This is a genomic window from Streptosporangium canum, from assembly GCF_900113865.1.
GTDB lineage: Bacteria > Actinomycetota > Actinomycetes > Streptosporangiales > Streptosporangiaceae > Streptosporangium > Streptosporangium canum.
In genome coordinates this window covers 54,913-112,583 of sequence record NZ_FOQY01000027.1, presented here as the reverse complement: position 1 = coordinate 112,583, position 57,671 = coordinate 54,913, and the positions used below count along the sequence as shown (strand labels likewise).

Genomic DNA, 57,671 nt, shown 5'->3' with positions numbered 1-57,671 from the left:
CGCTCAAGGGTGGCCAGGGCCTGGTTGGCCTTGGAGAGGATCGCCGCCGACTCCTCCAGCACATAGCGGAAGCCGTCCAGGTAGAGGGCGATGATCCGCATGGACTTGCTGAGGGAGATGACGGGCACGGACGTCTGCACGGCCACTCGCTGGGCGGTGCGGTGCCGGGTGCCCGACTCGTCGGTGGGGATGGACGGGTCGGGCATCAGGTGCACGGCCGCGCGCACGATCCTGAGGTCGCCCGCGTTCAGCACGATGGCGCCGTCCATCTTGGCGAGCTCACGCAGCCGCGTCGCGGAGAACTCGACGTCCAGTTCGAACCCGCCGCTGCAGATCTCCTCGACCGTGCTGTCGTGGCCGAGGACGATCAGACCGCCTGTGTGGCCGCGGAGGATGCGCTCCAGGCCGTCGCGGAGCTCGGTGCCCGGAGCGACCGCGGCCAGGACGGCCCTGCGGCGTTCGTCGAGCCCTTTGTAGTGTGCTGGCACATGACCCCCGTGGTCTGCGTATCACGCTCAGCTTACCGGCGGCGGCCCCGCGGAGGCCGGAATCGCCGGATGGTCACCTCTAGGTGACGTGAGTGAGGGCGTCCCAGACGTTGTCCGCCTCGACGACGTCGAAACCCGGCAGGAAGCTCGTGCTCCGGCCGCCGACCGGGACCAGGGAGCGTTCGCCGTTCTTCCGCTTGCCCGCGTCGAGGGAGCCGGCCGGGACCAGGGCGCGGGTGAAGCCCAGCCGTGCCGCCTCCGACAGGCGGCGGCGCACGTCGCGCACCGGGCGCAGCTCGCCGGCCAGGCCCACCTCGCCCATCACGATCAGCCCGGGTGGCAGTGCCTTGTCTCCGGCGGCGCTGGCCACCGCGAGCATCACCGACAGGTCCACCGCCGGATCGCTGAGCTTGATGCCGCCCACGGTCGCGGTGAACACGTCGCAGCCGCCGAGCTTGGCGTTGAGCCGCCGCTCCAGCACGGCCAGCACCATCGTCACCCGGTAGGTGTCGAGCCCGGAGGAGGAGCGGCGCGGCTGCTGGGCCTCGGTCCGCGCGACCAGGGCCTGGACCTCCGCGGGCAGCGGCCGGGTGCCCTCCAGGGTGACCGTGACGCACGTGCCGGGCACCGGCTCGGCGCGGTGGGAGACGAACAGGCCGCTGGCGTCGGCGATCCCCTCGATGCCGCCCTCGTGCAGGTCGAAGCAGCCGACCTCGTCGACGGGGCCGTACCGGTTCTTGATGGCGCGGACCATGCGGAGCCGGGAGTGCCGGTCGCCCTCGAAGTGGAGCACGACGTCGACCAGGTGCTCAAGCGTCCGGGGGCCGGCGATCGAGCCCTCCTTGGTGACGTGGCCGACCAGCACCGTGGACATGCCCCGCTCCTTGGCCAGCCGGACCAGGTTGCCGGCGACCTCCCTGACCTGGGTGACCCCGCCGGGCACCCCGGTCGCCTGGGCCGAGCCGATCGTCTGCACCGAGTCGACGATGAGCAGGTCCGGCTGGACCTTCTCCACGTGGGTCACCAGCGCGCTCAGGTCGGTCTCGGCCGCGAGGTAGAGCTGGTCCTGGATCGCGCCGATCCGGTCGGCCCTGACCCGCACCTGGGCGGCCGACTCCTCGCCCGTGATGTAGAGGACGGTCTGCTGCCGGGCGATCTTGGCCGCCGCCTCCAGCAGGAGCGTGGACTTGCCGATGCCCGGCTCCCCGGCCAGCAGCACGACGGCGCCCGGCACGAGGCCGCCGCCGAGCACCCGGTCGAGCTCGGGAACGCCGGTGCCGCGCGCGTGCGCCACCTCGGCCTTGACCTGTCCGATCGGGACGGCGGGGGCCGACACCGCCCCGGCGGAGGCGACGTTCACGCCACCGCGGGCGGTCTCCTCCTCGACCGTGCCCCAGGCCTGGCACTCGCCGCAGCGGCCCACCCATTTGGCGGTCTGCCAACCGCACTCACCACAGCGATAGCCGACCTTCTTTGCCATGGCCGCACGTTACCGGTCCCGACCGACAACTTTCACCCGGTACGGCTCCCGCGGGAGCCGGGACCCGCCTAGATGTGGTCTTCGAGGGCGGCGAGGAGCAGGCGCTTGGGCTTGGCGCCGATGATCTGCTGGACCACCTCGCCGCCCTTGTAGAGGTTGAGCGTCGGCAGGCCCATGACGCCGTAGCGGGCCGCGATCTCCTGGTGCTCGTCGTAGTTGAGCTTGGCGATCGTGACGCGGTCGCCGTGCTCGGCCTCGATCTGCTCCAGAACCGGCGCGATCATCCGGCACGGCCCGCACCACTCGGCCCAGAAGTCGACCAGGACGGGCTTGTCGCTCTGGAGCACCTGCTCGGCGAAGTTCTCGGCGGTCAAAGTGATCATGACTCTCCCTGCTTTCTCAGTACGCATCCGGGACAGGCGTCGGTCAGCTGCCCGGCGACCTCGGCCCGCCGGGCGAGCAGCGTGCGGATCTCGTCGTCGATCTCGGCCAGCTTGCGCTGGTAGACCGCCACCGACTCCGGGCAGGACCCGCCCGACTCGTGGCCGGCCCGCAGGCACGCCACGAACGGCCGGGCGTCCTCCAGGGTGAAACCGACGCCGAGCAGCGACCTGATCTCGGTGACGAGCTTGAGGTCCGCCTCGCCGTACTCCCGGTAGCCGTTGGCCGTCCGCCGTGCCGTGATCAGCCCCTGCTGCTCGTAGTAGCGCAGCGCGCGGGTGCTGACCCCGGCCCGTCTCGCGAGCTCCCCGATCCGCATCCGTCCTCCTTACGGCCTCACGCTAAACGTTGACATCAACGACAAGGTCAAGCGGTTTCGGAGGGCTTTTCATCCCGGTTGTCCGGCGGGCGGCGGCTCGGAGCGGTCAGTACAGCTTCCAGCGCAGGACGTTGGGGTAGGCGAGCTCCAGCCCGGGGGTCTCGGCGATGGCCCGGTCGGCGATCGCGGGGGTGAACTCGATGCGGAGCACCGCCTCCAGGTCGGCGCGGCGCTCGAAGGACATGCGCAGGTCGAGAGGGCGGCTCTGCCAGCCCTGGCGGCTCCAGAACTCCTCGACGGACCTGGCCGAGTGGGTGGGCACGGACTGGCTGAACCAGCGGCCGAAGGCGCCGCGGCCGGCGTCGAGGTCGATCACGAAGGCCGCGCCGCCCCGCCGTACCACCCGGGAGAGCTCGGCCAGGCCCGGCTCGCAGCCGGGGCCGAAGAAGTAGGCCCAGCGGGCGACGGCCACGTCCACCGAGGCGTCGGGCAGCGGGAGGGCCTGGGCGGTGGCCGCGTGGACCTCGACGTTGGGCAGCGGCCGGCAGCGGCGCCTGGCCAGCTCGACGAGGTCGCCGTGCGGCTCGACGCCGATCACCCGGGCGGCGGCGGCCGACAGGGAGGGCAGGTGGTAGCCGCTGCCGCAGCCGATGTCGAGGACCGTCGCGCCGTCCCACGGCCGGATGGCGGCCATCGCCGCCTCCGCCTGCCCGTCGGGGTCGACCGCCCGGTTCTCCAGCTCGTAGATGTGCGGGGTGTTCCAGATGTTCGGGCTGGGGATGGCGCCCTGCATGAACCGCGGCATGTCCCCACCGTAGCGATGTGATCTCCGCTGCATCAGCGAGGCCGGACTCCACTCGTCCGCTGTCCCGCTTAGGCTGGCATCGTGAGTGAGCGAAGCGAGCGGGGCCTGCGGGCACGGCGGCGTCCGCTCACGCGAACTCCAGCCGGAGGCGAGGAAGCCGTATGAGCGTTATCCGAGTACCTAGTGCGAAGATCGCGCTGTCCACCGCGTCCGTCTACCCGGAGCGCACGCCGGACGCCTTCGAGCTGGCCGCGAGGCTGGGATACGACGGTGTCGAGATCATGGTGGGCGCCGACCCCGTGAGCCAGGACGTCGACGTCCTGGAGCGGCTGTCGGACCACTACGGGCTGCCCATCCTGGCCATCCACGCGCCGTGCCTGCTGGTGACCCAGCGGGTGTGGGGCAAGGATCCGTGGGCCAAGCTCCAGCGGGCGCAGCGGGCCGCCGAGCGGGTGGGCGCCAGGACGGTCGTGGTGCATCCGCCGTTCCGCTGGCAGCGCGACTACGCGCGCGACTTCGAGGCCGGCCTGGCCCGGATGCGGGAGGAGACCGACGTGGTCTTCGCCGTGGAGAACATGTTCCCGCTGAAGGCCCGGGGCAACGAGGTCGTGCCCTACTCGCCGGACTGGAACCCGGTCGACTACGACTTCCCGCAGGTGACGCTGGACCTGTCGCACACGGCGGTGTCCGGGGTCGACGCGATGGAGATGTTCACCAAGCTAGGCGACCGGCTCGCCCACCTGCACCTGGCCGACGGCGTCGGGACGGCCAACAAGGACGAGCACCTGGTCCCCGGCCGGGGCGGCCAGCCGTGCGCGCCGATCCTGGAGCGCCTGGCGGGCAACGGCTACGACGGCCTGGTCGTGCTGGAGATCAACACGCGCAAGGCGGCCAGCCGTACGGAGCGGATCGACGACCTCGCCGAGGCGCTGGCCTTCGCGCGCCTGCACCTCGCCACGTCCTCCAGCGTGTGAGCGGAGGATCGGCGATGAGCGTGCGACCTCCGGACGGGCGGCCCGTGGGCGACACGGCGGAACACATCGGTGAGTGAAAGACCTGTGAGCGAACGACCCGCGGACGACGCGGGAGAACGGCCGGAGGGGCGACCCGCGGACGCGCGGCCCGCGAGCGGGCCCGAGAGCGGCAGGAGGCGTCCCGGGCGCCGGCCCGGGGCGGCGGACACGCGCGGGCAGATCCTCGCGGCCGCCCGCGAGACCTTCTCGGAGAAGGGGTTCGACAAGGCGACCATCCGGGGTATCGCCCGTCAGGCGGGGGTGGACCCGGCGCTGGTCCATCACTACTTCGCGAGCAAGGAGGGGATGTTCGTCGCGGCCATGGAGCTGCCGGTCAACCCCGACGAGGTCATTCCGACGATCATGAACGGGCCGCGTGCGGAGATCGGCGAGCGGCTGACCCGGTTCGTCCTGACGATGACCTCGGAGGCCGAAGCCCGCCAGCCCGTGCTGGCGCTGGTCCGCACCGCGATGACCAACGACCAGGTGGTCTCGATGGTCCGCGAGTTCCTCACGCACGCGCTCGTGAACCGGGTCGCGGCGGAGCTGGGGATCCCGCCGATCCGGATGGAGGCGGCCTTCGCCCAGCTCTTCGGGGTGGTCCTGATGCGCTACGTCGTCAAGCTGGAGCCGCTCGCCTCGGCCGGGATCGAGGAGCTGGTGGAGCTGCTCGCCCCCACGGTCCAGCGCTATCTCGACGGTCCCTGACGGCGCCGGCGGGCTGAACGCGGGAGATGTCGGCGGGCTGAACGCGGGCGGAACCCGGTGGGCATCGGCGGGCGTCGGCGGGCGGAACCCGGCGGCGACATGTGTGCAGAGCATTGTTCTGGGCATCGAAGTGACCATATGGTGACCACGTTCACCACGGGTCGCGGCCGGAGAACATGTTACCCATCGGTAGGATTCGTGGCGACCCGTCGTCACCGTGGATGACCGGCGGTCGTACGCTGGCAGCCAACGCCGTCTGTGGGAGGACCCGTGCTCTGGGTAGCGATCATCGGGCTGGTCATGACAGCCGTCGCGGTCGCGCTTGCCGCGCGCCGTGTGCTGTTCCTCTACCAGCTCGCCACCGTCGGGCCGCCCGCGCCCGAGCGGATCGAATACGCCAAGAACAACGTGGGCGACGAGATCAAGGCCCAGCTCGTCGAGGTCTTCGGGCAGAAGAAGCTGCTCAAGTGGACGGCCTCGGGCACCGCGCACTTCTTCGTCATGTGGGCGTTCTTCATCCTGGCGACCGTCTACCTGGAGGCCTACGGCTCGCTGATCCAGGGCGCGATCACCGGTACGCCCGACTTCCACATCCCGCTCATCGGGACCTGGGCCGTCCTGGGCTTCCTGCAGGACTTCATCGCGGTCGCGGCCCTGATCGGCCTGATCGCCTTCGCGGTCATCAGGATCAAGAACTCGCCCAAGAAGCTCGGCCGCAGGTCCCGCTTCTCCGGCTCGCATCTCGGCGGCGCCTGGCTCGTCCTCTTCATGATCTTCAATGTGATCTGGACGATGTTCCTGTTCCGCGGCGCGGCGTTCAACACCGGCAACCTTCCCTACGCCTCGGGGGCGTTCGCCTCCGAGGCCACCGCCGCCCTGCTGCGGCCGATGGGCGCCTCCGCCAACGAGGCACTGGAACACGTCGGGCTGCTCCTGCACATCGGCGTCATGCTGGTGTTCCTGGTCATCGTGGTGAACTCCAAGCACCTGCACATCTTCACCGCGCCGCTGAACGTGATGTTCTCCCGCCGCCCGGACGGCAACGGCCCGGCCCAGCCGATGCGGATCGACGGCAAGGTCGTCGACTTCGAGGACGAGGACCTCGACGGCGACAGGCTGGGGCGCGGCAAGATCGAGGACACCACCTGGAAGGGCTTCCTCGACTTCTACACCTGCACCGAGTGCGGTCGCTGCCAGTCGCAGTGCCCGGCCTGGAACACCGACAAGCCGCTGTCGCCGAAGATGCTCATCCTCGACCAGCGCGACCACGCCTTCAAGGTCGCCCCGTACCTGACGGCCACCCAGGACCAGCGCGCCGACCTGCACGAGGACGTGCTGGCCCTGCTGGACAAGCCCCTGGTCGGCGAGGACGGCGTCATCCACCCGGACGTGCTGTGGTCCTGCACCAACTGCGGCGCCTGCGTCGAGCAGTGCCCGGTGGACATCGAGCACATCGACCACATCCTCGACATGCGCCGCTACCAGGTGATGGTGGAGTCGAACTTCCCGTCCGAGGCCGGCGTCATGGTCAAGAACCTGGAGAACAAGGGCAACCCGTGGGGGATGTCCGAGATGAAGCGGGCCGACTGGATCGAGGAGCTCGCCGGCCGCGAGGTCGACCCGATCGAGGTCCAGCTCATCGACGAGAAGATGCCCGAGGACACCGAATACCTGTTCTGGGTCGGCTGTGCCGGAGCCCTGGAGGACCGGGCCAAGAAGACCACCAAGGCGGTCGCGGAGCTGCTGCACGTGGCGGGGGTGAAGTTCGCGGTGCTCGGCCCGATGGAGGCCTGCACCGGCGACCCGGCCCGCCGCCTGGGCATGGAGTTCCTCTTCGACATGCTGGCCAAGCAGAACATCGAGACGCTGAACGAGGCCGGGGTCAAGAAGATCGTCGCCACCTGCCCGCACTGCTTCAACACCCTCGCCAACGAGTATCCGCAGCTCGGCGGGACCTACGAGGTCGTCCATCACACCCAGCTCCTGGCCAAGCTGGTGGATGAGGGCAAGCTGGTCCCGGTCACGCCGATCGAGGAGAAGATCACCTACCACGACCCGTGCTTCCTCGGCCGTCACAACAAGGTGTACTCCCAGCCCCGCGACATCATGGCCAAGGTCCCGGGCGTGCAGACCCAGGAGATGCACCGCCACAAGGAGCGCGGCTTCTGCTGCGGCGCCGGCGGCGCGCGGATGTGGATGGAGGAGCGGCTCGGCAAGCGCATCAACACCGAGCGCGTGGACGAGGCGCTGACCACCGACCCCGACACCATCTCCACCGCCTGCCCGTTCTGCCTGGTCATGCTGGGCGACTCGATCAACGAGAAGAAGAACGCGGGCGAGGCGAAGGAGACGCTGGAGGTCGTGGACGTCTCCCAGCTTCTGATCAAGTCCATCAAGGGACAGCCCGTCAAGGCGTCCTGAATCCCGGTCAGGCACGGCCCGCTTCGCGGACCGTGCCTGACAATCGGTAAAGATGTTGAGAAAAGGACGCTAGGTCTGAAACTCTTCCTGTCGATTACGGAAAAATCACGGTAACCTCAACGTCGCGTAGCTCATTGACGGGGAGGGAGCTGACGATGCGTGTCGTCGTCACGGATGCCGAGGTCACTCTGGCCGACGTCCTCTCGCTCCGCCTGTCCCTCCGCGGGCCGCTCGCGGGCGGCGCCGAACTGGTCCTGCGTCACCGGGTCACCGCCGTCGAGCGCACGGTGGCGCTGGGCGCCTCCGGAACGGAGGCGCGCGACGCGACGCTCGCGGTCTCGCTGGCGCCGCTGGCCCTCACCCCCGGCCGCTGGGACGTCCACCTGCGGCAGGAGGGGACGCGCACCCGGCTGCGGAGCGTCGATCCCGGCTTCTCCCTCGACCATCTCGACGCCTACGCGCTGAGCCGCCGGGCCCTGGCCTACCGGGCCTACCGGACGCGCAACGGCTTCCTGGCCCTGAAGGTCGACGAGGCCGAGCCCGCCGCGGAGGTCCGCGCGGTCTGGTTCCGGGAGGGCCGTTTCGAGGTCACCGGGCTGCTGGCCTTCACCGGCCTCGACGACGACGAGTCCCGGCACGAGGCGCGCCTCGCGCTCCGCCGTAACCACCCCGACGCCGAGCTGACCGCCGTCGCGACGGTCCAGGGGGTCCGCTTCCACGCCGCGCTCTCCCTGTGCGACGTGCTGGCCGCCGCGCCCGAGCAGTCCGGCACCTGGGAACCCTCCCTGGAGGTGGACGGCCTGGCCGCGCCGCTCCGCCTGGGTTCCCGGCTGGACGACGTCGACGGCAAGCACCGCCGCCTGCACTACCCGGCCGAGGAGATCGACGGAGTGCCGATCCGGCCCCGCTACACAGCGGACGACGAGCTCAGGATCGAGGTCGGCGGGTGAGGATCTGCCTGCTCCTCCCCTCCGTCGACGGCATGCGGGGTGATGTCCGGTCGGTCGTCAACCTCGCGGGGGAGCTGGCCGAACGCCACCAGGTCGAGATCATCAGCGTCCGGCGCCACAGGGAGAGGCCGTTCTTCCCGGTGGAGCCGGGGGTGACGCTGTCCTGGCTGGTCGACGCCCAGCCCGGTGTGCGGCACCTGCTGCCGCAGGGGCAGATGCGCGCCGAGGTCGCGCTGTGGCGGCGGCTGCGCGCGCTCAAGGCCGATGTGATCATCAGCACCAGGCCGGGGCTGAGCATCCAGGTGGCCCGGCACGCGCCCCGCGACGTCGTGCGGATCGCCCGGGAGTGGGGCCGGCCGCCGGTGCCCGGACCGATCAAGAGGTTCTACCCCCGCCTGGACGCGGTCGCCACGGCCACCGAGAAGAGCCGTCAGGAGTGGGACACCCTGCTGGCGGCCGGCATCGAGGTCCGGATGATCCCGGACGCGCTCCCCCCCGGTCCCTGGCCGCGCTCGCGGATGGACAACCGCATCGTCGCCGCGGGCGGGCGGTTGGTGCCGGCGAAGTCCTACGACCGGCTGATCCGCGCGTTCGCCACCATCGCCGGCCGGCGTCCCGACTGGCGGCTGCGCCTGTACGGCGGCGGCCCGGAGGACAGGCGCCTGCGCGACCTGGTCCAGGACCTGAACCTGCACAACCACGTCTACTTCATGGGCACGACCTCCGACCTGGCCGGCGAGTTCGCCAAGGCGTCGATCGTGGCGACGACCTCCCGGACCGAGGTGCTCGGGATGACCGTGATCGAGGCGATGGCCAGCGGGGTGCCGGTGATCGGCTTCGACGGCCCGAGGGGGCCGGGCGAGTTCGTGACCGACGGCCGCAGCGGGGTCCTGGTCCCCGAGGGCGGGGACGAGATCGAGGCGTACGCCTCGGCGCTGCTCGCGCTCATCGACGACGAGCGCCGGCGCCGGGAGCTCGCGGCCGGCGCGCTGGGGGCCGCGGCCGCCTATTCGGCGCCTTCGGTGGCCGAGCAGTGGGAGAAACTGATCGCGGCTACCTCCCGCTGAGCCCGGCCCGGGTACCGTTGGGGCATGCATGGGTACAGCGGAGACAAGCAGGCCTATCTGACCCGGCTGCGGCGGATCGAGGGACAGATCCGGGGCCTGCAGCGGATGGTCGAAGAGGACGCCTACTGCATCGACGTGCTGACACAGGTGTCAGCCGCCACGCGGGCGCTCCAGGCGGTGGCGCTCGGCCTGCTGGAGGACCACATCGGGCACTGCGTCGCCGACGCGATCAGCACCGGCGGCCCGGAGGCGGAGGAGAAGGTCAAGGAGGCCTCGGCGGCGATCGCCCGCCTCGTCCGTTCGTGACTAGTCACCGGACCATCTTTCCGAACCACGTCCCGGACCCCTGTCGAGGAGTCCGGGACTAGGTCGTCTGGACGGTTCTCTCATCGGCTTCAGCAGATCGCCGAAGCACTCAATCCGAGCGCGTTGTCGAGCTCCGCCAAGGTGAGTGGCCGTTCGCTGATGGCGACGGCGGTAAGCACCTCGGCATAGAGCGCGATCTCGTCCAACGCGACACGGTCGTGGACCCTAGAGTCCAGGTCGTCGTGCCCCACCGCGTCGTCCTTCCTTCCGCAGCCCACACCCACTTCGAGGTTACGGCGGGCGGTCTTTCGTGCCCATGGCCCATCGGGACCATTCCTTCCGGCACGCTCACGCCCTCAGAAGGATCATTTCCCGATTGCGAGATCACGATTCAGGCAATCAGCCGATGCGTGAGGGGATACAGGGATATAAGGAGAGTAAGGAGAAAATAACTCCATTTGTGGTTTAAGTATGCTGGCGCTTGTCAGAAGTGGCGGGGGAAGGTCCCTGATATGCCCGGGATCGGATCGTCCCGCTCGTGCGTCAGGCGATGCACGAGCGCCGAGGCCGTGGCGAACCCGCGCTCCGGCACCGTGGTCCCGCTCAGACGGCACCACGCGAGCCCGGTGGCGTAGGCGGCGCCCAGCAGGGCCGCCGCCGAGGCCCGGTCCGGCGGATGGAGCGCGGAGTGCAGCTCGCCCGAGCGCGGCCAGCATCCCCGCAGCGGGTGCGACGGGTCGGTGAGCACCACATGGAGGATGTGCCGCAGCTCCGGATCCAGCCACGGGTAGAGCGTGTCGGCCGCCCTGGGCGCGGACGCCGCCAGGTCGGCCGCGAGGAGCGAGGCCGCCACCGCCCGGGGGTCGGCGCCCTTCGGGACGAGGAACCCCAGGGCCTGGACCAGGTCGTAGAGCGTGTGCTGGAAATGCTCCCCAGGGGAGGAGTCCGGCAGCGTCACGTGGAGCGGGCAGCGCGACAGCCATGCCTGCCGTACGGCGTCGTCACCGTAGTGGGCGACGGAGGGATCGGGGCCGGTACGGCGGAGCACCGGCTCGATCATGGTCAGCAGGACCTCGGCCCGGGGGCGGAAGCGCCGGTCGCCGCGGACCGCGTCGGCGGTGTCGGCCATCAGCGCGACCAGCCGGAGACCGGCCTCGGGGTGACCCGCCCGGACCCGCTCGCCGTACAGCGCCACCAGATCGTCCAGCGAGGCGGGGGGCAGCCAGCGGACCCACTCGTCGCCGGGGAGCGGGCGGGCCAGGAACTCCCCGAACATCGACAGCAGCACCTCGTTGCCGTCGAACGCCGGGGCGTAGGCGCACCACATGAGCGTGCCCCAGACCGCCGCGACCGGGCTGGCGACCTCCCTGGCGAAGAGGTCGGCGAACGGCCCGGTGAGCGGGAAGTCCTCCCTGCGCCTGCCACGCTGGGCGATGACCAGCTCGCGGACCCGCTCGGTGATCTCGGGGGGCACGTCCGGGCCGACGAACCCCTGGACCGACCCCCGGTCCGAGGTGAAGTCGGGGCCGCCCGGGACCAGGTGGGGCGAGATCATCGAGGTGACCTGGATCACCTGCGCCGCCGCCCGGAAGCCCGGGTCGGCCGGTGGCGCGGCCAGGTGCCAGCGGCCGTCCGCGGGATCCTGCCGGTACCACCGGGCGTGCGCGCCGAACAGCCAGCGTCCGCCGTCCGGGGTGGCCAGGGTGCGCAGCGCGACGGCCTGGGCGCGCGCGGGCAACGGGAGCGCCGCCCACCGGTGGTCGGCGACCATGGCGCGCACATCGCTCTCGATGGCGTCGAAACAGTCCCACTGCCGCACGGCGGTCATGTTACCCATGCCCTCCCGGCGCGTCAGCGATCAGCACCCGTGTCGCCCGTGACGGGGACGGCCGCCCGATGCCGCGCCGCCTTGGCCATGTAGTTGCCGGGGGTGCGGGCGAAGGAGTCGCGGTCGTCGTCGGTGAGCTCGCGGATGATCTTTCCGGGCACGCCCGCGACGAGCACCCCGGCCGGGATCCTCTTTCCCGGCCCCACCAGGGCGCCGGCCGCGACGAGCGAGCCCGCGCCGATCCGGGCCCCGCCGAGCACGATCGCGCCGATGCCGACGAGCGCGCCGGTCTCCACGTGGGCGCCGTGCACCATGGCCTTGTGGCCCAGGCTGACCCGGGGTTCCAGCACGGCGGGTTCGCGGGGGTCGGCGTGCAGGCAGCACAGGTCCTGGATGTTGCACTCCTCGCCGACCTCGATGACCTCGTCGTCGCCGCGGAGGACCGAGCCGTACCAGACGTTCGCGGCACGGCCGAGGCGTACCCGGCCGACGACCACCGCGCCGGGGGCGATGTATGCCTCTGGGTGGATCTGCGGGGTCGCGTCACCGTCGAGGGCGGCGATGTAGGGGCTGATGTCCATGTGATTGATGTTACGGTGAGTGAGCTTGTCCGATATTTCCGCACGCAGGTCGGGCGTTCCGGTTGCGGACTTGGACAGTAAGCAGGAAAGTCGTCTCCTGACGTCTCCTTTCCCGCCACACAACCTCCACGGGCAGCGCTATGACAAATCAGCACGAGAGCTTTCCCGATCTGATGCATGAGGACTCGTTCGAGGTCGTCATGCGCGGCTACAACCGTCGCCAGGTTCACGACTACATGAACCGCAACCGCCACCAGATCCGTGATCTGGAGGAACGGCTCGCGCGGGCGATCGAGCAGGCCGAGCAGGGCCGCATCGAGTTGTCCGAGGCCCGGCGGAGACTCTCCGACGCCCCGCAAGACTACGACGAACTCGGCCAGCGGCTCAGCCAGATCCTGAAGCTGGGTGAGGAGGAGGCGGCCTCCAAGAAGCAGGTCGCCGACGCCGAGGCCAGCAAGCTGCGCGAGGACGCCTCCGAAGAGGCCCATCGGCTGGTCAACTCGGCCCTGGAACGGGCCGAGGGCATAATGAACGCCGCCCAGCAGGAGGCCGAGCGCCGGGTCGCCGAGGCCACCGCCGCCGCCGAGCACATGCTCGCCCAGGCCGGCGGCGACGCCGAGGAGACCCTCAACGCGGCGCGCACGGAGTCCGAGGAGACCCTGCGCGGCGCCCGCGCCGAAGCCGACCGGATGGTCACCTCGGCCCGGGCCGAGGCGGAGCGGACGATCGAGAGCGCCCGGGCCGAGGCGGAGTCCACCCTGGGCAGCGCCCGGGCCGAGGCGGAGTCCACCGTGTCCTCCGCCGCCGCCGAGGCCCACGCCATGCTGACGGCGGCCCAGCAGCGCTCCACGGTCCTGGACGAGACCACCGGCCGCCGGGTCTCCTACCTGACCGACACCCACCGCGAGGTCATGCGCCGTCTCAACGAGATGGGCGCCGTGCTGGGGGACCTGATCCACCGTGAGAACGCCGCCGGAGCCCTGGTCGACGAGGGCTCCGTGCTCCCCCAGTTTCCCGTCCAGACCGCCGTCGTGGCCGTCCCGGCGGACGGCGCTCCGGCCGAGGCGACCGCCGGGCCCGACCAGAGTGCCGACCAGGGGGCCGAGCCCGGACCCGGGGCCGAGGCCGACGTGGAGTCCGACGTCGAGGCCGTCCGGGTGATCGTGGACGACGAGCCCGAGGACCGCGACGACCACTTCGCCGGCGACCGCCGTACCGAGATCTTGGACGACACCGACGTGCACCTGGGCCGGGTCGCCAAGGAGAACGACGAGTACGCCGCACGGAAGTGACGGCCGTGTCCGCCGCGGGTGGAGCCGGCGACATTCCACAGCCCCGCGGCCGCTGACATCAAGCGGAAGCCCCCGCCCCCGATAGGGTCGGGGGCTTCCGCGATTGGGGGCCCGGCGCCGGGGCCGCGCGAGATCCGCTGACCCGGGCACCGGGCGGCTACCAGGAATCCCTTCCGTCGGAACGGTCCTGTTGTTCGTGTAACTGCTCTCGCAGTCCTTCCGGTTCGTCCGCGTCGATGGTCATCGCGCAGCCGATGTCACGCTGGGCGGGGGTCAGCGGGTGGTGGCGGGTAGCCCACCACCGACCCGCGTCGCTCCGCCAGATCGTCCAGTCGGGGAACTCCCGGGCGATTTCCGCCAGATGCCGGTCGAATGACATCTATGCACCTTCCCCGCGCCCAGGTCCGTCTGCGTGACGTTCCACTTCCGAAGGTGAGGCACTTCTCTAGAGAAATCAATGATCGTAGGGGACAGGTCAACCTACCGGTTGACGGATGGCCTTGATCTATGAGTCGAAATCGTATTGAAGTACATAAGAGGCGGCGTCGAGGATCATCTCGTTGACCTCGACCGGGAGGCCGGACGCGGTGTAGGCGATCCGGCCGATCGCGATGACGGGGGTACCGGCCGGCAGGTCGAGCTGGACGGTCTCGTGCGGATGGGGCATACGGGCGCGCACCTCCTCGCTGAAGCGCACGGGGGTGTGGCCGAGGTCGCCCAGGCGCGCGTAGACGCCTCCCGGGCCGGTGTCGTGCTGTGTGATGGCGGTGTCGTCCACCAGGGTGGCGGGGAAGTGGGAGACCGAGAGCTGCACCGGCCTGCCGTCCACCGAGTAGCGTCGCCGCCGGACCCACACCTCGGTGCTGTTCAGGACTCGGGCCACGGTGTCCTCGGCGACCTCCCTGTCGATGTTCACGTCGTCCACGGTGTAGGGGCGGCCTCTGGTGTCGGAGTCCCAGATCGCCTGGCCCTGCCCCCATTGATCATGTGAGAGCCGCCGGGAACCGTGCCGCCTGATCGGCCGGAACTGGCGGACGTAGACTCCTGAGCCGCGCTTGGGCACGGCCAGTCCTTCATTGATGAGCACGGACAGGGCCTGCCTGGCGGTCGCGCGGGCTATGCCGTACTGCGCCATCAGGGCGTTCTCGCCCGGAAGCCGGTCCCCGTCTCGGAGCTCGCCGGACAGGATCGCTTCGCGAAGCCCGTCGGCGATGCGCCGATAGATCGGGGGCTCGGGAGGAACCGGGGATTGCTGCACGTTTGATCACCCTCTGTCACCAACCGGGTTTGGCGTCTCCAGAGAACTTGCCCCATCTTGTCCACGATCGCACAGATGCAGAGGTTGGTACCGTGCTTCTTTTGAGCGGATCGTGCCTGTGTGGCGATCTCCGGGGGTTTTCCCGGTCCGTTACCGTGGAACGGTCCCATCCACTATTCGCCGGGCCCACCACCGGCGCGTGACGGCCGCGGCCAGTACGGCACCCGCCGTGTTGACCAGCACATCGTCGACGGAGCTCACCCGGCCCAGGCGCAGGCCGTACTGGAGGAGTTCGACGGCGAGTGACGCGGTCGCCGCCACGGCGGCGACCCCGGCGAGCGACGCGCAGCGCGCCGAGCGGACCGGGAGCATCGCGCCGAGCGCGGCGAAAACCAGCAGATTCCCTCCGACCTGCACGAACGCCGTCTCAGCCGGTCCCTGAAGCACCGTCCACAGATCCCTGAGCGGGATGAGGCTGAGGCCGCTGCCACCCGCCCCCGGAGTGAGGATCATCCAGATCCAGGGGGCGGTCCCGACCACCATGACGACGTCGGCGACGGCCGTACGGACCGGAAAGGGATGGCCCGCGCGGAGGCGGCGCAGGGTCAGCAGGCGGGCGGCGATGAGGGCCGGCGGAACCGCCAGAACCGCCGCGATGATGATATTTCCCCATGCGTCCCACACCTGCTGCATGGGGCAATGATGCCGGGGGCGGCCGCCCGCCGGACGGCTCCCGGGGGTACGGGAAGGTGACCTCCGAGCAAGGGCCCCAGCCGGGCGCCGTGGGTCCCGCCCGCCCCTGCGTCCCCGGCCGCCGAGGTCGGCGCCCTCCTCGCGCGGGAGCGCCGTGCGACCCCGTCCTCGCGGCCCCGGCCGCCGGGCTCACCCGAGGTGGCGTCTGAGGAACTCCACGGCGCGCGCCCAGGCGACCGGCGCCGCCTCGGGGTCGTAGAACTGCGGGGCCTCGTGGTTGTGGAAGGCGTGCCCGGCCTTCTCGGCGACGTACGTCTCGATGCCCGGCCGTCCCGCCGCGGCCTCCTCCACCTTGGCGACCTGCTCGCGGGGGATGTAGGGGTCCGAGCCGCCGAACACGAACAGGACCGGGGCAGTGATCTTCTCCATCAGGCCCGTGGCGTCCGGTACGGCGGAGCCGTAGAACGACAGCACCGCGTCCACCTCGGCGGTGGCCGCGAGGAGGTAGCTGATCGAGCCGCCCAGGCAGAATCCGATCACCGCGGCCCCGCCCCCGGCCTCGGGCAGCCCCTTCAGGTGTGCCAGCGCCATGGCCGAGTCGGCCACACCGTGCGGGACGTCGAACCCGGAGGCCAGCTTCAACGACGCCGCCAGCCCGGCCTCGTCGTGGTCGGCCACCCAGTTGGGCCGCAGCCGCCAGAACAGGTCAGGCGCGCCGACGACGTATCCGAGCTCCGCCAGGTCCTCGGCGACCTTCCGGATGTAGGGGCCGACCCCCCAGATCTCCGGGATCAGCAGGACGACGGGGCCGCCGCCGCTCTCCGGCAGCCACAGGTGCAGGTCGAACGAGCCGTCGGCGACGGTAACCGTCTCGGTGCGGGCTTCCATGGATCCTCCCTGAGGACTGATCGGATTGGACGATCAGAAAACCGCATACCCACTGAGCCGGAAGAGTTGCGACCTCTCCGCAGAGGTCGAGAGGTCGGCCGCGCAGGGACGGCCGCCTCCAGCCCACCCGTGAGGCGAGTGCTCCGCTGAAACGCCTGGCTCACAACCGCCTGTTCGGCCTCGCCGGGAAAACGGGAGATTCGGCACCGTGGCCGGCGGCGATCGCATCGATGTGGTGCGCGAGCTCGAAGTCCTTGACTGTGAGGCGGTTTCCGGCGTCGTGAGTGGTGATCACGAAGCGGATCCGTTGCCAGGTGATGTGAATGTCGGGGTGGTGGCCGACCTCTCGGGCTTTGGCCGCGACGTACATCGCCATGTGCGCACACTCGTGATACGTGTGCTTGAAGGTGCGGGCAATGGCGTGGTCCTCGCGCTCCCATCCCGGTAGCCCGGCCAGATGGGCGGCGATCTCCTCTTCGGACAACGGCTGCGGGAGCATCGGCATCTCCACGTCGATGGGTCAGGCGAACTGAGAGATGATCTCAGCCAATTCCCGGCCAGGAGCGGTATCTGCCCAGGCGGTCGCTCGTCATTGTTGAGCCTCCCATCACATGATCATTTTGTAACGCAGTTCGCGGCCATCGGCGATCATCGTCATCACGGTGGCTTCAATTGGCGCGCCGTCGTTGGTTCGCAGAATCCTGGTAAGGACCAAGACCCACTCCTCCGGCTGAATCTCGAGCAGCTGTCGCTCTTGATCTGTCGCGGGGCGTGCCCTGATGCCCTCCTCTGTCTCGCGCGGCTCATGGCCGAGTTTGGCGAGCATGGTGATGGCTCCGCCAGGGATCTTGCGCGCCTCGGCGAGCGGCGTGCCGCCGGCGATCGCCACAGGGTAGTAGGAGTCGGTGAGCTCTATCGGCCGTCCGTCCAGCAACACCAGCCGACGTCTGACGACCGCGACGTCTCCCTGGCTGAGGTTGAGTGCCTGGGCAACCTCGTGTGGTGGCTGAACCTCGCATACTTCGCGAAGTTGATGCGTACCGACGTGACCGCGCTGAGCGGCCTCCTCGGCCCACGCATCTGGTTCTCCTGATTTCCGTGGTCGTACATAGGGCGCAGAGACGCTGGTCCAAGTGCTGTCCGCCATGCGCTCCTCCCTCGATTGCGAAGGCTTCTGGCGCGGAGAAGCGAAAATGTCGATGATCAGTTTCTAGAGATCCGTGCCGGTCACCGGATATCTGACGCGAGTCCGGCGCAGACCGTTGTGGCTGACCGCGAAAACGAACGGCTCGGTCACTCGCCGGACTGCGTTGATGATCCGGAACTCGTTGCCGAGGAAGAGGTCGGCCATCTCCCTGCCGACGACATCGGCTTTCGCGAGAGCAAAGATGCGCGCACCGCTCATGTAGATGACTCGGGCCTCGACGAGGTTATGGGTGATGGCCAGGTCCTTGCAGAGCAAGATATCGCCCCGGATGGTCGCCTCCTCGATCCACTGCGTGTCGGCGATCCGCTGGGATTCGTCCTTGCCGTATCGCTCATCCATGGTCTCCAGGACCCATCCGGCTTCACGAAGGGTGTTGGGGACTATGCGTGAACCCAGCCCACGGTCGAGGAAGAAGGTCAGTCCGGACGTCCGTGCCTCGACTGCCACCGTCCGGACCTCACGCGGCCTGTGGGAGAAGCGCCTCGACCTCGTTCAGTTGCAGGTCGTAGTCCTCGGCGACATCACCGGCTCCCTCTCCCGCTCGCAGACGACTGAGGACGTCGGCCACCCGGATGCCTCGGCGTGTCAGGGTCGGCTGCCCGCCGTTGATCCATGGATCCACGGTCACGTCCACCCGTCCGTAACCGGAGAGGTGGATCACCTTCATCCAGCCGTCCTGGTAGGTGACGCGTCGCAGGTAGTCACGTACGACCGGACGGAAGACCTGCTGCCCGCTGCGCGCCACGACCAGCCCGTCCACCGCCTCCCGCTCGGCCGGGTCGTCGGTGTGCTCCTTGAAGTCCCACAGCACCTCGGCCCCGTCCGTCATCAGGCGCTCACTGGCGAGTGCCTGCTCCAGGCCGATGTTCTCCTCCAGCCAGCGGATCGCGGGGCGGATGCGCTGCATCGGAACCTTCGCGCTGCGGAAGGCGGCGAGCATGTAGGCCTCGGCGAGTCCGACGAACGGCACCGTCGCCCCGTGGGCTCCAGCGGTGGTCACCAGTGGTTCGGCGGCCACGACTGGCTGGTCGATGCGTTTGTAGACGTATCCGACGGCCCAGTTGCGGAAGGTCTGGCGAGGAACGTCGATCAGATCCGCTGCCTGCCCTTTGGTGTAAAGAGGGGTGACATAGCGGAAGTCGTTGATCAGCCCAGCCCCCGGGCCTGTGTCCGGTGTTGCCACGATGCCACCTCCTTTGATCTCAGCGTAGAGAAAACGCAGGCTGTGCGCACACGATCCATGCCAGATGTCGTCGTCTCTTCCGCGTTGAGCCCCACGGCTGCGTGTTCGGCCTCATCGAGGAAACATGGGAGGCAGAAGGTGGAGGCGCGGGATACGTCGATTACTACCCCAGCCGCATCGGGTTCTCCGAGCCCGGCGGCGGCTCTTACGACACCTGATCGTCATTCAGGGGGATGAATCCGCGAGTCGGGATTTACCCTGAAGGCAGGCCGACCCCTGATGAGGTGTTCTGGATCATGGCGGTGGAACCAGCCCTCGGTGACAACCTGGCGCGCATTCGAGTGAGTAAGGGACTCACACAAGAGGACCTGGAGGAGCGTTCGGGCGTCAGCGTGTCCACGATTCGCAAGCTTGAGCAGGGTGACCGCAAGAGCGCCCGTGTGTCGACGCTGCGCAAGCTGGCGCAGGCGTTGAATGTACGGACCTCCGATCTGTTCCGGCCTTCCCCGGAACCGGTGTCGCCGCTGGATGAGACCGTGCACGCGGACCTCTTCGCGTTGCGCCGGACGCTCAAGCCGGTGCGCGGGCTGGCAGGCATCCAGATGCCCGATCTTGACGGCCCGGTCACCTATGAGTCGGTGCGGGCCTCGTTCCTGGCGGCGAACGGGCTGTATCGGGAGGACGACTACCGGGCGGTCGTGCAGACGATTCCCCCGCTGTTGCTGGAGGCTCGTTCACTGGTGGCCGGCGCGCGAAGCGGGGATGAGGAACGCGCCGCGCTGACGCTGTTGTCGCAGACCTTCCAGTTCTCCGCCCAGGCGCTGATCCAGCTCCAGCAGTACGACCTCGCCTACCAGGCGATCTCTGAGGGGATCACGGCGGCCGAGCGGGCCGATGACCCGCTGCTGGGTGCGTGGAACGTCTTCAACGAGTGCTGGCTGTTCCTGCGCGAGGGCCGCTTGGAGGACTCCCGGCGCGCTGCGCTGACGACCGCTGAGGCCATCGAACCGCGATTCTCGACGGGCAACCCGGCGGAGTTCGCCACCTGGGGATGGCTGCTGCTGTGGGCGTCGGCGGCGGCCGTACGCAACAACCAGGGAGCCGACGCCGAGGAGATGCTGACGCTCGCTCGGGCGGGCGCTCATCGCATCGAGGGACGGGAGTTGGAGGCTCCCGCGCTGTGGGCGGCTCGGGGGGCGTCCACCTTCGCCGGTTTCTCTCCCGAGCTGATCCAGATCAAGGCCGTCGAGTACGCCGTGGTCCAGGGGAAGAGCGCCAGGGCTCTGGAGATCCATGAGGGAGTCCGGCCATCGGGAAAGCTGTCGAGCAGCACGCGGTACCGGTACATGCTCGACGTGGCCAGTGCCCACGCCGCCGAAAGCAACACGACCGAGTCGTGGGCGATCCTCCATGACCTACGGACGCGGGTGCCGCACTGGTTCAAGTATCAGTCGTTCGCCCGGCGCGTGGTCGACCAGCTCATCGAGGACCGATCGCGGGCGCTGCGGGCCGAGCACGCCGAGATCGCGAGCTTTCTGGGGATCGAGTCCTGATCTAACTGCCACCTTGTGTGGCAGGCGTCGTGGTCACGATCTCCAAGTGCCACATCACGCATCTGGAGTCATCGCTAACTCTCCGTGATGCTGTTCGCATGGTCGCCATCCCTTCCGAAACGGTGAGATCCGATGCTCCCCGCGCTGCTTGCGCCGCTGCGGAGAGACTGCGAACCGAACTTGCGGCTCTTGGCGTCCGTGCCGACGTTCACGCGGGGTACGGCGTCGCCCTGGTGTCGGTCTGGCGTGAGTTGCTCGTCTGGACGGATGGCACGGTCTACCGGTGGTGGACCGGTCACCTGTCACCGAAGACGAGGCGGCGGCTCTACACGGCCTACGGCGTGGACAACCCAGCTGCGGCGGCGCGCTGTGTCGCGCATCGGCGCGAAGAACTCCAGCAGGCGCATACCTCGTCGGAGCCGATCGCGGAGCAGATGTCGTGATCGGACTGGAGGAAGAGTGCGTGAGCCCGCATGTAGTGATGGCCCAGCGGAATCATGTCCGCCTGGACTGGCGCAGGCCGTACCGGACGCTGGAACGGGTGCGGCCGACGGCATGGACATGCGCGTGCCGGGCCACGGTGTACGAGCTGTGCGAGGGCGGCGGCCGGGCCTTCATCCGCCGGACGACACAGTTCGACGGCGACCGTCAGGTGGACGAGTCCCCACGGTGGCCGGTCAATGAGGCTCGGGTGATCTGGACGGCGTTGCTGTCCGGAAGAGCCCGGTAGAACGGGCGTGGCGGCGTGGGATCTGGAGGGACGGCGTCGCCACGCCTGACGAGATGCCAGGGGTCGACCGGGTGGCTCCTGGCATCTCTCATCGGCGGCCGCCGACCCCGTCCGGACGGCAGGGGGACGGTGCCCGTTCCGGCCGGTCAGATGGTCCTGGCCAGGGCGCGGGAGATGCCCAGGGCGGCGGCCTTGACGACGGGGGCCAGGCGGGTGGGCTGGAAGCGGGCCAGGGGGACGGAGACGGACAGGGCGGCGACGGCCATGCCGTCGCTGAACACCGGGGCGGCGATGCAGGCTCCGCCGAGCTGGGCCTCCTCGCGCTCGTAGGCCAGGCCCGCCGCCTGGATCTGGCCGATGGTCTCCTCAAGGCGCTGCGGGTCCACGATCGAGTGGGGGGTCAGGCGGCGCAGGGGCCGGCCGAGGACCTCGTCGATCAGGTCGGGGCCGGAGTAGGCCAGCAGGGCCTTGCCGATCCCGGTGCAGGTCAAGGGGAGTCGGCCGCCGACGCGGGAGGGCAGGGCGAAGGTCTCCTGGCCGCGGATCTTCTCGACGTAGACGACGTCCAGCCCGTCGCGCACGCCCAGGTGCACGGTTTCATGGGTGGCCTCGTAGAGGTCGTGCATGAAAGGCAGCGCCGCATGTCTCAGATCCCGTTCGAGGGGCACGATGCAACCGAGTTCGAAGAGGCGGCGGCCGAGGTAGTAGCCGTCCTCACGGCGGGCTATCGCGCCGATCTCGGTGAGCTCGGTGAGCAGCCGGAAGGCGGTGGTCTTGGGCAGGTGGCAGCGTTCGGCGACGTCGGCCAGGCGGAGAGGGCCTCCCGTGGGGCGGAACGAGTCGAGCACGAGCCAGGACTTCTCCAGGACCGAGAGGCGGTCGGGGTTCCGTTTCACGGAACGCATTGTTGCCGATAAACCGCCTTCACCTCTATACCCGTATCTAGTGACCAAGAGGGGTCCTACCCTGAGGAGAAGTCTTGTCTGACCAGGTGACCCACTTCATCGGTGGGGTGCCGGTCGCCGAGGGCGCGATGTTCGCCACGCACGACCCGGTGACCGGCCAGCCGGTCCGCCGGGTCCACGAGGCGGACCGGGCCATCGTCGACCGGGCGGTCGCCGCCGCCCGCGCGGCCCTGCCGGGATGGGCGGCGCTGCCGGTGGCGGAACGGGCCGCCTGGATGCGCCGTCTCGCCGACGCGATCGAGGAGCGGTTCGAGGAGCTGGTGGCCGCGGAGATCGCCGACACCGGCAAGTCGATCACGCAGACCCGCACGCTGGACATCCCGCGAGGCGCGGCCAACTTCCGGTCCTTCGCCGAGATCGCGGCCCAGCGCCCGGAGAGCGCGTTCCACCTGCGGGACGTGCTGAGCTACACCGTGCGCAGGCCGCTGGGCGTGGTGGCGGTGATCGTGCCGTGGAACCTGCCGTTCCTGCTGGCGACCTGGAAGATCGGCCCCTCGCTCGTGGCGGGCAACACCATCGTGGTCAAGCCCTCCGAGCACACGCCGGGCTCGGTCGCGGTGCTGGCGGAGATCGCCGCCTCGGTCGGGCTGCCGCCCGGCGTCCTCAACGTCGTGCACGGGTTCGGCGGCGGCTCCACCGGCCAGTTCCTGGTGGAGCACCCGGGCGTGGACGCGGTCACCTTCACCGGCGAGAGCCGTACCGGATCGACGATCATGAAGAGCGTGGCGGACCGGGTCAAGCCGGTCTCGTTCGAGCTGGGCGGCAAGAACGCCGGGCTGGTCTTCGCCGACGCCGACCTGGACGCGGCCGTCGAGGGGAGCGTGCGCTCGGTCTTCACCAACGGCGGCCAGGTCTGCCTGTGCACCGAGCGGCTCTACGTGGAGCGGTCCGTCTTCGAGGAGTTCACCGCGAGGCTGGCCGAGCGGGCGGGACGGCTGAAGTTCGGGCGTCCCGCCGACGAGGACACCACGATGATGCCGATGATCTCGGCCGAGCACCGGGACAAGGTGCTCTCCTACTACGAGCTGGCCAAGGACGAGGGAGCCGAGGTCCGGGCGGGAGGCGGCGTGCCGCGCTTCGGCGACGACCGCGACGGCGGCTACTACGTCGAGCCGACCGTGCTGACCGGGCTCCCGCGCGACTCCCGGGTGAACCGGGAGGAGATCTTCGGCCCGGTCTGCCATATCACGCCGTTCGACACCGAGGCCGAGGCCGTCGAGCTGGCCAACGACAGCGAGTACGGCCTGGCGGCGACGGTCTGGACCTCCAGCCTGAACCGGGCCCACCGGGTCGCCGGGTCGCTGGAGGCCGGACTGGTCTGGGTCAACACCTGGTACCTGAGGGACCTGCGCACCCCGTTCGGCGGGGTGAAGCTGTCGGGCATCGGCCGCGAGGGCGGCACGCACTCGCTGGACTTCTACTCCGAACCCACCACGATCACGATCAAGCTGGAGCCGGGACATGACTGAGTGGAGCGAGGCCACCGACGTGCTCGTCGAGGCGGCCGACCGGTTACTGGAGGCGGCGCGGAGCGGCAGGCCCTGCCCGCCGGTGCGGGAGACGCTGCCGGGCCGGACCGCCGAGACCGGCTACGCCGTACAGGAGATCAACACCAGGCGGGCGCTGCACGACGGACGGCGGCTGGTCGGGCGGAAGATCGGCCTGACCTCCCAGGCGGTCCAGCGCCAGCTCGGCGTGGACCAGCCGGACTTCGGCATGCTCTTCGCGGACATGGCCTTCCTCGACGGCCTGCCCATCCCGACCGGCCGTTTCCTGCAGCCCAGGGCCGAGGCCGAGATCGCGCTGGTCCTCAAGAGCGACCTGGTGGGCGGCCCCTTCACGGTGGCCGAGGTCATCCGGGCGGTCGACTTCGCGCTGCCCGCGATCGAGATCGTGGACAGCCGGATCGCGGGGTGGGACATCACGCTCGTGGACACCGTCGCCGACAACGCCTCCAGCGGCGCCTTCGTCCTGGGCAACACGCCCGTCCCGCTCACCGGTCTGGACCTGCGCCTGGCCGGGATGACCATGAGCCGGCGCGGTCAGGAGGTGTCCACCGGCGCGGGCGCGTCCTGCATGGGGCATCCGCTCAACGCCGCCGTCTGGCTGGCCAACGCGCTGGGCGGCAGGGACTTCCCGCTGCGCGCCGGGGACATCGTGCTCACCGGCGCGCTCGGCCCGGTGGTGGCCGTCGAGCCCGGCGACGTGTTCGAGGTCGCCATCGACGGCCTCGGCTCGGTGCGGGCGGTCTTCTCGTGACCCACGACGAGCCCGGCCGGGGCGCACGGCGGATCAAGATCGCGATCATCGGCTCCGGGAACATCGGCACCGACCTGATGTTCAAGGCACTGCTGTCCAAGCGGGTCGAGGTCGTCGCCATGGCGGGGATCGACCCCGACTCCGACGGCCTCGCCCGCGCCCGCCGGCGCGGGGTGGCGACCACCCACGAGGGGGTCGAGGGCCTGGTCGGGCTGCCCGGGTTCGCCGGCGTGGACGTCGTCCTCGACGCCACCTCGGCGAAGGCGCACCTCCACAACGACCGGGTGCTCGGCGAGCACGGCAAGCGGGTCATCGACCTGACCCCCGCCGCCGTCGGGCCCTACGTGGTGCCTCCGGTCAACCTGGACGCCCATCTCGCCGAGCGGAACCTCAACATGGTCACCTGCGGCGGGCAGGCGACGATCCCGATCGTGGCGGCGGTGGCCTCGCAGGTCCCCGTCCGGTACGCCGAGATCGTCGCCTCGATCGCCTCCAGGTCGGCCGGCCCCGGCACCCGCGCCAACATCGACGAGTTCACCGAGACGACCTCCCGGGCGATCGAGGAGGTCGGCGGGGCCGCCAGAGGGAAGGCGATCATCGTCCTCAACCCGGCCGAGCCGCCGCTGATCATGCGTGACACGGTCTACTGCCTGGTCGGCGACTGCGACGAGGCCGCCGTGGCGGGAGCCGTACGGGCCATGGTGGAGAAGGTCCGCGACTACGTACCCGGCTACCGGCTCAAGCAGGACGTGCAGTTCGAGAGGATCCCGGAGGGCGAACCGCTGCCCGACGGCGGGCGGGGCGGCGGGACCAAGGTGAGCGTCTTCCTGGAGGTGGAGGGCGCGGCCCACTACCTGCCCGCCTACGCGGGGAACCTGGACATCATGACGTCGGCCGCGCTGCGCACCGCCGAGCGGCTGGCCGAACTGCCGGGCCGTACCGGACAGACTGTGGACACGGGGGTGAGCGCGTGAGGCTCTACGTCCAGGACGTGACGTTGCGGGACGGCATGCACGCCATCCGGCACCGCTACACCACGGCCCAGGCCGCCGAGATCGCCGCCGCGCTGGACGCCGCCGGCGTGGCGGCCATCGAGATCGCCCACGGCGACGGTCTCGCGGGGGGCAGCTTCAACTACGGCGCGGGCGCGCACACCGACGACGAGTGGATCGAGGCGGTCGCGGGAGCCGTACGGCGGGCGCGGCTGACGACGCTGCTGCTGCCCGGCATCGGCACCATCCACGACCTCAGGCGAGCCCACGCGCTCGGCGTGACCTCGGTCCGGGTCGCCACCCACTGCACCGAGGCCGACATCTCCGCCCAGCACATCGCCACCGCGCGCGAGCTCGGCATGGACGTCGCCGGCTTCCTGATGATGTCCCACATGGCGCCGGCCGACGAGCTGGCGCGGCAGGCCAAGCTCATGGAGTCGTACGGCGCGCAGTGCGTCTACGTGACCGACTCCGGCGGCCGGCTGACCATGGACGGGGTCCGGGACCGGGTCCGCGCCTACCGCTCGGTGCTCGACGAGGGCACCGAGATCGGCATCCACGCCCACCACAACCTGGGACTGGGCGTGGCGAACTCGGTCGTGGCCGTGGAGAACGGCACCTGCCGGGTGGACGCCTCCCTCGCCGGGATGGGCGCGGGCGCGGGCAACTGCCCGATCGAGGTGTTCGTCGCGGTGGCCGACCTGATGGGCTGGGAGCACGGCTGTGACCTGCACGCCCTGATGGACGCGGCCGACGACCTGATCAGGCCGCTGCAGGACCGGCCGGTCCGGGTGGACCGGGAGACGCTGACGCTGGGCTACGCCGGGGTCTACTCCAGCTTCCTGCGGCACGCCGAGGCGGCGTCGGCGCGCTACGGGGTCGACACCCGGACCATCCTGACCGAGGCGGGCCGCCGCCGGATGGTCGGCGGCCAGGAGGACATGATCGTGGACATCGCACTGGACCTGGCACGCGCGGAGGGAACCTCATGAGGAAGGCATTCGGCTCCGGCCGCAGGGAAGGCTCCGCGTCCGGTGTTCCCGGCTCCGTCAGGGAGGAGGAGACCCCGTGAGGAAGGCATTCGGCTCCGGCCGCGGGGAAGGCTCCGCGTCCGGTGTTCCCGGCTCCGTCAGGGAGGAGGGGACCCCGTGACCGACATCCACAAGCTCGCCGCCGTGCTGGACGAGGCAGCCCGCACCGCCCGCGCGGTGCCGCAGCCCGAGCAGGGCTATGACGTGACCGCCGCCTACCGGGTCCAGGAGGAGCTGCTCCGGCTCCGGCTGGAGCGGGGCGACCGGCTGTCGGGGGTGAAGCTGGGCTTCACCAGCGAGGGCAAGCGCCGCCAGATGGGCGTGCATGACGTGATCTTCGGTCGTGTTCCGGAGTCGTCGGCCATCCTTGACGGCTCATACGCCGATATATCGGGCTACATCCATCCCCGTGTCGAGCCGGAGGTCGTCTACCTGATCGGCCGCCGCATCGCCACGGTCGCCGACGCCCTCGCGCCCGGCGCCGTCGCCGCGGTCGCCCCCGGCATCGAGGTCATCGACTCGCGCTACGAGAACTTCCGGTTCTCCCTGCCGGACGTGATCGCCGACAACACCTCGGCCGCCGGTTACGTGGTCGGCCCGTGGCAGCCCTACGATCCCGCCCGATGGAACCTCGGCGTCGTCTTCGAGATCGACGGCCGCCCCGTCCAGACCGGGTCCACCGGCGCCGTCCTGGGAGACCCGCGCCGGGCCGTCGCGGAGGCCGCGCGCCTCGCCGGGGCGAACGGGGTGGTCCTGGAGCCCGGGTGGATCCTGCTCGCCGGCGCCGCCACGCCCGCCGAGCCGCTGGCCCCCGGAGCCCATGTCAGAGCGGAGATCCAGCACCTGGGCTCGGTCTCCTTCACCGCGTCCGGGGGGCAGCCGTGACCGACGGGCTCGTCATCAAGGGGAAGGCCACCCCGCGCGGGAGGTTCCCGCACGTCAAGCGGGCCGGAGACTTCCTCTACGTGTCCGGCACCAGCTCCCGCAGGCCGGACAACACGATCGCCGGAGCCGCGGCCGACGAGTTCGGCACGGTCACGCTCGACATCGCCGAGCAGACCCGGGCCGTGATAGAGAACATCGGCGACATCCTCAAGGCGGCCGGGGCCGACCTGAGCGATCTCGTCCAGATCACCGCCTACCTGGTGAACATGAACGACTTCGGCGGCTACAACGCGGTCTACGCGGAGTACTTCGACGAGGCCGGTCCGACCCGCACCACCGTGGCCGTCCACCAACTGCCCCACCCCCACCTGCTCATCGAGATTCAGGCCGTGGCCCACCGACCGGAGGAGCGACAGTGATCCCCCCCATCGACTTCAACAAGTGGATCGACGAGCACGCCCACCTGCTCAAGCCGCCGGTCGGCAACAAGATCATTTTTGAGGACTCCAGCGACCTCATCGTGATGGTCGTCGGCGGCCCGAACGCGCGGACCGACTTCCACGTCGACCCGTACGAGGAGCTCTTCTACCAGGTCCGCGGCAACATGCACATCAACGTCATGACACCCGAGGGGCCGGACACCGTCCACGTCCGCGAGGGCCAGATGTGGCTGCTCCCGCCGAACATGCCGCACTCGCCGCAGCGTCCCGAGGAGGGGTCGGTCGGCTTCCTGGTGGAGCGGATCAGGCCGGAGGGCGTGCTGGAGAAGTTCCGGTGGTACTGCCAGGAGTGCAGCGCCGTGGTCCACGAGGTCGAGCTCCAGGTCCGCGACATCGTGGCCGACCTGCCGCCGATCTTCCAGGCCTTCTACGACGACGAGAAGGCCCGCACCTGCGACGACTGCGGCGCGCTGCACCCGGGCAAGGGATAACCCTTGATCATTGATGTCCACACGCACCACGTCCCCAAGGGCTGGCCGGACCTCGGCTGGCCGGGGGCGCCCCGGCTCCGGGTGGAGTCCGAGCGGGAGGCCATGATCCTGCTCGGCGACCGGGAGTTCCGGCGGATCCAGGACGACTGCTGGAACCCCTCGGCCCGCCTGGAGCAGATGGACGCCGACGGGGTGGACGTCCAGGTCGTCTCGCCGACACCGGTGTTCTTCTCCTACGAACGCCCGGCGGCGCAGGCCGCCGGGGTCGCCAGGGTCTTCAACGACCTGGCGCTGGAGATCTGCGCGTCCGAGCGGCTGGTGCCGTTCTGCCAGGTGCCGCTCCAGGACCCCGACCTGGCCTGCGCCGAGCTGGACCGCTGCCTGGCCGCCGGGCACGCGGGCGTCGAGATCGGCAACCACGTCGGCGACCGTGACCTCGACGACGAGGGGATCGTCCAGTTCCTCCAGCACTGCGCGGCGGTGGGCGCGCCCGTCTTCGTCCACCCGTGGGACATGCCGGACGGTCCCCGGCTGCGGCGCTGGATGGCCCAGTGGCTGGTCGGCATGCCCGCCGAGACGCACCTGTCGGTGCTCGCCCTGATCCTGGGCGGCGTCTTCGACCGGGTGCCGGACTCCCTGAGGATCTGCTTCGCGCACGGCGGCGGCTCGTTCGCCTTCTGGCTCGGCCGCTTCGAGAACGCCTGGCACCGCCGTAACGACCTCGTCGGGGTCTCGGAGTTCCCGCCCTCCGCCTACCTGGAGCGCTTCAGCGTGGACTCGGTCGTGTTCGACGAGCGGGCGCTGCGGCTGCTGGTGGACACGATGGGGGAGGACCGCGTCATGCTCGGCTCCGACTTCCCCTACCCGCTGGGCGAGTCACCGGCGGGATCGCTGATCCGGGGGGCCGGGTTCCTCTCCGACGGCGCCCGCGCCAAGCTGCTCGGCGGCAACGCCGCCCGGTTCCTCGGCCGGTGACCCCGTGCTGTCGCTGCACCGGGTGACGATGCGCTTCGGCACGGTCAAGGCCGTGGACGGGATGGACCTGGCGGTCCGCCGGGGCGAGCGCCGCGGGCTGGTCGGACCGCCCGGGTCCGGCAAGTCCACGGTGATGCGGCTCATCGCCGGGGTGATCCGGCCGACCGGGGGCCGCGTCGAGTACGACGGGCACGACGTCACCGACCTGCCGGAGAGCCGCCGGCCCGGCATCGCCAGGACCTTCCAGCACGGCACCGCCGTGGCCGGGTTGACCTGCGTGGAGCACGTGGCGATGGCGCTGGGCGCGCACGGCCGCGGCGGGCGGCCCGTCCCGCCCCCGCAGGACCGGCGGCACGCCCTGACGGTCGAGGTGCTCGACCTGCTCCGGGCCGCGGGTCTCGCCGAGCAGGCCGGCGAGGCGACCGACCGGTTGCCGCCGGGAGCCCGCCGCAGGCTGGAGATCGCCGTGGCGCTGGCCTCGCGGCCCCGGCTGCTGCTGCTGGACGAGCCGATGGCCGGGATGACCGCCGGGGAGCGCGTCCGTTTCGCGGATCTGCTCCGGGGGCTGCCCGCCGGGCTGACCGTGGTGCTGACCGGCTGCGACCGGGACGCCGTGGCGGCCGTGGCCTCACACGTCACGACGCTCGAACGGCCCGAGCAGATCACGGTCCCCGCCTGGCGGGTCCGGCGCCGTCCGGCCCGCCATGTCGAGCGGAAGTTCCATGTCCCGGAACCTTCCGATGCTCTGACCTTCGCCGATGCCGGATGATGGAGAGGCTGGTAAGCACCTGACCGGGAGATGATTCGTGACCATCAGCCGCGCGGACTGCGTCGCCCTCGACGCGGACGACCCCCTCAAGCACCTCAGGGACGAGTTCGTCCTGCCCGACGGGACGATCTATCTGGTCGGGAACTCGCTCGGCGCCATGCCCGGTGCGGCCGTGGCCGCCACGGCGCGTGTCGTGGAGGAGGAGTGGGGCCGGCAACTGGTCGGCGGCTGGAACTCCGCCGGCTGGTTCGACCTGCCGCTGACCACCGGCGACCGCCTGGCCCCGCTGATCGGCGCGGGCCCCGGACAGGTGGTGGTGGGCGAGAGCACCTCGATCGCCATCGTCAAGGCGGTCTCGGCCGCCCTGGGCCTCCGCCCCGGCCGCCGGGTGATCATCTCCGACCTGGCCAACTTCCCGACCGACCGCTACATGGTCGAGGGCCTCGTCAAGGCGCTGGGCGGCTACGAGGTGCGCGACATCGGGGTCCTCGACGAGGTGCTGGGCGACGACGTCGCCTGCGTGCTGATGTCGGAGGTGGACTACCGGACCGGAGAGCGCCACGACACCGCCGCGGTGACCGCGAAGGTGCAGGCGGCGGGCGCGTTGATGATCTGGGACCTGTGCCACAGCGCCGGCGCCTTCCAGGTCGACATGTCGGCGGCCGACTTCGCGGTCGGCTGCACCTACAAATATCTCAACGCCGGCCCGGGGGCTCCCGCGTTCGTCTACGTCAACCCGCGGCACCACGACCGGGCCGAGCACATGCTGACCGGCTGGCACGGCCACGCGGCGCCGTTCGCGTTCGAGCCGGGCTACCGTCCCGCGGAGGGTATCCGGCGCTTCGCGGTGAGCACCCCGCACGTGCTGTCCTACGCCCCGCTCAACGCGTCGCTGGACATCTGGGAACGGGTGGACCTGGAGCAGGTCCGGGCCAAGAGCGTGGCCCTGACGTCGCTCTTCATCGACCTGGCCGATGAGCTCCGCGCGCCGTACGGGCTTGAGCTGGTCACCCCCCGGGACCCGGAGCGCCGCGGCAGCCAGGTCAGCCTCCGCCACCCCGACGGCTACCCGGTCATGCGCGCGCTGATCGACCGCGGCGTCCATGGGGACTTCCGCGCCCCCGACATCCTGCGCTTCGGCTTCGCCCCGCTCTACATCGGTTTCGCCGACGTCTACGACGCGGTCGCCACGCTGGCCGAGGTGCTGGAGAAGGAGCGCTGGCGCGACGAGCGGTACCAGCGGCGCCTGGCCGTCACCTGAGCCGGCGTTCCGTGAGATGGAACCCTTCCGGTTCCATCTCACGGAACGGGGCGTGGTCGGAAGGGGACGGAACCGAAAGCCTGAGGGTGTTCCTCCCTTTCCTGTGAAAGGTCGCGCCATGCGCCACTTCCTCCGGCATGCCCTGATCACCTCCGGCGTCGCGGGTCTCGTCCTCGCCTCCGGTACGGCGGTGCGGGCAGCGGCCCCCGACGATCCGAACATCCCCTCCGTCTGCGGTGACCGCCGCCCGGCCGACCCCCAGGCCGGCACGTACGGCATGCAGCTCGACGGCACCTTCCGGCACCCCTCCCTGACCCCGGCTGGCGAGGAGCGCTTCTCCTTCCCCGGCGGCGCCCAGGACCTGTTCGGGAAGACCAAGGGCTACGACCCGAAGTCCTACCTGGAAGGCCCGATCAAGCTGGAGGCCGCCTACCGGGGCGCCGAGTTCACCCCGGACTACTTCCACAGCTGGCAGAACATCGTCGACTTCGACGGCCGCCGCTACCTGTTCCAGTACGACCGGAGCGAGGGCCGCGTCTACGACGTGACCGACGTCAGGAAGGTCAAGATCGTCGAGTCGCTCAGCCGCAACGACATCAAGGCCGAGTACGGCGAGAACGTCGAGCTCAAGGACGGCAAGGACTGGAAGGCCCACGATTACTGGGGCGCCTCCACCATCCAGTGGAACACCAAGCTCGGCGCCTACGTCATGGTCCAGAGCTTCGAGCAGAAGCGCCAGGTCGGCGAGCTGGGCGACTCGGTGGAGCACTCCAAGTTCCACAACGCCGAGGGCGTCGAGAAGCTCCGTGAGACCACGAGCTTCAAGGGCTTCAAGGTCTACCGGCTCGACGGCCCGCGCAAGAAGGACTGGAAGCTGCTGGCCACCGTCACCACCGACGGCTCGGCGGCCGACCCGCTGAACGCGCCGGTCGACGGGCCGCAGCAGGGCTCGGGCTCGCTGGACGTGCCGTACTGGACCGGCGGCAAGTACATGTTCGTCGCCGCCGCGCCGCTGGACACCTGGAGCAACACCGAGGTGCCCACCTACCTGTACTCGGCCGGCTACCAGGCCTACGACATGTCCGACCCGGCCAGGCCGAAGAAGATCGGTGAGTGGCACCGGAAGGGCCAGGTCGCCGGCGAGTCCGCCGACTACGCCAAGAACCCGCGCTGCGGCAACCAGACCTCCTGGATGGGCGCGCGCATGCCGCTGTTCATCCCCAAGCCGGTCGAGGAGGGCGGCAAGTACGGCTTCGCGGCCCTGGGCGGCTACGGCCTGTCGGTGCTGGACATCTCCAACCCGGCCAAGATGACCGAGGTCTCCCACCTGGACCTGCCCATGTCGGTCGGCGGCACCGAGGCGGACAACGTGGACGTCTCCCAGTTCGAGAAGACCGGCATGATCTACGTCTCCGGCTACCCGCTGGGCGAGGACTGCCACGAGCCCTACAAGGACATCTTCCAGATCGACGTCCGCGACCCGGCCAAGCCCCGCATCGTCGGCGCCCTGCCCCGGCCCGAGCCCGCCGCGGCGGCCCCGTTCGGCGACTACTGCCAGCGCGGCGGCAGCTTCGGCCCCAAGCGCTCGGGCTACTACACCTCGCCCGGCGAGCCCAGGCAGGGCCTGCTGCCGTACGCGTTCTACAACGCGGGCGTGCAGTTCTTCGACACCCGCGACCCGAAGCACCCGAAGATCGTCGCGCAGTTCGTCCCGGCGGGCTTCGCCAAGGGGGTGCCCGACTACGCCCTGGGCAACCAGACCCACGGCACCTACGTCGAATGGGACCGCAAGATCGCCTGGGTCTTCACCAACGACGGCATCTACGCGATCTCCTCGAAGAAGCTGCTCGGCACCCCCAACCTGGGCAAGCCGGCCAAGCCGTTCCGCACCAGCGCCCGGTGACGCCGCACCCGGCCGGGGCACTCCCGCTCCCGGCCGGGTGACCGAGGGGACTCCCCGGACGCGTGGGATGAGCGCGCCCGCAAGGCGCTTGGCGTCATCCGACGCTCAGGCAGTCGCCCGTTCCACGCCGGCGACCTCCGCGGTCACGGCCGGTGTGCCCTATTTCTCGGACAGCTTGCGTCCCTTGTACATCGGGTGCTTGGTCTCCCAGTAGCGCCAGCCCTCCACCCTCGCGGGGACGCTCGCGATCCCGGTGACGACCTTGTGCCGGGTGCAGTCGCTGAGCTCGCGCCACTGGGCGAAGCCGACCCGGTAGCCGAAGACGCGGTACCACATGTTGCCGTACATGCCGTCGCTGATCTCCTGCGTGTAGTCGTGCCCGGCCTCGACGATGAGCTCCTCGGCGAGCAGGGGGTTCACGTTGTTGCGCAGCCGGCGGATCAGGTTCCTCGTGTCCACGGCGTCGGTGGTGTTCGCGTCGGCGGTGGTCGTGCCGGCGGCGTTCGGGGCGGTGGTGGTGGTGGTGGTCCTGCTCCTGCTCCTGGCCTTGTCCCTGTCGATCTCGGAGTTCTTCTCCCTTTCGATCTCGACCTCGAAGTAGACGCGGTGCTGCCGCCTGACCGTCGCCGTCATCGTGCCGCCGGGACCGTCGATGAAGTGGGTGCGGGGGACGAAGAAGTTCCTGGGCTCGAAGTCGTGGAACCTGAAGAAGTTCCTGGGCGAGCACTTCCTGTCGGCCTCATCCCTGATCGAGTGTTTAAAGGGGACCGGAGGGGGATTGGGGGTGGAGGAGCGGGTCGCGGCGGCCAGGATTCCCTGGGACGGAGAGGTGACGGCGGAGGCGGAGACGGTGGCGGTGAGAGCGATGGCGAGGGACCCGGCCAGGGTCAGCGTCACCGCCCCCGCGGACGGACGGCGCCTCGTCGGCCGGATGTGCGCGGTCGTGACGTTCATTCGGGGATTGGGCGTGAACATAGAGATTCCGTTCCTTTCGGAACGCGGCGCGCGGCCGCGACTGACTCGCTGGCCGGAATGCGGCCCATACTCGCCCGTCGAGTAACTCAACGTGACAGTAAGGATGCTTACAGTCGTGGATGAGAGCCTTGTGATGCCACGCCGCCCCGCAGTCCCCTAAAAAGGGAAAGTGCCGGTGAAAAGGTTTCTATGCCGAGTCGTCCGGCATTCTGCGGTCTGATCCGGCCGGGAACCTCCGGCGCGGCGGCGGGGACGGCCTCACGCCGTTTCTCCATGGGGCCGATCGTGCGCGGGGGCGCCGGCAGCCGTGCGCCACCGGTCGAGGACCCGGTCGATGGCCGTCCGGATCCGGTCCCTGGCCTCGGCACGGGGCACCCCCGACATCAGCAGCCGGTCGTAGTCGGTGTCGAGGTGCCGCACCGAGGCGACCACCGCCAGCGTGATCGCGTTCGCGTCGAACACCCTGGCGGCGGCGGTACGGCCCACCCGGCCGCTGCCCCGCTGACCGGCGTGCCGGGCGATCTCCTCGGCACGCTCGGGCGGGCAGCCGGGGAACATCCGGGTGATCTCCATGGCCATCCCGGCCTGGAACTCCACGTCCTCGCCGGCCCGCCGCTCCCGGTCCCGCTCGCGGCGGCGTAGCCGTACCTCCTCGTCGGCCAGGCACCGCTCCTCGGCCAGCGCCAGCGCGGCCTCCTCGACGAGGATGCCCCGCCGCTCGTAGCGCTTGCGGCGCGGGTTGAACCTGACCACGACGGCGGCCAGCCCGCTCTCCTTCTTAGCCCGCCGGCTGAGAGCCGCGTCGCCCGAGGGCAGGAAGGCGAGGTGGTCCATGTCCGCGCAGGTCAGGCAGTGCGGTCCGGCGTTCTCCATGATGAGGTGGGGGCCGGTGTCGCCGCAGCCCGCGCACTCCCAGGACTGCTGCGCCTCCACCACCACCAGATCGGGAGCCTTGCTCTGCCGTTCGGCGAGCTGCCGCCGTCGGGCCTCGCTCATGTCCGGCGAGATCCAGTGGACCCGGAAGGCGCTGTCGTCCCCGCCGGCGACGAACCGCAGCTCTCCCCGGTCCCGGCCGCCGGACACGTAGGCGGTCTCGCTCGGGGTGAGCCCCTTGGCCAGTGCCCAGCGCCGGAGCGCGGCCACCGCGTCGGCCATCTTCGCGCCGTCCACGGCCGCGAGCTCCTCCAGCGCGGCGACCCGGCCCTGCCGCCAGGTGTCCACGTGCCGGGCGTGCAGCCAGCGGACCCCGGTCAGCACGTCGATCGCGGTGACGTATTTCCGCTGCGCGAGCGCGGCCTCCGCCGCCTCCACGATCCGGCGCTCAAGTTTGCTCACCCCGTCAGCTTGCCGTACCCGGCGCGCTCACGGGCGCGGTGCGCTCAGGCCCCCCGGCGCGGGGAGGCGGCACGTCCATGTCCCGGCGGTGCTTCCGGCCGTGCTCACGGTCGTGCTTCCGGCCGCGCTCACGGTCGTGCTTCCGGCCGTGCTCACGGTCGCGGGATGTTCCGCAGGTTCGCCCTGGCCATGTCGATCATGCGTCCCACCCCGCCGGTCAGCACGACCTTCCCCGCCCCCAGCGCGAACCCCTTGACCTGCTTGGCGGTGATGCGCGGCGGCATGGAGAGCACGTCGGGGTCGGTGACCACGTCCACCAGGTACGGCCCCGGCGCCGCGAAGGCGGTGGCCAGCGCCTCGCGGACCTGCGTGGGCTTCTCGACCCGGACCGACCCCAGCCCGATCGCGGCGGCGATCGCCGCGTAGTCGACGGGCGCGACGTCGGTGCCGAAGTCGAGCAGCCCGTCGACCAGCATCTCCAGCTTCACCATGCCGAGCGAGGAGTTGTTGAAAACCACGATCTTGACGGGCAGGTCGTACATCCGGGCGGTGAGGAGCTCGCCCATGAGCATGCCGAGCCCGCCGTCGCCGGAGAGCGAGACGACCTGCCGCCCGCGGTCGGCGAACTGCGCGCCGATGGCGTGCGGGAGCGCGTTGGCCATGCTCCCGTGCTTGAAGGAGCCGATCACCCTGCGACGGCCGTTGGGGGTGAGGTAGCGCGCCGCCCAGACGTTGCACATGCCGGTGTCCACGGTGAACACCGCGTCGTCGGCGGCGAGCTCGTCCACGACGCTCGCCACGTACTCCGGATGGATCGGCGTGTGGTGCTCGATGTCGCGGGTGTAGGCGTTCACGACGTTGTCCAGCGTCTTCACGTGCTTGGACAGCATCTTGTCGAGGTAGCGCCGGTCCGTCTTCCGCGCGACCTGAGGCAGCACCGCGAGCAGCGTCTCGCTGACGTCGCCGTGCACGGCCAGCTCCAGCGGGGTCCTGCGGCCCAGCTGCGCGGGGTCGTGGTCGATCTGGACCGTCCGCTTACCCGGCAGGAAGTCGTCGTAGGGGAAGTCGGTGCCGAGCAGCACCACCAGGTCGGCCTCCTGCATGGCGTCGTAGCACGCGCCGTAGCCGAGCAGCCCGCTCATCCCCACGTCGTACGGGTTGTCGTACTGGATCCACTCCTTGCCGCGCAGCGCGTGCCCGACCGGGGCCAGCGTGCGCGCGGCCAGCGACATGACCTCCTCGTGCGCGCGGCGCACCCCGGCGCCGCAGAACAGCATCACCTTCTCCGCGCTGTTCAGCGCCGTGGCCAGCTGCGCCACCTGGTCGGAAGGGGGCCGGACCGTGCCCTGCCGGGTGAGGAACCCGTGGGTGCCGGTGCCGTGCGCGGCCGGCATGTCCGCCACATCGCCGGGGAGCACCACGACGGCGACGCCGCTGTGGCCGATGGCGTGCTGGACGGCGATGCGCAGCACCCGGGGCATCTGCTCGGCGCTGCCGATCATCTCGCAGTAGCCGCTGCAGTCCACGAACTGGCGGTCCGGGTGGGTCTCCTGGAAGAACCCCGTGCCGATCTGCGCGCCGGCGATGTGCGATGCCAGGGCGAGCACCGGGGCGCCGCTCCGGTGGGCGTCGTAGAGACCCTGGAGCAGATGCGTGTTGCCGGGCCCGCAGCTCCCCGCGCAGACCGCCAGACGGCCGGTGACCTGCGCCTCGGCCGCGGCGGCGAACGCCCCCGCCTCCTCGTTGCGCACGTGCACCCACTCGATGCCGGCGGTCTTGCGGATCGCGTCCACGACCGGGTTCAGGCTGTCGCCCACCACCCCGTAGACCCGCTCCACCCCGGCCTGCCGCAACACCTCGATGAACTGCTCCGCAACGGTGCCCATGGTCCCCCCTCGCCTATCGCGTCATCGGGGTACCTCACCGGATTTCGCCGAGTCACTCCCCCGGGAGGCGGTCGATCGGCCGGCGGGAGACCTCACCGCGCCGATCCGGCCGCAGGGGCAAAGCCGCACGCCCCGGGTGGTCAACGCCTAGCATGCGAGGGCGAGATCATACGTTCCTCGGGAAGGGAAGTGCGTGACCGGGCAGAGCTCTGCGATCACGTCCGAATACGTCTTCGACAACGACGGGACCCACTCCGCCGACCAGCACCGGTATCTGGCCGAACTCCTCGACCCGCTGACCACCGAACGGCTCGGGCAGACCGGCGTCACCGACGGCTGGAACTGCCTGGAGGTCGGAGCGGGGGGCGGCAGCGTGGCGCTGTGGCTGGCCGAACGGGTGGCGCCGACCGGCCGTGTGCTGGCCACCGACATCAAGCCCGGCCTCATCCCCGCCCGTCCCGGCCTCACCGTCGTCAAGCACGACATCGTCGACGACCCGCTACCGCCGGACGAGTTCGACCTGATCCACGCCCGGCTCGTGCTGAGCCATCTGCCCCAACGGCAACGGGTGCTGGAGCGCCTGCGCGCCGCACTGCGGCCGGGAGGCCGGCTCCAGGTCGACGAGATCGACATCAGCCACTGGGCGCCGCTGCTCACCCCCGACCGGCGGGCGCGGGAGCTGTACGAGACCTACATCGCCGCCATGGCCCGGGTGCTGGGCGCCGCCGGCAGCGATCCCACCTGGGGTGCGTCCGCCGCGCAGGCGATGCGCGAGGCGGGCCTGGTCGACGTCGACCCCCAGTGCCGGATCGAGGTGTGGGGTCCGGGCTCCGCCGGGATCGGCCTGCTCACCAGCAACAGCCTCCATCTGGAGGAGCGCTTCCTGGAGGCGGGCATGACCAGGCCCCAGCTCGGGGACGTCCGGGCCGTCATGGCGGACCCGGGGTTCAGGGCGGTCTCGTTCGCCGTCCACTCGGTCCTCGCCCGCAGGAGCCCGTGACCTGGCAACGTTTGCGAATTCCGGAGACTGGCGGACGGGCCGCCGGCCACCCCGCCACCCCGCCGGCCCGCCGGGAGCCGTCGCCGGCGGCGTACGGCGTGCGGGTGAGCAGCGCGTCCGCCCGGCGTGCCGGAGGCCCGTCCGCCGCCTCGGCACGTGACACCTTAGGGTGGTCGCCGTGCGGGAATGGGAGCCGGCGAACGCGTTCGAGGAGTATCTGGGGTCGGCGTTCGCGGCCGGTGATCTCGTCCTCTGCCTGAGCATGCTGCGGCATGCGGAATTCGCGCTGCCGATCACTCCGGCCGCGGCGGAGGGGCGCGAACCGGCCGTCTGGCCGGTCGAGGCCGACGACGAGCGGACCTGGCTGCTGGTCTACACCTCGATCGAGGCGATGCGGGCCGGGACCGGCGGCGCCATCCGGCACTGCCGGGTCGTCTCGCTGCTCGATCTGGCGGCCGCCTGGCCCGACCTGCGCTGGGGGCTGGCGGTCAATCCCGGCCTTCCGGTCCACTTCTTCCTGGAGTCCGGCGCGGTGGCCAGGCTCGCGGTGCCGTCGCTGGTCCAGGACCGCGAGGCCGAGCCGGAGTCCGGAGTGGCGGTCGTGCAGAAGCTGCTCCGGCCCCGCGACGCCTACGCCTACCTCGCCGACGGCGGGTCCCGGGTCTCCGGTTACTGCCACCACGCTCTGGACGTCGCGCATATCGCGACTCCGACCGTGCTGGTGGACGCGCTGGGGCAGTCCGCCGAGGAGATGATGACCGACGAGGGGTCCGTCCTCATCCTGCGGTGGTACGCGGTCGGACCGGACCTCTACCGCACCCCGTACGGCGGCGTCGACGAGGAGACCATGGCCGCGGTGGGCGGGTGGGTGATCGAGGAGCCTCCGTTCGTCGGCATGGGGCTGGTGCCCAACGTCGACCAGCTGATCCGCGAGTACAAGGTCGACGGGGTCGAGCTGCCGTACGGCGCCGAGATCAGCGAGCTGACCATAGAAGGGGTCGAGCGCCGGCTCGCGATGTACGACGGCGATTCAGGGCAGTGGATGCTGGTCCCCGACGCGCCGGCCGACGCTCCCGACCAGGAGACCGGGCCGGAGGGCCTGTGACGAGGCGGCACTTTTACCGGGCCCGCTGGCAGGGGGTCGAGTATCCCGCCGGCCTCGACCAGCATCCGGACCGGCTGTGGATCCGGCTGCGGAGCTCCGAGCCTGCGGAGGGCTTCGAGGAGCAGGCGCCGGGCTGCCACGTCCGGCCGGTGCCGGCCGAGGACTGCCAGGCGGTCTACTCCGTCACGACGGTCGGCGAGTGGCGCGGCGTGACGTGCCAGATATGTGACGAGCGCGACGGCGAGCTGCTCGTCGAGTACGTCGGCGGGCTGGTGCCGGTCGCTCTCGAACTGGGGATGGAGCGGGTCGAGCGGGGCGTCTACCGGCGCTGGGTCCCGGTTCACGAGGTGGCCGGGATCCGCGAGAACGTCGTGCTCCTGGCCCTGTGACGGCACCCCGGTCACCGAGACGAGCCAGGGAAAAGCGTGGTGTTATGTCACAACTTGGTCAGGTAGGCCGATGTGTGATCTTTTGTCGTGATTAGTGGGGAAACTAGCTCTTGCAGAAGATCGTTCGGGAGTGTCAAAATGCCAGGAAGTTAACTACAGGTGTTGCCTGTGTTAAATCGGGGTCGCGCGGTGCTGCTGGGTGAACCCGTCGGCGTTGCGAGGGGGCGGCGTGGAGCAGTTCGAGCCGGTGGACGTGGCGGGCATGCGGGCCTACGCCGACGAGTTGCGGACCACCTTCAAGCGACTGCAGGACGAGGCTCCGGCGCTGCACGAGGAGGCGCGAGCCGTACAGGTGACGGAGAAGTCGCCCGACGGGCTGATATCGGCGACGGTCGGTGCGCGCGGTGACCTCGTCAGGCTCGACATCGACCCCCGCATCTACCGCAAACCGGACGCCCGCCAGCTGGCCGACTCCATCGCGGAGACCATCCACCGCGCCGCGGCCAAGGCCCAGGAACGGGTCATCGAGCTCTTCGAACCACTGGTCCCCGGCGACCAGATGAAGGCGCATCTGGAGGGAGACCTCCAGGGCGTGCTGGAGCAGATGGCGAGCCAGTTGCTCGGGAAGAGGTGACCGGCCGTGCCCAACGACTCCGACCACATCGCCATCGACCCGGCGGTGGCCGTCGAGCTCAGCCAGTGGGACCGGGTGGCGTCCGATGTCCGCACGATGTGGCAGACGCAGATAGCCAAGATCCAGCAGCTCAACAACTCCTCGACCTGGGGCGCCGACACCCCGGGCCTGGCGTTCCAGGCGTCGTACTACCAGGGCGGCGCCCTCTTCCAGATGATCACCAATGGCGGCCAGATCATCGCCGATGCCGCCGCGGAACCGGCACGGATCCGCAAGGCCATCGCGAACTCCCTCGCCACGGATCATGCTCAGGGCCAGATGATGGGCAACCTCCAAGTGTAGGAAACACGACCAGACGCTGAGCCGCTCTCCTCGCAGCCGGCGGGATGAGGGCACGTGAGCACGCCGGCCGGTCGGCGTGCGCCCGACGGACGACGGAAGCCAGAACGGGGGCGACGTGAGCGGCAGCACGAGTTCCAGCAACACCTCAATCGCCTCCGACGGGTATCTCGCCGAGGATCCCGGCGACGGCTTCGCCGCCGACGTCACACCCGCGTGGGGCGAGAGCCTGCCGGCCTGGGCCGACACCCTGATCGCACTGCTCTCCGCCGGCCAGATGTGGCCCGAGGGCAGTGAGAGCACGCAGTGGCGGCTGCGGATGCTCTGGCACGAGCTGGCGCAGGGCCTGGACTCCCATGTAGAGGAGGGCGTCCCGGTAATCGACAGGACCCTGCAGAAGTGGGACGCGCCCCCGACGGACAACTCCATCGCGAAGCTCGAATCTCTTTACTCGCCGGACTCGGGCGTCCCCGTCCTGAAGGAGAACGCCGCCGCCTACGCCGCCAAGCTCGGCAACTTCGCACTGGAGACGCAGTACTCCAAGATCTCGATCAACGTGGCGTTCTGGATCTCGTTGATCGCGATCTCCATCGGGCTCGTCGCCGTCTTCTTCACCGGGGGAATGGCCGCCCGGCTCATCGTGCTCATCGCCAGGAAAACGCGCTGGGACATCGACACGATCCTCCGGCGGCTCGCCGCGGCGGCCGGACGCTCGGCCGGTGCCAGGGCGGTCCTCCCGGTCGCCCAGCGGGTCGCGACCACTGCGGCGGCCAGCGGCTCCACCCGGACGATCCTCAGCAGTGCCGGCCGGAAAGCCGTCGCGTTGGAGGTCGCCGAGGAGGCCACCGAGGAGGGCGTCATCGATGGGGCGACCCAGCTGGACCAGAAAAAACGCGGAACGCGGGACAGGGTCGACCAGCGGAGATTCATAGACTCGCTGGTGGGTGGGGGCTTTGGCGGGGCCTTCGGTATGAAGGTCGCCCCGGTGGTGTCCAGACTGTTCGGCCCTGGCAGGGCCTCCAGGAGGTTCACCGGCCGGACACTGCAGGGCATCACGCAGGCCGGCGCGGTCAACATCATCGCCTCGGCCGGTGGAGGCCTGGTCGTCGGCCTGGGCCACGGCCAGCTCGTGCTCCCGACAGTGGAAGGCGGCGTCGGCGCGTTCACCGGCGCCGCCGCCCGGTACGGCTCGCTCAGCCCGTTCAACGGAGAGGTCATTCAGGCCGTCCGTACGCCTGTCGCGACGTTCCGCAGCGGCCTCGCCGCCTCCTTCGCCTCCTACGACGCGTCCGTGGCGGCGAACACCACCAACCTCGCGACCGCGACCATCCCCCCGCCCGATCCCGCTTCCTCGTCCGCTCCCACAGGCGGCACGCCCCCGGCGGGACCGCCGTCCACCGGAGGCGACCCGGCGGTGGTCGGCGGAGCTCAGAGCACGAACGGCCAGGCAGCGCCCGGAGGGCAGGCCGCGCCGTCCAGGCCCGCGCCGTCCGCGCCGTCCGCGCCGTCCACACCGGCCGCACCGGCCGCGGCCACGCAAGGGGCCCCGGCCGGATCGACGTCCGCGGGGCAGACCGCGTCCGGCCCGTCCGCGCCGACCGGGCAGACGGGGACGGACCCGTCCGGGCCGGGTACGGCCGCGCAGGGAAGCCAGAGCGGGACCACGCAGGGTGGGCAGACCGGGTCCGGGACCGCGCAGGGTGGCCAGACCACGTCCGGTCCGTCCGCGCAGACGGGGCAGACGGGGTCGAATCCGTCCGGGCCGGGTACGGCCGCGCAGACGGGGCAGACGGGGACCGCCGGGCAGACCACGTCCGGTCCGTCCGCGCAGACCGCGCAGACCACGCCGGTGGGGCCGGATCCGTCGGGGTCGACTGCGCAGGGAAGCCAGGCCGGGTCCGTGCCTGCCGGGCAGGGCACGCCCGGTCAATCCGCGCAGACCGCGCAGACGGCGGCGGATCCATCGGGGTCGGCTGCGACCGCGCAGGGAGGTCAGACGGGGACCGCCGGGCAGGGCACGTCCGCTCCGTCCGCGCAGACCACGCAGGCGGGGACGGATCCGTCCGGGCCGAGCGCGTCCGGTTCCCCCGCGCAGGCCGCGCAGGCCGCGCCGACGGGATCGGATCCGTCCGGGGCAGGCGTGACCGCGCAGAGCGGACAGGTCGCGTCCGGCCCGTCCACGCAGGGTGCGTCGCCTCAGGGGGCGTCGTCTCAGGGCGCGGGGCCTGTCTCCGCTACGACCACCCAGGGCCAGACGACCCCGCAGAGCGTCGCGGGCCCGCAGACCGCGCAGGGCGCGACAGGTCCCACGACCAGGACGGAGCTCGCCGAATCGGCGATGGCCGACGTCATGGGGAAACTGGGTCTCGACGCGTTGCTGGTAGAGGGCGGTCATGTGCGGCTGAGCAGGGCGGACGGGAGCGTCGTCCATCTCCCCGCCGCCACCCTCCGCCTGGTGAGGGAACGGCTGGAGACCCGGGCCGGCGACGGCGTCGGCCCGCACCGGCTGCGCGCGGAGGCAGCCGCCTGGCTGGGCATCGAGGTAGCTCGGGCCGACGGCCGGCCGGCGTTGGAAGGCGCGATCCAGGGTCTCCACTTCCTGGCGGAAGCGGCTCCCGAGACCGGCGCCGCGGCCCTGCGGGTGGCCACGGAGATCGTCCTGGACAATCCGAACGGCCTGGACCAGTCCGAGCTGACCGATGGCGCGCGTCAGTTGGTCACCAAGGCGAACAAGGCGAACGAGCCGGCGAGCGCACCGGCGGACGAGTACGCCGCCCTCCGTCCGGGGCGGCAGGTCGGGGCGGCGGAGGAGATCGTCCGGAAGGCCGACGAGCTCGCCGCCGAGCTGGCCGGGACGGCCTCGAACCCGGCCGCACCGGGAACGTCGTCGCGGCCTTCCGCGATCTCCGATCTGGCCGGGCGAGTGAAGGAGCTGACCGAGTCCCTGGCAGCGGCCGAGAGCGCCCTGAAGGAACGCAGGCAGTCCAGGGCGCGCAGCGCCGGGAAGGCCATGAAGGGCGCCAAGGAGGCGCTCGCGAAGGTGGAGGCCGCCGAGAAGGCGGAGCGGGACGGGAAGCCGCTCGACGGGGAGCGCGACAGCGAGGCACCGAAGCGGCGCCACGAGGCCCGCGCACAGGCCAAGGCCGATCAGGAGTCCGCGACCCGGGATCTGCGGATCGCGGCCACGTACGAACAGGCCCGCGCCCAGGCCGAGGCCGCGCGTTCGGCGCTGGCGGCGACGTCGGCCGCTCTGGGACGGCTGACCGCCCACCAGCGGACAAGCCATGCCGGCCCGCTGGCCGCCCGGGTCGCCAGGCTCGCGCATGAGGCCGAATCCCAGCTCGCCGAGTATCACAAGGCCATGCAGGAGGCGATGCCGTCGACGGCCATGCTGCCCGCCGGCCTGCCGGTCGGCCCGTTGCCGTACATGACCAAGTTGACCGAGAAGGTCAACGAGGCGCTGGCCGCCAAGGGGAGCGACTACCGATACACCGTCGCCGAGCTGGAGAGCGTGCTGGAGACGGAGTTCGGCCAGATGCTCTCCCCCGACGGAGCGGTGGTGAGGGTGAGGGGCGTCGAGCTGAGGGTCAAGCTGCTGGTGAGTGATCTCGTCGAGGTCCTCCGCTCGAAGGGCTGGACGGTCTCCGAGGCGATGACCGGCCGCTTCATCCAGGGCAGCCACGGCGTATCGGTCAGCGGCGGACGCAGCAACGGCTGGTCGGGGGATGTCGACGTGCCGGGTCTGCTCGGAACCCTGGTCAAGGCACTACCGCCCGAGAACGGCTTCCGGCATCTGATCGAGACGGTAGGGCCGCGCATCGTACTTGGCGGCGGCGGCGGCCGTAGCCGGGGGCAGTCGACCTCCATGAGCTTCGCCGGGTTCGTGCGGAACGGCCCGGTCCTGGACAACCGGGGCGAGTCATCGGTGTACGACGGGGCCGCCGAGTTCGAGTTCGAGGTCGTCGCCCCGGGGGAGGCCGGCGGGAGGTCGGTCGTGCGGGTCGTCGACGGTTATGCCGGCGACGCGACGAGGGTCGAGATGGCGGTCTCACATGCTCACATCGAGCATGGCCCCGAGGAAACCGCTCAGCTCACCTTCGAACCTGGGAAGGCGCCGCCGCTTCCGAAGAGCGCGCCCATCGATGTCGAAGGTCTGGAAGGGGTGCTCGAAAAGTTCAGGGCGGAGCTGCTCTCCCAGGCACCCGATCTGGCCCGCAACAGCCTGGCCCAGGAGCAGATACGCACCTTCATCGTCGGGAAGACGCCGGCCCAGCTGGCCGAACTGGTCAACAGCCCGCAAGGACTGCGGCAGATCATCAGCGTTCCGGGGCACCCGGAGCTGACCATCGTGCTGAAGGGCAGACTCAAATACGAGTCCACCCCCGACGGGAGGGTGAGGCTGGCCGCGCAGGTGGACGGAACGGCCAGCTCCAAGCAGCTCGGTGAGGATGTGGGCGTCGCGCAGTCCGTGGCGTCGGTGGGGCAGGGGGCCAACCGGTCGTGGAACGCGAGCGGCGCACTGGGGGCCAAGTTCTCCGGCGAGACGCTCGCCGAGCTGAACCACCGGTTCAAGAACCTGGCGGCGAAGGTGTCCGGCAACGGCTCCCGTTCGGGGTCGAAGTCGGTCGGGCTGAACGCGGGTGGCGCGGCGATCACACCGATCGTGAGACGGAAGTCCGGGAGGAACCAGGTCAACACGTTCGAGGTGGAGCTGGAGGTCGAGGGCACGCTCCACGACAAGGGCAAGGACAAGCCGCTCTCTCCGATCAGCGACGCGATCAAGGCGACGGTGCAGATAGCGCAGAATGTCGCGGCCAACGCCGGGCTCCCTTTCGACGAGCAAGCGATCGTACGGGACGATTCCGGCGTGGAGCGCCGGCACCCCGACGGTTCGCTGATGCTGCAGGACGACTCCGTGCCCGAGGCGCCGCCCGGCCGGAAGGGCGAGATGACCTGGCAGGGCGACGGGCCCGGCCAGGTGCGCGGAATCGGATTCGGGCACGCGGAGCTGAAGACCGACATCGCCGCGCTCCAGCGCACGGTGGCGGCGTATCTTCGCAAGAACGGCATGCTGCCCAAGCTGGATGGCAACGGGGAGCAGAACCCGGTGTTCTCGTCCGACCCGGTGGAGCGGGCCAGCCAAGAGGCCATGATGGACGTCATAGAGAACCAGCTGAAGGACTGGGTGGAAACCCACTACAACCAGCTCGCCCAGGGCGGTAAGTACCTGTACCTCACGCACGAGCGGACCGGCCAGCCGGCGGAGCATCTCACCCTGCATCTCCAGATCGACCGGAAGTGGCAGACCAGGAGCTACATCTCGCACACCGACGCCAAGACGGTCGTCACGCTTTACATCGGCTCCGACACCGCGGGCAGTTCGAGCGGCGAGTCGACCTCCTGGGGAGCGGGCGTCGGGACGGGTGTCGACCACAAGTCCGGCGACGGGGAGTCCACCACCTCCGCCGGCGCCGGCTACACGGGAGGCAAGGGCCGGAACACCTCCGAGAACAAGGGTGGCACCGCCAACGGGGTGGTCCTGCTGGAAGGTCTGGGGGGGCTTACGGCGGAGATCGGGGAGACGGACACGTTGACGGTCACCCATGTGAAGGGTGACGGGCAGGTGCACGAGGTCGCCTCCACGGATGTGCGGGTGGAGCAGGCGATCCCCAGCGACCTGCTGCCCCAGGATGGGATCTCGCAGTCCACGGCCACGATCCCGACCTCCGAGGAACTCGTGGCCGAGACCGCGCAGCTGGCCCTGGACCTGGGGAAGAACGCCGACCTGCTGATAAACAAGATCAGCGAAAAGACCGGCATACGGCCGGGCACCCCGGAGTTCCAGGTCCTCGCCGAGGCCCTGAGCATCGACAACCTCATGGGTCACCCCGAGTTCCTGCGCACCGGCTACGAGATCGAGATCGTCGTGGACACGGAGGGCTTCGGGAAGCGCAGTTGGTCGGTGTCGCTCCGCGGTCACCTGGGCGAGTCGCAGATCGTCACCGGGGGCAAATGGCTGACCAGTCTCATCGGGCTCGATCTGACCAGTGACACCACGTCCGTCGGCGAGCAGACCAGCCACGCGGGGAACGCCTCCGTCTCGGGAGGATCGAGCCAGGCCGAGAACCCGAAGATCGGCGCGGGGGCCAACGGGTCCCATTCGGCGAACCACGGCACTTCGGAGTCGACGACCCCGATCACGGGAGCGGAAGGCCTGCCCATCGACGTCGGCCGCAAGGTCATGATGGCGGCGGAGTTGAGCAGCACTGTCGTCATCAGCGAGGTGGGCACGGACAACACCGAGACGATCACCACGACCGGCGGCACCTACCAGTACAGCAAGCCCGAACGCGATGTCCTGAGCCTGTACGCGCAGGGGAAGATCCCACTGGCGCTGGACCGGGTGTCCGACGTGGTGGAAGCGTTCATGCACGGCAAGCTGGAGATCGAGCGCGCCACGCAGGCAGCGCTGGTCCAGCGCTACCTCCACGACCTGAAGGTCGCCCGCAGCTCCGGAGACCCGCTGCCCGAGCTGGCCGCCCGTCACACGCCGCCGGCGTTGTTCAACCGGCTCATGGAGTCGTTCGGCAACCAGGACGAGAGCCTCAGGCGGGAGACCGACCCCGGCCGGGGACTGGCCCGCCTATTCGCCAAGGAACGCGACAGGGCTGCCAAGCCGGAGCTGGCGGAGCTCCCGGAAGGCCTCCGCAAGCGCATGGGCCAGTCCTGGCCCGAGCGGATCGTCCTGCGCACGCAGAACGGCACGGAGATCGACGTGTACAACGCGATACTCGAAGCCGTCGAGGCCTACGCGCCGGGTGTCCTGGCCTCGAATCCGGCGCTGCGCCGCCGCCTGTTCGGCGACTTCGCCGGCAGGCGCTGGTGGGGAAAGATCGTCAACATGCTCGGTGCGAACGGGCACGCGCAGTCCCAGCCGGTGCGGGACGCCGGCCGGATCCCCATCCGGCTGCAGATGGACCTCGGCGACGGGCCGGTCGAGGTGACCGGTCGCCTCAGCGACCTCCTCCTGATCATGCAGGGCTACACCTACAGGAACAAGAGCGTGTCCGCGTCGGCCGGCACCTCGCAGGGCGGCGGCGTCAGCCCCGGCGGTTCGGTGGGACATCCCGATGCCAGCGTCGACCCCTCCGGCGCGGCGGAGGCCGGCCAGAGCGGCTCCCGCTCGGTGACCAACAGCGAGCAGTGGAACGAGCTGGAGCGGAGCGCCTCGTTCGAGGGCATGGCCAAGGTCCGTCACGCGGTCGGGGTCACCATCACGGTCGGAGAGGACACCGGGTCGGAACCGGCCGCGGGAGAGCAGGGCGAGCAAGGCGAGGCCCGCCGGCCGGTCGTGGTCGAACTGCAGGGAGAGATGACCCGGCTCGTGGCGCAGGAGATGGTGGGGGCGACGGAGGGGACCCGGGTCCCCGACCCCCGGCCGTTCACGCTGCCGCCCTCCTACAAGGTGGACAGTCTGCAGGCCGACGGGCTGCTGACGGCCGTTCAGAACCTGCTGGCGGACAGCAAGCTGTTCGGTGCGAAGGCGGCTCGGCAGGCCCGGGCGACGCTGGAGCAGAACCTGAACGACATGCAGGAGGCCGCCAACTTCCGGCAGATGCTGCAGAAGGACGGGGGGCTGGTGGTCCGCGTCCCCCACCCGGGCAAGCCGGGCACGGTGGTGGATGTGACCATCCGGGCCCGGCCCGAGGACGTGCACGTCACCGTCGCCGGCCGGGAGAACACCGAGATCGGCCGGGTGCGCCGGATCATGCACGTGACCGAGGTGGCCACCAACCAGGGCCTGAGGTTCTCTCTCAAGGGAGCCTTGGGGATCATCGGGCTGAAGGCCGGCCGCTTCTTCGGATGGACTGCCTCCTTCCGGACCTCGGTCAGCAACGGCATCCGCGTCGAGCGCAGCGTCTTCAAGCGGGGCGCCGCCGCCAGCACCGAGGTGCCGCTGGTATTCGACCTCGCCGCCGAGCTGAGGACCGTGAAGGCCAGTGGCGCCAAGGCGCCCAAGCTGCGGATCGAGGTGCCGGGCGCCGCGACCGGCAAGGCCGACCTGACCGTGTTCGAGCAGGAGCTGAGCGAGGCGCAGGCCCGGCGCGGCGACGAAGGCCGGCGCCGGTGGGGCTGGAACCTCGGTGATCCGGAGGTCACCCGCACCACCGGCACCACCGGCACCACCGAGCGCCCCGGCTGGCGGGCGCGGTGGCGGAGCGGGCCGCCGGCGGCGACCACGCCCTCGCTCGACCTGGACACGCTGGCCACCCAGGCGATGGACATCGCGCAGACCGAGGGCAAGGCCGGTTCCGGCGTCACCCTCGACGTCCTGCGTCAGGGGATCGTCGAGACGGCAGAGCGGAGCCTGAGCGGCCGCTGGACGCGCGGCACGCCGATCCTGCTCACCGTCAACGCGACCGCTCCCGGGCAGATGGGCCCGGTGACCCAGGCCCGGCTGCTGGCACGCGGGCTGCGCACCGACGTCCTCGTCGAGCTGCGCGAGCCTGATGGCACCGTGCGCCATTACCGTGCCACCCGCAAGGGCAAGCTGTACAGCGAGGTGCCCGACGACGGGTTCGCCTCGGCGTTCGCCCCGCTCCACCCTGACCTGGTGACCCTCGCCGACCAGGCCGGTGTGGACCTGCGCGTGCTGCACAACGGCTCGCCGGAGGAGAGCGACTTCGCCGGACGGGTCCGCGAGGCGCTGGCCGCCACCGCGCCCGCCGCGCCCGCCGCCGTGCCGCAGAGCCCCGCCGCTCCGTCTGCCGCCCCCGCCGCGCCGCAGAGCCCTGCGACTCCGTCTGCCGCGCCCGTCGCCGCCCCGCAGAGCCCCGCCGGTCCGGCGACGCCGCAGCAGCCGAGCACGGCACGGCCGAGCGGCAGCACCTTCCAGCCGGGCGGTACGGGCGCGGTGCCGGCGCGGGCGGCGTCCGCGCCGCGCCAGGGCGTGATCCGCCGCTTCCTGCTGGCACCCCTGACCGCCACGCGGAGCGAGTACGTGTCGGCACGGTACAACGAGTACCGGCATCTGGCGGAGCGGTGGCAGAAGGCGGATACGGCCGTCCGCTCGTTGGAGCAGCCGCTCGGTGCCCCGGGGCAGGGGCGCACCGCCTTGGAGGAGCAGCGCGACGCTCTGGCGAAACGGCGCGACGCTTTGGCGCAGCAGCTCAACGAGGTGGGAGCGGACCTGCGCGAGCGCGGTCAGGCCCCGCCGGTGCCGCCGTGGGAGACCGGGCCGCAGACGGCGCCGGGGCCGGGCGGCGCGCTGGCGAACCTCCTCAACCGGTCCGACAGCGAGACCCTCCCGCCCAGCCACTGGGAATCCCAGTTCTGGGACCGGATGCGCCGGCTCTCCAACACCACCGGCCTGCCGCCGGAGGAAGAGGAGGAGCCGTGCCTCTGCCCGCCCGACAAGCCGTGCACCTGCGGGCGGCGACCACAGATGTCCGGCCCGCGGTCCGGCACCACGCCGCAGGCGCCCGGTTCTGGCACCCCGTCCCCGTCGCCCTCCCCGAGCGGCGCCCCGCCGTCGGCGCAGCCGTCACAGCCGGCGGAGCCGTCCCCGCCGGCGAAACCGGAGAGCTCGCCGTCCCCGAGCGGCCGTACCGTCACCACCGGCCCGGACAGCTCGCTGTGGGAGATCGCCGAGGAGGCCTACGGCGACGGCCGCTACTGGAAGGACATCTGGGAGCGCAACCGGGAGAAGATCGGCTCCGACCCCGAGGCCCTGCCGATCGACCTGGAGCTGGTCGTCCCGGACCGCCCGAAGTCGCGGTGATCGACCTCGCGGCCCGTCCGTGCCCGGCGGGTCCGGCCGCGAGCGGGCCCGTCCAGTTCGGCGCCGGCGGGAGAGCCGGCCGGGAGGCCGGTGGGAGAGCCGGCCGGGAGAGGGGATCGCCATGCCGTTTCCGGTGACGCGCAGCGGGGACGAGGCGCACCTCTACCTCGACCTGCACCCGTGCTCGTGCGGTTCGGCCGACACGGTCTGGGAGAGCGTGCCGGGGAGCGTCGACGGAGAGCCCGTCGCCCGTTACTCCGGCACGTGCCCGGGCTGCGACGCGGAGCGGGAGTTCCTGTTCGGCCTGCCGGAGCGCGAGGTGCCGCCCGTACGTTTCCCCACCTTCGGCGGTCCGGAGCCGTCGCGGTTGCTGGACGCCGGGGAGTGGATGTGGGTGGCCGACCTGACGGCGGGCAGCGTTCCGGCCGACGAGCCGCGTGCGGCGGAGCAGGCGCTGACGATCGCGGCGGCGGCGGTCGAGGAGGTGATCAAGTTCATCCCCCCCGGGGAGGACGAGGTGCCCGAGCGTGCGTTCTGGTCCGACCGAGGTCGGCGCGTGCGCGCCGCCGAGCCGTCCCGGTTCATCCTCGACCGGTTGCTGATCGTCCGGAACACCTACCGGGACGCCGCCACCCGGTGACGCTCACGGCCGTCCCCCGCAGACCGCCACCCGGTAGCGGCCCCGGTGGCGCTCACGGAGCCGCGGCGCGGGCATGGGGGCGTCCTGCTCGCGGGCGCGCCGCCGGCTGATCCTCGCGACCCGCGGCGTTACGCCCGTGAGAGGGCCGCCGTCCGCCCACTCGCAGGTCAGCCCCCGCAGCGTGCCGGCCAGCAGCGGCTGCCCCTCCAGCACCGCCCGGTCGAGCACGAACACGGCGGGCAGCGCCCGGTACAGCGGGGCCGCGACCGCCTCCCGGAAGGGGTGGAGCCTTTCGTCGCCGGGAGCGTTCACCGGGCGGGCGCCGGCGGTTCCCAGGAGGCGGCGGCCGGGGCGGCCTGCCGGTCGAAGAACGCTCCGGCGTACCTGCGGGTGATCTCCAAAGAGCGGGTCCGGGGCGGGCCGGGGCCGTTGACCGGCTAATGTCACGATTTCAATATCACGTTGCCGTTGCCGCGATATATCGGATTTATCACCGTATTCGCCGCAAACTTGCCCGTAGCTCTGATTCCCCGGAACGTGCGTACATCGGGGCGCGATGAATGCACGGAAGCCGGGTTCCGGACGGAGACGGGCACCGCTGGTCTTCCGCCGTGTGTTCAGTGGACCGCCCCGGCTGGTCGCGGCTTTCGGCGCGATCCTGCTCGTCACCACGACCCTCGTCAGGCTGACCAGTACGCCACCTCGGTGACGGACGGGGGCGTCCGCCGGACGCGGGAGAGGGCAGCGATCAGGACCGCCGGAGCCGTGATCGAATCCCCGCCGCACGGCGACCCCGGCCGCGGGACCGTGGGCGACCGGCGCCGCTGCCCCCGCGACACCCCTTGCCGGGTGGCCTTCGTCCGCGTGGCGCACCGGGCCGGCGTCCCGCCGCGCGTGCTCGCCGAGGCGGGGACATCCCCACCGTGCCCGCCCCTGTCAAATTCCGGGCTGGCAGGAAGTGGTTTCCGACGGGCAGCTTGATGACTTCGAACCGGCTGGTTCACGGGGCGCGGAGAACGCAGAGTTATTTGTACGAGGACATATGGACAGCTCTGCAAAGGAGTCAAGAGATGACGAACGCACTCGCCTATCCGACCCGCCCGAATGTCACCGAAAAACTGTCGGACATCCTTTCTTCCCGCGCCCCCTCCTGCGATGTGGAATGGGCGGACCGCACCCGTCCGGGACAGTTCAACCATGAGGGGGCGTCCACGCCGCACATCGCTCTCAACTCCGACGACCCCGGAATCCGCGGCCTGTTCAAATTCCGGCCGGAGGCGGCTTTCCCGCTGAACGGGCTGGTGGAGGTGCTGCTGTTCCGGGAGAACTCCCTGTCGCGCGGGGAGCGGGAGCTGATCGCCACATATGTTTCGGCGCTGAACGAGTGCAGGTTCTGTTTCTTCACGCACGCGGCCATCGCGGCCGCGCATCTTCCCGAGGGGATGACGCTGGTGGAGCAGGTCCGCGCGGATCTGGACGCGGCGCCGGTCTCGGAGAAGCTGAGGGCGTTGCTGGCCATCGCGGCCGCGGTCCAGCAGGGCGGCAAGCAGGTCTCCAGGGCGGACGTCGACGCCGCCCGGGAGGCGGGTGCAACGGATCTGGAGATCCACGACACGGTGCTGATCGCGGCGGCGTTCTGCATGTACAACCGCTACGTCGACGGCCTGGGCACGATCGCCTCCGACGACCCCGCGCACTACGCCGTGCGCGCTCAGCGGAGCGACGGGTATCTGGCGGTGCTGACCGACTCGCTGAGCCAGGGCTGACGGCGGCGCCGGCGGGTGCGCGCGCCCGCATCCGGGACGGAGACCGGGAAAGAGCCGGAGAGGAACGGAGGAGAGCCGGAGGAGAACGGAGGAGAGCCGGAGAGGATATGCCGGCTGTGTGGCAGGCCCAACCACCACGGAGGTTCTCGGCGCAGATCGGATTGTGCGGAAAACAGCCGACTGGCGGTAGGGCCTGCTGTGATCGACCGATAGCCGGTATCAGCGCCGAATGGTCACCGAGATGGGGTGGGAATGGCGCATCCTGTTTACTCGAAGAACGCGTCGATGTTGTAAAGGTCCTGCGGGTAGCTCCAGCGCTCGCTGATCTTTCCGTCGGTGATGCGGAACACGTGGACACCGCGGTCGTCCAGCTGCCGGCCCGCGCGCTCTCCGTGGACGCGTACCGTCACCACGGTGCGGTCCTCGCCGGGGATGATGGAATCGGGCTCGAAGCGGACCGAACCGTCGGTCATTTCGGTGAACTTCGCGAGATAGCCCAGCACCTGGTCTTTCCCGTGATATTCACCGGCCAGCGGGCCTCGGCCCGGAACATGGAAGACAACCTCGTCGGCGAGCAGGTTGTCACGGACGTGATCCAAGTCTCCCTTGGCGAGCGCGTCGTAGCTGTCACGGGCAAGGGTGATTTTGGGGTCTTCAGACACGAATGTCCTCCTTGCGATAGCTGATGGGTATTTGCGCGCATTGGTGACGCTAGCTTGGCCAGCACGAGCGGACAAGGGAGTGAGGACACACTTACCGTGAGGCCATATGGCCGTGACTGGGACAGTCAGGGGACACGCGTACCGTGAGGCCATATGGCCGCGGCCGGGGCAGTTAATGGCTCTTTCATACCAAATAATGTGATGTCCGAAAAGGGGCCGTTGACAGCCATGCGCCGTTGTAGCGATCATGAGCATTTGTCGGATGATTTGTGCGCTAAGGCGGCGTGGAAGATGCCTTCATCTCGCCGGTAAGGGAACCTTTATGCCCCACATCACGCTTAACTCGGACGCGCCGGGGATCCGCGGCCTGTTCATGTTCCGCCCGGAGACCGCCCGTCCACTGAACGAGCTGGTGGAGGTGCTGCTCCGGCAGGAGAGCACCCTGTCGCGCGGGGAGCGGGAGCTGATCGCCGCGTACGTGTCGGCGCTGAACGAGTGCCGATACTGCTTCTCCTCGCACGCCGCCTACGCGGCCGCGCAGCTTCCCGAGGGGATGGCGCTGGTGGAGCAGGTCCGTGCCGATCTCGGGGCCGCGCCGGTCTCGGAGAAGCTGAGAGCACTGCTGGCCATCGCGGCCGCGGTCCAGCAGAGCGGGCAGAAGGTCTCCGAGCAGGAGATCGCCGCCGCACGCGAGACGGGCGCGACGGATCTGGAGATCCACGACACGGTGCTGATCGCGGCGGCGTTCTGCATGTACAACCGCTACGTCGACGGCCTGGCCACGATCGCCCCCGACGACCCGGCCTCCTACACCGCACGGGCACAGCGGATCGTCTCGGACGGTTACCTGGCGTTGCTCGCCGAATCGCAACGCCAGAGCTGAGGATCCGCATCGGGGAACGTACGCCTGTGCCCTCGAGAGGCGCCGAGAAGAACACACGCCGACCACCCGGCGGACCCGACCACCGTGAAGGACACCCATGGCGAGCCACTCAGGTGCGTTACCGGCCAGACCAGGTCTGATCAGTTCGATGAACACCGACTACCACCGGATCGGGGTGAACGCCTTCCTGGTGATCGTGCTGGCACACTGGGCCGAGCACGTGACGCAGGCCGTACAGATCTACGTCATGGGCTGGCCGGTCCCGGAGGCGCGCGGCGTGCTGGGGCTGCCGTTCCCGTGGCTGGTGACATCCGAGTGGATGCACTACGGCTACGCGCTGGTCATGCTCGCCGGGCTGATCCTGCTCCGGAAGGGCTTCACCGGTCGCGCCCGCACCTGGTGGAACATCTCCCTGGGCATCCAGGCCTGGCACCACCTGGAGCATCTGCTGCTGCTCGGCCAGGCACTCACCGGGCTCCACCTGATGGGCAAGCCGGTGCCGACCAGCATGATCCAGCTCCTGGTGCCCCGCGTCGAGCTGCACCTGTTCTACAACGCGATCGTGTTCGCGCCCATGGTGGTCGCCATGTGGCTGCACCGCAGGCCGAATAAGACCGAACGGGCAGCCATGACTTGCCGCTGTGCCACTGCCGCGGCCTGAACGATGTGATCTCCTGAGACCGTTGCCCCGCGGGGCGGGAGCCGACGGCGCCCCCGCGGGGCGCACCGGCCACCGCGCCCGGGACGTCCGACCGGACGGACGGGACCGCCCACGCCGCGCGTGCGGCGCCCCACGTCTTCAACCGCACGAGGAGTGCCCTTGCCCCGCACCGCTCTGACCACCGACGCGTCCGGCACCGCCGGCCACATGGACCTGCCGGCCGGGACGGAGCGTCAGGGCCGATGACGACGACGGGATCCGGCGAGCACATCCACCGCTACCTGATCATCGGCGCCGGGCCCGGCGGTCTGCAGATCAGCTACTTCCTGCAGCGGGCCGGCGCCGACTACCTCACCCTGGAGCGGGAGGCCGAGCCGGGGGGCTTCTTCCGCCACTACCCGCGCCACCGCAGGCTGATCTCGCTGAACAAGGTCCACACCGGCGAGAAGGACCCGGAGATCGCCCTGCGCTGGGACTGGAACTCCCTGCTCAACGACGCGCCCGGCCTGCTGTTCCCCCGCTACTCGCAGGAGTACTTCCCGTCCCCGGACGACCTGCTGCGCTACCTGGCCGACTTCCAGCGGGAGCACGCGCTCAACGTGCGCTTCTCCACCGCCGTCGACCGGGTCGAGAAGGTGGACGGGGTCTTCGTCGTGCACACCGCGGGCGAGGTGTTCCGCGCCGAATGCCTGATCATGGCGACCGGCTGGGGCGGACCCAACATCCCCGGCATCCCGGGGATCGAGCTGGCCGTCGGGTATGAGGACATGTCGACCGCCCCGGAGGATTTCACCGACAAGCGGGTGCTGATCATCGGCAAGGGCAACTCGGCGTTCGAGACCGCCCAGGCCATCCTCGGTCACGCCTCCGTCGTCCACCTGGCCAGCCCGCGTCCGGTCCGGTTCGCGTGGACGAGCAAACACCCCGGCGACGTGCGCGGCCAGTACGGCGCGCTGCTGGACAGCTACTGGTTCAAGACCCTGCACGGCGTGCTGGAATGCCAGATCGACCGGCTCTGGCGCGAGGGCGACCGGTTCAAGGCGGAGATCACCTACACTCTCGCCGAGGGCGAGCAGGCGCTGCTGGAGTACGACGTGGTGCTGCGCTGCACCGGCTTCACCATGGACACCGCCCTCTTCGACGACTCCTGCCGGCCCGAACTCGCCCCGAACGGACGGATCCCGGCGATCGGCCCCGACTTCCAGTCGACGAACGTCGATGGCCTGTACTTCGCCGGCACCCTGATGCAGGGCCGCGACTTCAAGGGCGCGTCCTCGGCGTTCATCGACGGGTTCCGCTACAACCTGCGCACCCTGGCCCGCCTGCTCGACGAACGCTACGGACAGGCCCCGCTCGACCACCGGCTGCTGCCGGTCGACGCCGACCAGCTGACCGCGACCATGCTGGAGCGGGTGAACTACAGCTCGGCGCTGTGGACCCAGTTCGAATACCTGTGCGACGTGTACGTGGTCGACCAGGCCACCGGCCGGATCCTTCACTACGCGGACCTGCCGGAGGACTACGCGGTCGACCGGTTCGCGGAGCATCCCCTGTACTTCACCCTCACCCTGCGGTGGGGGCGCGGCGACTACGGTGACGTGTTCGCCATCCAGCGGCACCCGACCCCCGACCGGGCGCACGAGAGCGCCTTCCTCCATCCCGTCGTCCGGGCCTGGAGCCATCGCGAGATGGTCGCCGAACAGCATCTGCTGGAGGACCTGCTCGCGGTGTGGCGTCACCCGGTCCGGCACGTGCAGCCGCTACGCGCCTTCCTGACCTCCCGGCTCGCGCCTCCGGCGGACGCGCCGGACTCCGCTCAGCCCCACATCCCCGAGCCGTCCTGATCCACCAGACGCTCGATCAGATGGTCGACCACGTCGGCGGGCCGCCCACGGCGATCGTGGGCCGCCCGCTGACGCGCCGCCCCGCTGCCGGCGGCGCGCAGCCGCTTCAGCCGTACGGTCACCGTCTCCAGGTCGCCGGTCCGCTCCAGGGACGGGCCGATGTGCCGCAGCAGCGCCTCGCACAGCTCGGTGGCGGGGACCAGGCGGCCGGTGAGCGGGTCGATGCCCCGCCCCTCCAAGCCGTCACGGGCCGCCTGCCAGTAGGCCGCCCGTAGCAGCTCGGCCGACAGGCGCGGGCCGGGATCACCGGCGTCCACCCGCTCCAGCGACACCACCACCAGTGCCCGCACCACGGCCGCGAGCAGCGCGGACTCCTCGGCGGTGGCCGGCACGTCGGTCACCCGGATCTCCAGCGTCGGCAGCCGCGCCGAGGGGCGGATGTCCCAGAAGATCGTCCCCGGGTCCACCAGCACTCCGGCCTCGGTCAGCGTGCCGGTCAGCTCCTCGAACTCGGCCAGGGAGGCGAAGTACGGCGGCGGCCCGGCCACCGGCCACTTCCCCCAGCTCAGCGTCCGCCAGCTCGCGTATC

54 protein-coding genes (2 of these 54 only partly in view) are annotated in these 57,671 nt (G+C 70.4%); 32 read left to right on the top strand and 22 right to left on the bottom strand.

The features are described 5' to 3' along the window. The 5 genes from disA to BM085_RS30990 all read right to left on the bottom strand — a co-directional run. Positions 1–488: the 5' end (the start) of a DNA integrity scanning diadenylate cyclase DisA gene (gene disA / locus BM085_RS31010; protein ID WP_093890394.1), read on the bottom strand. The gene continues 598 nt to the left of window position 1, outside the view; 488 of the gene's 1,086 nt are visible here — the first part of the coding sequence; it begins with the start codon at positions 486–488; its stop codon lies beyond the left edge, outside the window. A 79-nt stretch (positions 489–567) separates the two neighbouring features. Next, on the bottom strand, positions 568–1,968 hold the full coding sequence (radA, locus tag BM085_RS31005) for a DNA repair protein RadA (protein WP_037932601.1): 1,401 nt from the start codon (positions 1,966–1,968) through the stop codon (positions 568–570). Between the two features lie 68 nt (positions 1,969–2,036). Next, on the bottom strand, positions 2,037–2,351 hold the full coding sequence (trxA, locus tag BM085_RS31000) for a thioredoxin (RefSeq protein ID WP_177245361.1): 315 nt from the start codon (positions 2,349–2,351) through the stop codon (positions 2,037–2,039). Further along, positions 2,348–2,728, bottom strand: coding sequence for a MerR family transcriptional regulator (locus BM085_RS30995; RefSeq protein ID WP_093890392.1), 381 nt, complete (start codon positions 2,726–2,728; stop codon positions 2,348–2,350). Before BM085_RS30995 ends, trxA begins: the two co-directional genes overlap by 4 nt. 106 nt (positions 2,729–2,834) lie before the next feature. Then, positions 2,835–3,533, bottom strand: coding sequence for a class I SAM-dependent methyltransferase (locus tag BM085_RS30990; protein ID WP_177245360.1), 699 nt, complete (start codon positions 3,531–3,533; stop codon positions 2,835–2,837). Between the two features lie 161 nt (positions 3,534–3,694). Here BM085_RS30990 and BM085_RS30985 point away from each other — a divergent pair, with 161 nt between their 5' ends. The 6 genes from BM085_RS30985 (at position 3,695) to BM085_RS30960 (ending at position 9,998) form a co-directional block, all read left to right on the top strand. Beyond that, positions 3,695–4,507 (top strand): sugar phosphate isomerase/epimerase family protein, encoded by an 813-nt coding sequence (locus tag BM085_RS30985; protein ID WP_093890390.1) that lies wholly within the window; start codon positions 3,695–3,697, stop codon positions 4,505–4,507. A gap of 84 nt (positions 4,508–4,591) precedes the next feature. Next, positions 4,592–5,254 (top strand): TetR/AcrR family transcriptional regulator, encoded by a 663-nt coding sequence (locus BM085_RS30980; RefSeq protein ID WP_093890389.1) that lies wholly within the window; start codon positions 4,592–4,594, stop codon positions 5,252–5,254. 270 nt (positions 5,255–5,524) lie between these two features. Beyond that, the gene (locus BM085_RS30975; protein ID WP_093890388.1) at positions 5,525–7,675 is read left to right on the top strand and encodes a (Fe-S)-binding protein; all 2,151 of its coding nucleotides are present in this window, start codon (positions 5,525–5,527) and stop codon (positions 7,673–7,675) included. A gap of 155 nt (positions 7,676–7,830) precedes the next feature. Next, positions 7,831–8,625 carry a hypothetical protein gene (locus tag BM085_RS30970; RefSeq protein WP_093890387.1) on the top strand — a complete coding sequence of 265 codons (795 nt, stop codon included), beginning with the start codon at positions 7,831–7,833 and terminating at the stop codon, positions 8,623–8,625. A 32-nt stretch (positions 8,626–8,657) separates the two neighbouring features. Continuing rightward, positions 8,658–9,692, top strand: a complete 1,035-nt coding sequence (locus BM085_RS30965; protein ID WP_245789794.1) for a glycosyltransferase — start codon at positions 8,658–8,660, stop codon at positions 9,690–9,692. Between the two features lie 24 nt (positions 9,693–9,716). Beyond that, a complete protein-coding gene (locus BM085_RS30960) occupies positions 9,717–9,998 on the top strand; it encodes a metal-sensitive transcriptional regulator (RefSeq protein WP_031157959.1) in 282 nt (93 codons plus the stop codon). Positions 9,999–10,482: 484 nt separating this feature from the next. On the opposite strand, the gene BM085_RS30955 is transcribed toward BM085_RS30960, so the two are convergent. Together BM085_RS30955 and BM085_RS30950 are read right to left on the bottom strand one after the other, a co-directional pair. Next, positions 10,483–11,835, bottom strand: a complete 1,353-nt coding sequence (locus tag BM085_RS30955; protein WP_245789793.1) for a hypothetical protein — start codon at positions 11,833–11,835, stop codon at positions 10,483–10,485. 14 nt (positions 11,836–11,849) lie between these two features. Further along, positions 11,850–12,407, bottom strand: coding sequence for a gamma carbonic anhydrase family protein (locus BM085_RS30950; RefSeq protein WP_093890385.1), 558 nt, complete (start codon positions 12,405–12,407; stop codon positions 11,850–11,852). Between the two features lie 173 nt (positions 12,408–12,580). Between BM085_RS30950 and BM085_RS30945 the strand changes: the two genes are divergently transcribed. Next, positions 12,581–13,699, top strand: a complete 1,119-nt coding sequence (locus BM085_RS30945) for a hypothetical protein (protein ID WP_245789792.1) — start codon at positions 12,581–12,583, stop codon at positions 13,697–13,699. Positions 13,700–13,856: 157 nt separating this feature from the next. On the opposite strand, the gene BM085_RS30940 is transcribed toward BM085_RS30945, so the two are convergent. The 8 genes from BM085_RS30940 to BM085_RS30905 form a co-directional block, all read right to left on the bottom strand. Then, the gene (locus BM085_RS30940) at positions 13,857–14,078 is read right to left on the bottom strand and encodes a hypothetical protein (protein ID WP_093890383.1); all 222 of its coding nucleotides are present in this window, start codon (positions 14,076–14,078) and stop codon (positions 13,857–13,859) included. A 126-nt stretch (positions 14,079–14,204) separates the two neighbouring features. After that, positions 14,205–14,957 carry a GntR family transcriptional regulator gene (locus BM085_RS30935; RefSeq protein WP_093890382.1) on the bottom strand — a complete coding sequence of 251 codons (753 nt, stop codon included), beginning with the start codon at positions 14,955–14,957 and terminating at the stop codon, positions 14,205–14,207. A gap of 150 nt (positions 14,958–15,107) precedes the next feature. Continuing rightward, positions 15,108–15,650, bottom strand: coding sequence for a VanZ family protein (locus tag BM085_RS30930; RefSeq protein ID WP_093890381.1), 543 nt, complete (start codon positions 15,648–15,650; stop codon positions 15,108–15,110). Between the two features lie 189 nt (positions 15,651–15,839). Beyond that, positions 15,840–16,538: a dienelactone hydrolase family protein gene (locus BM085_RS30925; RefSeq protein ID WP_093890380.1), complete on the bottom strand. Its 699-nt coding sequence runs from the start codon at positions 16,536–16,538 to the stop codon at positions 15,840–15,842. Positions 16,539–16,698: 160 nt separating this feature from the next. After that, positions 16,699–17,037, bottom strand: coding sequence for a 4a-hydroxytetrahydrobiopterin dehydratase (locus BM085_RS30920; RefSeq protein ID WP_093890407.1), 339 nt, complete (start codon positions 17,035–17,037; stop codon positions 16,699–16,701). Positions 17,038–17,145: 108 nt separating this feature from the next. Beyond that, positions 17,146–17,685 (bottom strand): GntR family transcriptional regulator, encoded by a 540-nt coding sequence (locus tag BM085_RS30915; protein WP_093890379.1) that lies wholly within the window; start codon positions 17,683–17,685, stop codon positions 17,146–17,148. A gap of 63 nt (positions 17,686–17,748) precedes the next feature. Then, a complete protein-coding gene (locus tag BM085_RS30910) occupies positions 17,749–18,192 on the bottom strand; it encodes a PIN-like domain-containing protein (RefSeq protein WP_093890378.1) in 444 nt (147 codons plus the stop codon). Between the two features lie 10 nt (positions 18,193–18,202). Then, entirely contained in the window at positions 18,203–18,928 is a 726-nt protein-coding gene (locus BM085_RS30905) for a DUF433 domain-containing protein (protein WP_093890377.1), read from the bottom strand. 296 nt (positions 18,929–19,224) lie between these two features. Between BM085_RS30905 and BM085_RS30900 the strand changes: the two genes are divergently transcribed. The 3 genes from BM085_RS30900 (at position 19,225) to BM085_RS30890 (ending at position 21,211) form a co-directional block, all read left to right on the top strand. After that, positions 19,225–20,481: a helix-turn-helix domain-containing protein gene (locus BM085_RS30900; protein ID WP_177245359.1), complete on the top strand. Its 1,257-nt coding sequence runs from the start codon at positions 19,225–19,227 to the stop codon at positions 20,479–20,481. 98 nt (positions 20,482–20,579) lie between these two features. Continuing rightward, positions 20,580–20,924, top strand: a complete 345-nt coding sequence (locus tag BM085_RS30895) for a hypothetical protein (protein WP_093890375.1) — start codon at positions 20,580–20,582, stop codon at positions 20,922–20,924. A gap of 20 nt (positions 20,925–20,944) precedes the next feature. Beyond that, complete coding sequence (locus tag BM085_RS30890) at positions 20,945–21,211, top strand: hypothetical protein (protein WP_143121137.1); 267 nt, start codon at positions 20,945–20,947, stop codon at positions 21,209–21,211. 146 nt (positions 21,212–21,357) lie between these two features. Here BM085_RS30890 and BM085_RS30885 read toward each other — a convergent pair whose 3' ends face one another. Beyond that, positions 21,358–22,116 (bottom strand): IclR family transcriptional regulator, encoded by a 759-nt coding sequence (locus tag BM085_RS30885; RefSeq protein WP_012895467.1) that lies wholly within the window; start codon positions 22,114–22,116, stop codon positions 21,358–21,360. Positions 22,117–22,190: 74 nt separating this feature from the next. Between BM085_RS30885 and BM085_RS30880 the strand changes: the two genes are divergently transcribed. From BM085_RS30880 to BM085_RS30830, 11 genes are all read left to right on the top strand, one after another. After that, the gene (locus BM085_RS30880; protein ID WP_093890373.1) at positions 22,191–23,645 is read left to right on the top strand and encodes a 2-hydroxymuconic semialdehyde dehydrogenase; all 1,455 of its coding nucleotides are present in this window, start codon (positions 22,191–22,193) and stop codon (positions 23,643–23,645) included. Continuing rightward, positions 23,638–24,435, top strand: coding sequence for a 2-keto-4-pentenoate hydratase (locus BM085_RS30875; RefSeq protein WP_093890372.1), 798 nt, complete (start codon positions 23,638–23,640; stop codon positions 24,433–24,435). Before BM085_RS30880 ends, BM085_RS30875 begins: the two co-directional genes overlap by 8 nt. Beyond that, positions 24,432–25,409, top strand: a complete 978-nt coding sequence (locus tag BM085_RS30870; RefSeq protein ID WP_093890371.1) for an acetaldehyde dehydrogenase (acetylating) — start codon at positions 24,432–24,434, stop codon at positions 25,407–25,409. Before BM085_RS30875 ends, BM085_RS30870 begins: the two co-directional genes overlap by 4 nt. Beyond that, positions 25,406–26,419, top strand: coding sequence for a 4-hydroxy-2-oxovalerate aldolase (gene dmpG / locus BM085_RS30865; protein WP_093890370.1), 1,014 nt, complete (start codon positions 25,406–25,408; stop codon positions 26,417–26,419). The genes BM085_RS30870 and dmpG overlap by 4 nt, the downstream gene beginning before the upstream one ends. A gap of 156 nt (positions 26,420–26,575) precedes the next feature. Next, on the top strand, positions 26,576–27,343 hold the full coding sequence (locus tag BM085_RS30860; RefSeq protein ID WP_093890369.1) for a 2-keto-4-pentenoate hydratase: 768 nt from the start codon (positions 26,576–26,578) through the stop codon (positions 27,341–27,343). Continuing rightward, complete coding sequence (locus BM085_RS30855; protein ID WP_086578063.1) at positions 27,340–27,762, top strand: RidA family protein; 423 nt, start codon at positions 27,340–27,342, stop codon at positions 27,760–27,762. Before BM085_RS30860 ends, BM085_RS30855 begins: the two co-directional genes overlap by 4 nt. After that, the gene (locus BM085_RS30850) at positions 27,759–28,274 is read left to right on the top strand and encodes a 3-hydroxyanthranilate 3,4-dioxygenase (protein ID WP_031157922.1); all 516 of its coding nucleotides are present in this window, start codon (positions 27,759–27,761) and stop codon (positions 28,272–28,274) included. The genes BM085_RS30855 and BM085_RS30850 overlap by 4 nt, the downstream gene beginning before the upstream one ends. Positions 28,275–28,277: 3 nt before the next feature. Further along, complete coding sequence (locus BM085_RS30845; protein ID WP_093890368.1) at positions 28,278–29,249, top strand: amidohydrolase family protein; 972 nt, start codon at positions 28,278–28,280, stop codon at positions 29,247–29,249. A gap of 4 nt (positions 29,250–29,253) precedes the next feature. After that, positions 29,254–30,018: an ABC transporter ATP-binding protein gene (locus BM085_RS30840; protein ID WP_093890367.1), complete on the top strand. Its 765-nt coding sequence runs from the start codon at positions 29,254–29,256 to the stop codon at positions 30,016–30,018. Between the two features lie 37 nt (positions 30,019–30,055). Further along, the gene (kynU, locus tag BM085_RS30835) at positions 30,056–31,279 is read left to right on the top strand and encodes a kynureninase (RefSeq protein ID WP_093890366.1); all 1,224 of its coding nucleotides are present in this window, start codon (positions 30,056–30,058) and stop codon (positions 31,277–31,279) included. Positions 31,280–31,397: 118 nt separating this feature from the next. Next, positions 31,398–33,182 (top strand): LVIVD repeat-containing protein, encoded by a 1,785-nt coding sequence (locus BM085_RS30830; RefSeq protein WP_093890365.1) that lies wholly within the window; start codon positions 31,398–31,400, stop codon positions 33,180–33,182. Between the two features lie 159 nt (positions 33,183–33,341). Here BM085_RS30830 and BM085_RS44785 read toward each other — a convergent pair whose 3' ends face one another. From BM085_RS44785 to BM085_RS30815, 3 genes are all read right to left on the bottom strand, one after another. Continuing rightward, positions 33,342–34,136 (bottom strand): hypothetical protein, encoded by a 795-nt coding sequence (locus BM085_RS44785; protein WP_093890364.1) that lies wholly within the window; start codon positions 34,134–34,136, stop codon positions 33,342–33,344. 279 nt (positions 34,137–34,415) lie between these two features. Continuing rightward, a complete protein-coding gene (locus BM085_RS30820) occupies positions 34,416–35,492 on the bottom strand; it encodes a DUF2293 domain-containing protein (RefSeq protein ID WP_245789791.1) in 1,077 nt (358 codons plus the stop codon). A gap of 152 nt (positions 35,493–35,644) precedes the next feature. Further along, positions 35,645–37,378, bottom strand: a complete 1,734-nt coding sequence (locus tag BM085_RS30815) for a pyruvate dehydrogenase (RefSeq protein ID WP_093890363.1) — start codon at positions 37,376–37,378, stop codon at positions 35,645–35,647. A 193-nt stretch (positions 37,379–37,571) separates the two neighbouring features. Between BM085_RS30815 and BM085_RS30810 the strand changes: the two genes are divergently transcribed. The 7 genes from BM085_RS30810 (at position 37,572) to BM085_RS30780 (ending at position 51,266) form a co-directional block, all read left to right on the top strand. Further along, entirely contained in the window at positions 37,572–38,378 is an 807-nt protein-coding gene (locus BM085_RS30810) for a class I SAM-dependent methyltransferase (RefSeq protein WP_093890362.1), read from the top strand. 178 nt (positions 38,379–38,556) lie between these two features. Then, positions 38,557–39,483 (top strand): SseB family protein, encoded by a 927-nt coding sequence (locus tag BM085_RS30805; protein ID WP_093890405.1) that lies wholly within the window; start codon positions 38,557–38,559, stop codon positions 39,481–39,483. Continuing rightward, a complete protein-coding gene (locus BM085_RS30800) occupies positions 39,480–39,872 on the top strand; it encodes a hypothetical protein (protein ID WP_093890361.1) in 393 nt (130 codons plus the stop codon). Before BM085_RS30805 ends, BM085_RS30800 begins: the two co-directional genes overlap by 4 nt. Before the next feature lie 229 nt (positions 39,873–40,101). Next, positions 40,102–40,506: a YbaB/EbfC family nucleoid-associated protein gene (locus BM085_RS30795; protein ID WP_051864148.1), complete on the top strand. Its 405-nt coding sequence runs from the start codon at positions 40,102–40,104 to the stop codon at positions 40,504–40,506. A gap of 6 nt (positions 40,507–40,512) precedes the next feature. Then, positions 40,513–40,848, top strand: a complete 336-nt coding sequence (locus tag BM085_RS30790; RefSeq protein ID WP_093890360.1) for a hypothetical protein — start codon at positions 40,513–40,515, stop codon at positions 40,846–40,848. Between the two features lie 115 nt (positions 40,849–40,963). Beyond that, positions 40,964–50,626 carry a WXG100-like domain-containing protein gene (locus tag BM085_RS30785; protein WP_143121134.1) on the top strand — a complete coding sequence of 3,221 codons (9,663 nt, stop codon included), beginning with the start codon at positions 40,964–40,966 and terminating at the stop codon, positions 50,624–50,626. Between the two features lie 121 nt (positions 50,627–50,747). Further along, positions 50,748–51,266, top strand: coding sequence for a hypothetical protein (locus BM085_RS30780; protein WP_093890358.1), 519 nt, complete (start codon positions 50,748–50,750; stop codon positions 51,264–51,266). 3 nt (positions 51,267–51,269) lie between these two features. On the opposite strand, the gene BM085_RS44780 is transcribed toward BM085_RS30780, so the two are convergent. Beyond that, positions 51,270–51,578 (bottom strand): hypothetical protein, encoded by a 309-nt coding sequence (locus BM085_RS44780; protein ID WP_093890357.1) that lies wholly within the window; start codon positions 51,576–51,578, stop codon positions 51,270–51,272. A 758-nt stretch (positions 51,579–52,336) separates the two neighbouring features. On the opposite strand from BM085_RS44780, the gene BM085_RS30770 reads away from it, so the two are divergent. Continuing rightward, the gene (locus BM085_RS30770; protein ID WP_093890356.1) at positions 52,337–53,032 is read left to right on the top strand and encodes a carboxymuconolactone decarboxylase family protein; all 696 of its coding nucleotides are present in this window, start codon (positions 52,337–52,339) and stop codon (positions 53,030–53,032) included. A 266-nt stretch (positions 53,033–53,298) separates the two neighbouring features. Here the strand turns inward: BM085_RS30770 and BM085_RS44775 are convergent, their stop codons facing one another. Beyond that, positions 53,299–53,694 carry a nuclear transport factor 2 family protein gene (locus BM085_RS44775; RefSeq protein ID WP_165781283.1) on the bottom strand — a complete coding sequence of 132 codons (396 nt, stop codon included), beginning with the start codon at positions 53,692–53,694 and terminating at the stop codon, positions 53,299–53,301. A 322-nt stretch (positions 53,695–54,016) separates the two neighbouring features. Here BM085_RS44775 and BM085_RS30760 point away from each other — a divergent pair, with 322 nt between their 5' ends. The 3 genes from BM085_RS30760 (at position 54,017) to BM085_RS30750 (ending at position 57,082) form a co-directional block, all read left to right on the top strand. Next, positions 54,017–54,577 (top strand): carboxymuconolactone decarboxylase family protein, encoded by a 561-nt coding sequence (locus BM085_RS30760; RefSeq protein WP_093890354.1) that lies wholly within the window; start codon positions 54,017–54,019, stop codon positions 54,575–54,577. Between the two features lie 148 nt (positions 54,578–54,725). Further along, complete coding sequence (locus BM085_RS30755) at positions 54,726–55,238, top strand: hypothetical protein (RefSeq protein ID WP_245789790.1); 513 nt, start codon at positions 54,726–54,728, stop codon at positions 55,236–55,238. 242 nt (positions 55,239–55,480) lie between these two features. After that, positions 55,481–57,082 (top strand): NAD(P)-binding domain-containing protein, encoded by a 1,602-nt coding sequence (locus BM085_RS30750; RefSeq protein WP_093890352.1) that lies wholly within the window; start codon positions 55,481–55,483, stop codon positions 57,080–57,082. Here the strand turns inward: BM085_RS30750 and BM085_RS30745 are convergent. Continuing rightward, positions 57,055–57,671, bottom strand: the 3' portion of a protein-coding gene (locus tag BM085_RS30745; protein WP_093890351.1) for a carboxylate-amine ligase. The gene runs 541 nt beyond the window's last position; 617 of the gene's 1,158 nt are visible here — the last part of the coding sequence; its start codon lies beyond the right edge, outside the window; its stop codon occupies positions 57,055–57,057. The genes BM085_RS30750 and BM085_RS30745 overlap by 28 nt on opposite strands.

Bases quoted from the DNA above. Each gene is read 5' to 3' on its own strand.
- BM085_RS30875 (WP_093890372.1), top strand. From the start codon at position 23,638: ATGACTGAGTGGAGCGAGGCCACCGACGTGCTCGTCGAGGCGGCCGAC.
- BM085_RS30960 (WP_031157959.1), top strand. From the start codon at position 9,717: ATGCATGGGTACAGCGGAGACAAGCAGGCCTATCTGACCCGGCTGCGG.
- BM085_RS30920 (WP_093890407.1), bottom strand. From the start codon at position 17,037: ATGCTCCCGCAGCCGTTGTCCGAAGAGGAGATCGCCGCCCATCTGGCC.
- BM085_RS30760 (WP_093890354.1), top strand. From the start codon at position 54,017: ATGCCCCACATCACGCTTAACTCGGACGCGCCGGGGATCCGCGGCCTG.
- BM085_RS30830 (WP_093890365.1), top strand. From the start codon at position 31,398: ATGCGCCACTTCCTCCGGCATGCCCTGATCACCTCCGGCGTCGCGGGT.
- radA (WP_037932601.1), bottom strand. From the start codon at position 1,968: ATGGCAAAGAAGGTCGGCTATCGCTGTGGTGAGTGCGGTTGGCAGACC.
- BM085_RS30955 (WP_245789793.1), bottom strand. From the start codon at position 11,835: ATGGGTAACATGACCGCCGTGCGGCAGTGGGACTGTTTCGACGCCATC.
- BM085_RS30990 (WP_177245360.1), bottom strand. From the start codon at position 3,533: ATGCCGCGGTTCATGCAGGGCGCCATCCCCAGCCCGAACATCTGGAAC.
- BM085_RS30755 (WP_245789790.1), top strand. From the start codon at position 54,726: ATGAACACCGACTACCACCGGATCGGGGTGAACGCCTTCCTGGTGATC.
- BM085_RS30950 (WP_093890385.1), bottom strand. From the start codon at position 12,407: ATGGACATCAGCCCCTACATCGCCGCCCTCGACGGTGACGCGACCCCG.
- BM085_RS30770 (WP_093890356.1), top strand. From the start codon at position 52,337: ATGACGAACGCACTCGCCTATCCGACCCGCCCGAATGTCACCGAAAAA.
- BM085_RS44785 (WP_093890364.1), bottom strand. From the start codon at position 34,136: ATGAACGTCACGACCGCGCACATCCGGCCGACGAGGCGCCGTCCGTCC.
- BM085_RS30925 (WP_093890380.1), bottom strand. From the start codon at position 16,538: ATGGAAGCCCGCACCGAGACGGTTACCGTCGCCGACGGCTCGTTCGAC.
- BM085_RS30750 (WP_093890352.1), top strand. From the start codon at position 55,481: ATGACGACGACGGGATCCGGCGAGCACATCCACCGCTACCTGATCATC.
- BM085_RS30965 (WP_245789794.1), top strand. From the start codon at position 8,658: ATGCGGGGTGATGTCCGGTCGGTCGTCAACCTCGCGGGGGAGCTGGCC.
- trxA (WP_177245361.1), bottom strand. From the start codon at position 2,351: ATGATCACTTTGACCGCCGAGAACTTCGCCGAGCAGGTGCTCCAGAGC.
- BM085_RS30885 (WP_012895467.1), bottom strand. From the start codon at position 22,116: ATGCGTTCCGTGAAACGGAACCCCGACCGCCTCTCGGTCCTGGAGAAG.
- BM085_RS30995 (WP_093890392.1), bottom strand. From the start codon at position 2,728: ATGCGGATCGGGGAGCTCGCGAGACGGGCCGGGGTCAGCACCCGCGCG.
- BM085_RS30780 (WP_093890358.1), top strand. From the start codon at position 50,748: ATGCCGTTTCCGGTGACGCGCAGCGGGGACGAGGCGCACCTCTACCTC.
- BM085_RS30900 (WP_177245359.1), top strand. From the start codon at position 19,225: ATGGCGGTGGAACCAGCCCTCGGTGACAACCTGGCGCGCATTCGAGTG.
- BM085_RS30915 (WP_093890379.1), bottom strand. From the start codon at position 17,685: ATGGCGGACAGCACTTGGACCAGCGTCTCTGCGCCCTATGTACGACCA.
- BM085_RS30895 (WP_093890375.1), top strand. From the start codon at position 20,580: ATGGTCGCCATCCCTTCCGAAACGGTGAGATCCGATGCTCCCCGCGCT.
- BM085_RS30985 (WP_093890390.1), top strand. From the start codon at position 3,695: ATGAGCGTTATCCGAGTACCTAGTGCGAAGATCGCGCTGTCCACCGCG.
- BM085_RS30945 (WP_245789792.1), top strand. From the start codon at position 12,581: ATGCATGAGGACTCGTTCGAGGTCGTCATGCGCGGCTACAACCGTCGC.
- BM085_RS30970 (WP_093890387.1), top strand. From the start codon at position 7,831: ATGCGTGTCGTCGTCACGGATGCCGAGGTCACTCTGGCCGACGTCCTC.
- BM085_RS30815 (WP_093890363.1), bottom strand. From the start codon at position 37,378: ATGGGCACCGTTGCGGAGCAGTTCATCGAGGTGTTGCGGCAGGCCGGG.
- BM085_RS30940 (WP_093890383.1), bottom strand. From the start codon at position 14,078: ATGTCATTCGACCGGCATCTGGCGGAAATCGCCCGGGAGTTCCCCGAC.
- BM085_RS30930 (WP_093890381.1), bottom strand. From the start codon at position 15,650: ATGCAGCAGGTGTGGGACGCATGGGGAAATATCATCATCGCGGCGGTT.